The sequence below is a fragment of the Mycoplasma procyoni genome (genome assembly GCF_017052595.1).
GTDB classification, from domain to species: domain Bacteria; phylum Bacillota_I; class Bacilli_A; order Mycoplasmatales; family Metamycoplasmataceae; genus Mesomycoplasma_A; species Mesomycoplasma_A procyoni.
Map to the genome: position 1 here is coordinate 1 of NZ_JAFIDB010000007.1, position 57,671 is coordinate 57,671.

Here is a 57,671-nt window from a genome sequence, read left to right on the forward strand (position 1 = left end):
CCTTGAAGAAGAATTATTGTATAAAGAATTTATGGAGATATTATCTAAAGTGCTGTTATAAAAAAATATCAACTTTTGTAAAAAAGTGATATTTCTTGTTTCTTGCCTAAACTGGGAAACACAGGAGGTATATCTAATTTATATTCCGTTTTAAAGTCTTCCATTTTTTTATCCCCTTCTCTATTTTAATTCTACTATATTTTTCTTAAATTTCTAAAATTCTAGTCTAAAATTTGTTATGCTTTTGGCTTATTAAAAAAGCATCAACTTTTGTTGATGCTTAATACTAATTAATTATTAGTTAATTGATCCTTGTTTACGTAAAGTCTTTAGAGTTTTAGCACTTACTTTAATTGTAATAACTCTACCTGTTTCGTCTTTAACTTTAACTTTTTGTAAATTTAGTCTAAAAGTTCTCTTTGTAGCATTTAAAGCGTGAGATCTTTTGTTTCCTGTCATTGGACCTTTTCCTGTGATGTCGTCTCTTCTTGCCATCTTTAAATTAATCCTTTCTTTTGTATATTATTTTAAAGCTGCTTTAGCTTGTTTAACGATTGAAACAAATACATCGTTGTAGTGAATAGCGATTTCTGAAAGCATTTTTCTGTTAACTTCGATGTTTGCTTTTTTAAGTCCGTTAATTAATTGTGAATAAGTAATACCTAATGGTCTTGCTGCAGCGTTAATTCTAGCGATTCATAATTTTCTGAAATCTCTTTTAACTTGTTTTCTGTCTCTAAATGCATATGTTCATGATTTAACAACTGCTTGTTTAGCAACTTTGTAACCGATGGATTTGTGTCCTCAGTATCCTTTTGCTAATTTAAGTCATTTTTTTCTTCTTTGTCTTGTGACTGTTCCGCCTTTTACTCTCATAACTTATCCTTTCTAATTAAAATAACCCTTTAATTCTTTTTAAATCTGATGCAGAAAGTAATGTTGCTTTTCTTGCATGTCTTTTTTGTTTTGTTGTTTTGTTTTGAGCTAAGTGAGATCTGTAAGCTTGACCTCTTTTAACTTTACCGCTTCCAGTAACTTTCAGTCTTTTTTTAAGAGCTGATTTGGTTTTCATTTTTGGCATTTTCGTCTTTTCCTTTCTCTTCTCTTTGTAATTCTTTTTCTTGTTTAGAACTTGTAAGATGAGGTGATTTCTTTTTGTCTCTTTCGATGTACATATCTAAAAATCTCTCATGTTGTTGAGCATCTTTTGTTATTTTTGCAATGTCCTCAACAAATTCATAAAATTTATCAAGAACAACTTGACCTAATTCAGGTCTTGAAGCTTCACGTCCTCTAAATTTTAAAGAAACTTTTACTCTGTCACCATCTAAAAGAAATTCTCTTGCTTTTTTAGCTTTGGTTTGAATATCTTTGATGTTTATACCAGGAGTAAGTCTAATTTCTCTGTTATTAACAAATGTTTGTTTTTCTTTAGCTTCTTTTTGTTTTTTCTTTCTCTCGTATTTAAATTTACCATAGTCCATGATTCTACCGATTGGCTTTGGACGATCTCCTGAGTTGTCAATGGAAATAATTACAAGATCCATTTTTTGCTCTCTCGCCATTTCAATAGCATCTGCTTTTGATAAAACTCCCACTTGCTCATTGTTGGAGTTAATTACGAATATTTTTTGAAAAGGAATATCCTCATTAACCATGTGTTCTTGTTGAGGTTTTCTTTTATTCCCAAAACTGTTATTTAGTTTATTAATAACTGTCTCTCCTTTTATAATCAATTAAAATAAAAAGTGGTTGATCCCACTCTTCTCTTTTTAGCCCTATTTAGTCTATTACTTTTATAATAGTATAAATAAATTATTGTAGCCAAAACCCATGAAATAATCATCAGGTGAGAAGTGAATCTACTTTCTGCAATCTTTATCTATTGCTATAGAATTATAGCAAACTTTTAGAAAAAACAAAACAAAAAAATTAGACATTTGTCTAATTTTGGTCATTTTCATGAAATGGTGGGAACGAATGGAATCGAACCATCGACCTCACGATTATCAGTCGTGTGCTCTAACCGGCTGAGCTACGCTCCCATTAATATACAAGTTTTACAACTTGTATTAATATTATACCACAAATTAACGTTTTGAGAACTGTCTTGCTCTACGAGCTTTTCTAAGTCCGTATTTTTTACGTTCTTTAGCTCTTGCATCTCTTGTAAGCATTCCTGCTTGTTTTAGTCCTGAACGGTAATCTGCTGATGCTTCTAATAAAGCTCTTGCAATTCCTAATCTAATTGCTCCAGCTTGTCCTGATAATCCACCACCTGATGCATTAACAACAATATCTCATGTTCCTACTGTTTCTGTAATAACTACAGGTTGTAGTGCATCTTTAATTAAAATATCAGACATCAAATAATCTTTTGCTTCTCTTTTGTTAATTACGAAACTACCTTTACCAGGTTTTAAAATAACTCTTGCTGTAGAAGATTTTCTTCTTCCTAATCCTCTATAAAATACAACTTCTTTTTTTGCCATTATTTAACCTCTAATTTTTCTGGTTTTTGTGCTTCGTGTTTATGTTCTGGTCCAGCATAAACAAATAAATTAACTCTTTGTCTGTTTCCTAATTTTGTATGTGGTAACATACCTCTAATTGCTTTTTCAACAATAGCTGTTGGTTTTTTAGCTCTTAAATCTTTAGCTTTAATAGCTTTTAGTCCACCAGGGTAGTTTGAGTGTGAGTAGTAAATTTTATTTTCTTCTTTGTTTGCAGTTAATAAAACTTTATCTGCATTTATAACAATAATGTTATCTCCCATATCTACGTTTGGTGTAAATGTAGGTTTGTTTTTTCCTCTTAGGTATGTTGCAGCTAATGTTGCTAATCTACCCAATACTTGTCCTTCAGCATCAATAACGTATCATTTTTTATCTGTTTCTAGATGCTTAACAATAGTAGTTTGTCTCATATTTTCCTTTCAAATATACTTAATTGCAAAATTTGATAATGTAACAGGTGTGAATATTGCTTTTTAATTATACATTTTTTTTAAAATAAACAAAACAAAAAAACAATTTTTTTAAATATATAAGAAAAACACTTCCGCAGAAGTGTTTATTCTATTGTTATTTTTTGTAAACAATTTCTTTATAAGCGTCTGTAAAGTCAACTCAGTTGAATGGGAAAATATATTCTCAACGTGGGTTTGAAACGTTTGCAGAAGTGAAGTTTGTAAGTAGAGCTGCAACTCTTAACTTTTCACCTTCTTTTGGACGTTGATCTTCAGGAACTGAAGCAGCTTTTAGATCAAACTCTAATGTTCCCTCTGTTCTAGCATCATTGAATTTAAGATCGTTAATAAAGTTAATTCCGTTTCCAGCACTGTTTCCAACTAAATAGATATCTCCATTATCGTTAACTAATAGAGCAAATACTTGAGATGTCTCAGAGTTAGGGTCGAAGTTTCTAACTTCTGGCCCTCCTGTTCCATCTGCAGTTGGAGCTAATTCAGGTAAGTGGATTTTGAAATCAAGTTTTCCTGTTTCTTGGTTGTATTCAACACCTTTAATACCGATGTTGTTTTTGAATGAGTTATCCACTGTTCCAGATAGTGTTTTTGAACCTTCTCCTGTATTATCTAAGTATTTAGCTAAAGCGAATGTTCATCTAGATCTATTAACTAATTCTGTATCACTATAAGCACTACCTGTGTTTTGTTTATATCTTGGTTGGTTTTCACCATTATCGATAGCTAATGATCCAGCGAAACTTATACCTGAACCTGTTAGGTTAGGTGTTTGGTAGTTACTTCAGATAGTTGGTGATTTTCTAGCAATTAAAGGAATTGTATTTTTAATTCTAACATTGTCAAGATTAATATTTAGAAGTTTAGCAATAAGATAGTTTGTATCATTATCATTAACGTTGATTCCAACTAATTTATATTTACTATTAGTTGTATCTTCAACTATATATTGCAGTTTCTTGATGTATTTTGAATCAGTTTTGGTTCATTGTTGAGACGCTGTAGAAAATTTTCATTGATCTAGTTTAGAGAAAACTGTAGTTAAGCTTCCTTTTCCTTCTGGGAATAGGTTATCTAAATTAACAGGGTTTCCTGGTGTGTATAAACCATCTTCTCATTTGATTAAGTTGTCACTAGCAGTCGTATTTCAACGATATCCCTTAAGGTTCATAATAGTCTTTTTAACTCTTGTGTCAATGAACACATCATCTTGACCATTACCTGTAGGTTGTGCATCAGTAGCTGAAGAAATGGTTTCATAAGTATTGCCAGTTCCTCTAATATCGTTTCTTGTATATCCTGTAATTTTTGTTCTCTTAACAGCTAATAGATTTAGCGGATCGTACACTCTCAAGTTAAATTGCATATCGAATCCAGAAGCAACATAACCTTTAAGTTCTCTAAGAATGTATTTTTGTTCTGTTTTAACTACAAGATCTTGGCTGTTTTCATTTTGTCCAACAAAATCAGTATCTACTGAATTTGTTTTGGCAATGTCATCAAAATATTTGTATTTGATTTCTAGTTTATTATCAACAGCTGCTCATTTTTCAGCATCACCATTAATGTAAACTGTTACAGTTGTTTGATGAGTTGCATCATCTCTTGTATAACTTCTGTTGATGAAGTTGATTTCATCAACTTTAGCTTCTGAACCTGAATTATTATTTTTTAGTTGGAAATCTCAACTATTTAATAAGTTAAGGTTTAGAGCGTTAGTTTGATCATTGAACTTAACAACTAGTTTAGATAGATAAGTATTATCCAATCCTTCTGTATTAGTTGTTTCTGTAATTTCTGCAGAAATTATTGTAGGTTGTGCTACTTTAGTTTCAAAGAATTTATCTTGAGGAGTAGAGTTAGTAATTGTTTCAGCGAAGCTGAAATTAATATTTTGTCCTTCTCTGTTTGCAACCTCTAGTCCTAAGATTTCATATTTAGTACCTGATTGAACATCTAGGTTTGCTAAATTAAATACTACTTCTCCAGTATTTGGTTGACCTTGAACAGCAGTAATTGCTGTTGGGTTTGTTGAAGTTTGTTCTTGAGCTGAAGTGTTATCAGCAACTTTATATTTAAGTTTAGCATTTTTTGTTATTAGATATTTATCAATATCTGCAAATCTAATAGTGATTTGTGCACTATTTGTTGTTGGAACACCTTTTGTAATAGATGTGATTGTTGCAGTTGTACCTTTAGTGATGAATGTTTTGCTTGCAGCACTAAATCCATCCATTTCAACTACATCTCTATTTTCTAGGATGATGTGGTTGATACGGTATTCTGTTTCTTTTTCAAGGTTTCTAAATACAAATGTTGCTGTTTTTTGTGCATTAATAGAAGCATATTCTACTTTACCACCTTCAAGCTCAACTCTTACAAGTTTACCTTGAATTCTAGGTAGTAATCTATCATCAAATGTTAGTGTTAGAGAAGCAGATTGCTCTTGAGTATCTGCTGTTATAGACACTAAGTGACTATATGAATCAAATTTAGTATTTGATGTAGTGATATTGATGTTAGGTTTATTACCTTCTTGTTCAAGCTCAAATCTTAAGATTTTGTAGCTTGAAGCTGTTTTTAGGTTTGTTAGTGTATATGTTAGTTTTAGATCTTCTGAAACTTGAGCTGCTGTTGAAGTGAATTCTTGACCTATTTCTGCACCTTGTGCATCTAATTCTTTATACACTACTTTAACCATTCTACCAGCCATGTATCCATCTGCTGCACTTATTGTTGCCTCAAGTGCTGCTGATTTATCAACGATGTTAGAGAATTGAATATCACTAACAGTAGCATTTGTTGCTTCTGTTATAAAGTGTTTTGAAGATTCTTCTACACCAGCTTTTCACTCAAATACATCTGGACCAATAGCAATAGATAATACTTTATAACCAGTTAGTTTTTCTAATCCAGTTATAGTGAATTTAGCTTGTTTTGTTGTTGAGTCATAATTTGAATCTGCTGCTGTTGTGTAAGTAGATGTATCTTGTGTCTCTTGACCATTAGAATCTAGTTTAACTAGAGTAACAACAGCTGGTTCATTGTTGATGTAAGTTGTATCACCTTGTAACACAACTTTTAGAGTTGTAGATGTTTCGGTTGTTCCTTCATTAACAATTTGACTAATAACACTTTGTGTTGAGAATAGTTTGTGAACACCTTGCTTGATTACAGAGTTGTGGGCTGTAACAGGACCGCTAGTAGATGTTGAACCCATTCCATTAACTGTAACATTTGTTATTTCATAACTAGTTCCTTCTTCAAGACCAGTGAATTCTAATTCTAGTTTTTGTGTATTAGCGTTAACTCTTTGATCACGAAGATATAGAAGTTGATCTGAACCTTGTTTTCTATACTCTACAGTAATTGGAACTCTCATTCTTAATAAGTTTTCGTCAGCTGAAACAAATCCTATAGAAACTTTAGCAGTTGTTTTAGTTCTTTCTGTTTGTTCGATATCTGTAACTGTTGAAACACTGTTTATTGTTGAGAATCTTTCTTTGTTTGTACTTTCATCAGTTGCAACTTCTCCATTTATTACAGTTGAATGTAATACATATCTAGATTGTTTTTGAGTTTTTAATCTAAATACTATTTTGTAAAGTCCATAACCTAAATCTTTGTGTTCAGTGGCTGGGAATTCTTCGAATTTTCCGGTTACTTGGTTAGCGAAAACAACTTTTATTTTTTCTAAAGGAACAGTGGTGATGTTATAATCACTTACATATCTTCCGATTAAGTTAAATTCATTCCCTTCTTCAGCATCGACAATTCCTCCTTGATCTACTTGGTAATTTAGAACACCTGGAGGAGTTCTGAATGTTTTTTGAAGACCAGTTGGAATATGAATTTGTATTTCATTTGTTTCACGAACTAATTTTGCACTTTTTTCTACAAAAGCATTTCCTTCTTTTTGTTTTACTGTAACGGGTTCTTTATCTAATTCTACAGTTTTAAGTGAAAGGATTTCATATTGAGATCCAAGAATAAGACTTGGAACTGCATTTGCTACAATAGTAGGGGTATCACTTTTTCCTGCAGTTACAACAACTTGATTACTTTCTCCATTTTCGACTTGATAATTTGTATCATCAACATTTTTTATTTCAATTATATTATTGTTTGTTATTGAATGACCATTAAGCGGATTTACTTTACCTTCAAGTGTAAATTGAATAGAAGAACCACTAACTTTAATTAAGTTATCATCAATTCTATTTACCTTGATTTCTTGAGTTGAGTAACGACCTGATGTTATTCTTCTATATGTTAATTGTAATGCTCTACCATTTAAGAATGAATCTATGTTAGAATCAAAATCAAATTTAACAATAGCTCTTGTTTTTTCTTCATTCAATCATTTGTATGTAATGTTTGTAACAGTTGCTGATGTAGGTGTAGTGGTAAAGTTTTTATCAGAATTTGCAACATTCTTAGTAAAGTCTAATAATGTACCATCAGCTTTTTTGATACTGATACCTAAAACAGTAAATTTGTTGTCTTTTTCTAATCCTGTTAGGTTGTATGTTACTTTGTTTTCAGAGTTGAATGTACCATTACTTTTTACTGTTCTAATAACACCATTGATGTTGTTAACAACTTGGATGTATGATTCGCTTGTTTGAAGTGAATCATCTTCTGTTTGTAATCCAATTGTAATGTCAACTGAGTTTTCTGTTTTGTTTGCATACTCAACAGAGTTAATTGTTGAAGATGTATTGAATGTACCAAGAACATCAGGTTTGTTTTCAACTGTAATTGCTGATTTGACTGTTGTGTTGTCTGTGTTTTCTTGGATTTGGATTTCTGTGATGTCGTATGAAGTACCAGAAATTAATTCTTTAGAGTTTTCTAAAGTTTGTTTAACGATTGTAGCATTAATATTTCCTTCTGAATCAATTGGTAATACAACTGTTTCATAACGATCGTTAGCATCTTTTCCTCTTCTAAAGAAGATTTTAACTTTTTTACCAATTACAAATCAGTCTTTAGCAGGATCGAATGAAATTAAGATAGATGATGATTCTTTTGTTGTTTCAAGAACACTTATTGATTTAACTGTTGCTACTTTAGCTGTAGTTGTAAACGTTCTTTGTTCATTATCAAGAGAATTGATTGTTGATTTAAAATCAATTGATTTTCCATCAACAAGCACATCTTCAATTAAGAATGTATTCTTTTTCTCAAGGTTTTCAAGTTGGAATGAGATTGTTCCATTTTGAATTGTAACATTATTAGCTGTTGTATATGTTGCTTGAGAACCTGATGTTTTTGAGCTAACAAAAATTGTTGCTTGTTTTCCATTTAGAGAAGATAATCTGTCATCGAAGTGAACATCAATACCGATTTTGGTGTCTGAATCTTCATTTGAAGGTACGTTGTAACTAATTGATGAAACAACAGCAAGTGTTGCAAAATCACGGTTTTGCACTTCATCTGGGATGATAACATTAATGTTATCTGAAGAGTTTAGGGCTTCAATTGTGTATGCCCCACCTTCTTCTAATCCACTTAAATCAAATGTAACAGCATTTGTTTCTTGATCAACAACGCTTGGAGCTGATACAACTTGTGATGAACCATCTTGTTTAGATCTATAAACAAGGCTTAATGATTTACCAGCGATAAATCCATCAATTTGACGATCGAATTGGAAAGTAACTCTTGCAGAGTTTTTGGTTTTTCCAGCAGCATCATCTAGAATTGATACAACTCTAGCACTTGATGATGTTGTTGTAAAGTTTTTAATTCTGTCTTCTTGGTTTTCGTTTGTAAATAGTTTGTCTAATGGAACTTCAACATTAGCATTATTAATGTTTACTGAGATATCGTTTAGATCATATTTAGTTACTTTAGATAGTCCTGTTAAAGTAAATACTGCTCTATTGTTTGTAACAGTTGATTTTAGTTGTTCTAAACCACCATTTGTTTCATTAATGAATTTAATTGTTGCTTCTTTACCATTAAATGTTTTAGCTTGATCTTCATCTTCGTTTTGGAATACAACTTCAATAGTTGCTTGTTGGTCAGAAACAGATAAAGCTTTAACGTTTTTAACAACTGGAAGGGTGTTAAATAATTTTGTATCATCTGTAATTGATTCAATATCATTGATATCAATACCAGAAATTTTGTATTTTTTACCTTCTAGTAAATCACTTAGATCAAATTCAGCTTCTAAGTTTCCTGCTCTTTCTGTAATTGTTACAGTTTTAGTTGTTTCTTCACCGTTGATTACTGGTGAAAGTTTAATTGTTACTTGTCTATCTTTTAGATAGTCATCTTCATCTTTAAATCTGTAAATTGCTTTTGCAGAAGTTGTTGTAATGTCTTCAATAACAACTTCAGCTACTTGAACATTAAGAGCTTTAGTCATAAAGCTTTTGTTAATGTCTTGAGCAATAGCGATATCTTGGTAGTTGTTATCTTCAACATCTACTTTAACACCTTGGATACTAAATTCAGTAAATTTAGTTAATCCAGTTAGATGCATTCTGAATGTATTGTCAGCAATTGTAACATTTGGATCAGTTTGAGTAGAGTTTAGTTCAACAAGGTTGTTTTTTGAGTCTACTAATGTAATGCTAATGTGTTTTCCATTGAATTTGTTTTGTGGATCTCCGAAGTTAATAACAACTTCAGCGCTTGTTTCTCCAATGTTTTCAAAAGCAAATGATTTAATAATTTCTGATGTGTAGATTTTTCTATCAGATCTTAATAGATTATCTGCGAAGTTGATTCTTGTTGCTTGAGCAATAGTTGGATCAACAAATTCTAAACTTTCAACTGTGTAAGAATTACCAGCATCAAGTCCTGTTGCATCAAATGAAACAATTCCATTTTGAACTGTAGCATTGAAGAATTTGCTTTCTTCTTGTGAGTTATCTTTTTTGATACCTACTTTTAATTCTTTTCCATCTGCGTATGCATCAACAACATTATCGAAGTTGAACTCAAATGTAATTTCAGTATTTGTGTTTGAAATTTGGTTCATTCCAAGCACTTTAACTGTTTGTGCAGGTGTTTTGAATGTGTTTTGTTCTTCAACAAATGTTGTAGTTCTCTTGATTTCTTCGCCATTTAGATAAAGTTTATCAATTGTGTAAGTTGTATCTTTAGCTAAGTTTGTAAGATCAACTGAAATTAATTTTGAATCAAATTCAGCTTTTGTGATGGTTTTTTCCATTGATCCTGAAATACCATCAGCACTAAGATATGAAACTTTAAATTTAGCATCTGATGTAATTAGTTGATCATCTGCATTAGTAATGCTGAAATTAATTTTAGCTGAATTTTCTGTGATGTCATTTGTTGGAATCTCGATTGCTGAAACAACTGCTTTAGTAAAGAAGTGGTTTTGCGCTTCTAAAGCTGCTGGAATTGAGAAATTGTAGTTTAATGAAGCATCAGCTGATTCAATTCTTGTAATTTGGTATTTTTTACCTTCAGCTAAATTACTGAAGTTAATACTTGCAACTCCAAGATCATCAATTGTGATGTTTTCAATTTTTTGTTCAACTGCATTAGTATCTGTTGCGTCTTTGTAGTAAACATTAATTGTTTTTCCTACTAAAACAAGATCTTTGCTTAAATCAAAGGAAATTGATCCTTTTGCAGAAGTTTCTTTTTGATCTGAGTATTCTACTGATTTTAGTTCAAAGCTTGTTGCAGTTGTACTAAATTTGTTTTGTTCATTTGGTAATGTTGAAAGGTTACCTGCGTAGAATGTATCTAAAGCATGATCGAATTGAATTGATTCAATTTCGTATTTGAATCCTTTTAATAATCCATTTAGTTCAAATGTAACAGTGTTATCATCTGCTAATTCAACTAAAGCAGTTGAAATAGGAGGAATTTGTGAATCAATAGGTCTATAAACAATTTTAGCTTTTCTAGCTGTAGTACCATCTACTTTTGGAAGAGTATTTAAATTGTCTTCAAAAGCAATTTTAACTGTAGCTGTTGTATCAGTTGTTGTTGCTGAAATTGACTTAATTGTTGAGAAAGTAGCAAATTGTTTTTCTGATTCTTTGTTTTGTGGTGTTGTAATTACAAATTTAAGATTTGGTTGTTCTTCAACTACAGCTTCTGTAATTACATATTGTGAACCTGATTGTAGTGGAACAATTTGTGTAACTGGTTTACCTTTAGCATCTAAAACAACTTGTTTGCTTAAATCATAAACTAAACTACCTGCTTTACCTTCAGCCACTGCTTCAAATACTTGATCTGAAGCTGGGTTTAGTCTTTTGTATTTTAGTTTAACATTTTTACCATTGATAAATGAGTATTCTGGAGAAAATACAAGTGTTAATGTAGCATTTGAGTGAGTTGGAACAATTGAACCTTGCAGAGCAAGTTCTACTGAATCAATTAGTGTAACAAATGTTCTAGCTTTTTCTCCTTCATCTCCTCTGTATTTTAGAGCAAATGGAATGTTAACGTCTTGATCACCAACTTTAATTTTTACTCTATCTAAAGTATAGTCTTGCCCTTGTGATAATCCATCTAGCTTAACAGAAGCTACATAGGTATCATTTGTTCCTTCTTTTAATTTTAAAACTGTTTTAGCAGGAACTTTTGGTAATAGAGGACTGAATGATACTTGGATTTCTTTTCCATCAATTTGATCTTTGTTGTCTTGAGAAACAAACTCAAGATCCATAACTGTGTTTGTATGTAAGAAGTTTTTGAATTCAACTTTTGAAACAGCAAGAGCTGTTTGGAATGTTCTTTTAGATTCATCTTGAAGATCTGATTTTCATTCTACTTGAGAATCTTGAACTTTAACAGCATCTACAATAAAGAATGAACCTTCTTGTAGTGTTGATTTTTCATCTGCTCCGTCAAATCTGAAGTTAACAACATCCCCAACAACACGTGCACTGATTTCTTTTTGTTCGCTTGAACCTTTTCTTCTATAAACAAGAGTAGCTTCTTTACCAGTTAAACTGAAATCAGCTTCATTTGTTGTTTTTTTGAAACCAATTAGAATGTCTGCTGTATTTTCTTTAACTTGAACAGCTTCAAATGAACTAGCTGTTAGTGAAACATCAGCAGTTTTGAATGTTGAACCACCTTCAATATCGCTTGGATTAATTGATTTTGCATAAGCAACTTCAATTTCTCTTGGTTTTTCAATTCCGTTATTTGATTCTTCTAAAATAGCAACATATTCAATTGTATATCTTCTTGAAGGTTGCAGTCCAGAAAGTGTAAAGACAGCTTGTCCATTTTTAATTTCAACTTCTTCTTGAGAACGACTTTCGTCATTTCTGAAGTTTTTATCGTTGTTTGTTGAAGTATAGAAGTATTTAAGAATTGCTTTTTTATTTTCAAGTGTTTTTTGGTTGTCTCCAAATGTAACAGTAATTTTTTGTTCTGTTCCACTTGTAGAATCGAATTTGAAGCTAGAAACGTTAGCTTTTGTGAAAACGTAGTTATTTGCTATTGCTGAAGTATTAAATTGTAGATTCTCTTTTGTGATTCCACTTGAAGCAGAAGAGAAAACAATTTCATACTTAGTACCAGCTAGAAGTTTTTGTTCTAGATCTGATCCTGAATAAACTCATTTTCTGTATAGTTGATTAAATTTAGCTAAACCGACTTGAGCGGCTGTTGATTTTCTTTTTCCATCTCCATCTACTTCATATAATGAAACTTTGATGTCTTTTCCATTTAATTCTCCAGTTTGAGCATCATTAAATGAGAAATCAAAATTAACAGAATCATCAGTTGTTGATTTTGTATCTTGATTTAGTTCAATAATGTCGTACTGAATTTGTTTTCAGTTCTTGAAAATAAATGGAGAAAGTATAGATGTTGCAGCAAGAGCACCACCAAATGCTAGAGCAATGATGGCTAATATTTTTTTAGTCTTTTTATTCTTTTTCATCTTTATCTCCTTCTTATTGTGTTAGTTTAATTTCTTTTAATACTTCATCGTATTTGTCATCTCTAATTAATAGTTCATATACATCGTTTGAACTATCTTCTTGAGATCAAATACCAACGATTCTAAGTCTTGTGTTTAATGGAGCTTTTTCAGCTTGATCTATTCCTGTGTGATTAATGTAGAATGTGATTTCTTGTGATGTAGCATCTGGTTGTAGAGAAGCTGGGTTTCCGCTTTGGTCTCCGGCAAAGTATAGGTTTCCGGCATCATCTTGTAGAACTGCATAACCTTTTAGAGTTGTAGTAATTGCTGTTGTTCTGCTTGCCGGTTTGTTGTATCTGAATTTTAGTGTGTTATCTGTTGCAGTAAATGTTGAACCTACAATTGCAACAACTTGTTCTGGATCTCCAGCAACATTACTTAATAATGTATCTCTATCTTGAACTTTAAGTTCATTTCTTCCTTGTGTTTGTGTACCTTCTAAAGCATAAATTGATTTGTTGTATTTAGGAGTACCACTCATTGCAGAATCAAATGTTGGATAAGTATATGAATATTGATTTGCTAAATTTTTGTTTAGTAATGTATGGTGTGATGTGATATCTGTAGTTACTACACCATTTTTTGTGAATTTGTATAGCAATGATAATTCACTTGTTTTAATTTTTACTAATTTATTAGCTAATTTTTGAGCGTTTCTTGGTTTATTTTGTTCTTGTGCATATCTTGAGAACATCATTGAGAAGTATGTGTAATCAGAATTTTCTGTACTTCTTTTTACTTGAGATCATAATCAGTAAGCTGATTCATTTGTACCATCAAATTCAGTGAAGGTAGATGAAGTTGTAACTGGTGTGCTTTGTTTTAGTTTAAAGCCTGAAGTTGTTTTTTGTGAACTTGTTCCAGCAAATTTATTATTTATTGCAGAACTATCACTATTTTTACTAAATACTTGATTTCCACCTTGGTAGTTTTGAGCACCAAATGCATCTATAGTATCTAATTTAATAGTAATTCTATTATCTGTTCTAATTAATCCTTTAGAAACATATGTTCTTGCGTTAGCTGGATTAGAATCTAACTCATCTAAGTTATAACGTGGTGTGTCTTTGAAAATATGTTTAGGGTCATAAACTTTAAGAGTAATACCGAAGATTTCTCCGTTTCCTAATGATCTTGGGTAAGCTAATGATTCAACAAATACTTTTGGTTTAATTTGTTCTTTTAGTTTAGCTCCTGATTTTAGAGTATTAATATTATTAGCTACTGTTTCATTAGTATTCTTAATTGGAGTTAAGTTATATTTAAAGTTACTAAATTCAAATGAGATATCTCTTGTAATGAATTTTCTTACATCTTCCATATCAATTGTTACTTGAACAACATTTTCAGTATTTTTTCTTTGAACAGTCACTTTGTCAGTTGCAAGAGTTTCATCTGTTTCATTTTCTTTTAGTTTAAGTTTTTTAACTGTTACTGTAGCACTTGATAATTGATCTCATTTGATTTTTTCATTAGTGTTGTCAAATGCAATTTCAAATGTAACTTTGTAGTGTAGTTCTCCAGCATCATTAATTCCATCTTGAGTTATATCACCAACAGTAATTGATGAAATAGCAGGAACTTCATTTGCTGTATAGAATTTATTTCCTTCGTTTGTTCCTGAATTTTTCTCTGCTATAGAAATATCTACTTTTTCTGAAGCAGGTGAAAGATCTCTAATTTGTTTAACTACATAACCGGTTCCAGGTTTAAGTTTATTAGCATCTTTATTTAGAGTAAAGCTGATTGAACCATCTGCTCCAAATTGTGCACTAACTGGAGAAGTTAAAAGTATTCCGGTTTCATTACCTGATGAATCAAGTTCTTGGTAAAGAATTTCTGCATTTCTTGAATGTAAGAATGTTGCATCTTCTGCATTTGCAGTAAATTTAAGAACAACTGAATCTGTTGTTGCATTTACAGTTGTTGATGCAGAACTATCAGCAATAAACACTTGATCTTGAAGTGTTAATGCAGCAGTTTGCGCTGTTGTCTTGAATTTCTTAGTTGCTTCAAGTTGTTGTCCAGCATCAAATAATCCATTAAATGGTAGAGGTGTATCTGAATTATTTGAATCTGTAATTGATTTAATTTCATATACAGTAAATTTAGCTAAATCTGTTAATGTAAATGAAACTGTACCATTATTGATTTGAGCTGACACTTCTTTTTTAGTTGAATCTTCTGGATTTTCTGCTTTATTAACTGTTAGTTTTAAACTGTGTCCATTTAATTCATTTTTCTCATCTGCTACTTTAACTGTAATTGTTGCACCACTTTGTGTGATTGAGCTTGCTGTAATAGTTGAGATTTCTTGTTTTGTAACAAATGTTCCAGTTGTAACTGAAGTAGGGATAGTAATCTGTGCTCCGTTTGATGTTAAAGCACCACCAAAGATTTCATATTCTGTTCCAGCTTTTAGACCTGTTAGGTTAAATTCTGCAACTTTGTTGTTTACTGCAACAACACTTGAGTTTGTTTGGTTAGCAGGTGTTGCTTTTTCTCTAATGAAGATTAGGGCTTGTTGTCCTTGTTTTGTAAATTCGTTAGAGAAGGTTAATGTTGCTTTAGCTGTAGTTCTGTCTAAATCAGCAATTTGAATTGATGCAACATCAGCTGATGTAGGAACAGTAATAAATCTTCTTTTTGCAACTGTGTCGTTTTCGAGGTTACTATTGAATTTGATTTCTTCTTGTCCTTTTTTGATTGAAACAATCTTGTATTCAATACCACGTTCAAGGTTTGTTAGATTGAATGTGGCTGTATTATTATTATTATTATTATTATTATTATCAACTACTATATTAGCATTAGCTGTTGTTTGGTGTGTACCTTGATCATTTGCAGTTACTCATTCATAAGTAATTGTTAATTGATCGTTGTTTGCAATGTATGATTGTGCATTATCAAACGCTACTCTAATAGTTGTTGTAGTTTGTTCACTTGAAGCAGAAACGATGTCTCTGATTCTTGATTTAACTTTAATGATTGTATTTGAGTTTGCTACATCTGTTGTAGGTGTAGGGTTTTTTATTGTTGCACTAATTTTTCTATTGTCTTTAGATAAACTTACATCACTTACTTTGTAGAATTGTCCACCTGTTAGATTGCTTAATGTAAATGAAGCTGTTTTTCCACTTACAGCTACTGGAGTAACTGTTCTCTTAGTTTCTGAACCATCTGTTGGGATGTATGAAATAGAAACATTTCATCCATCGTTTACATAATCATCTAATGCACCAAATGTTACAGTGAATGTTCCTGTATTATCTTGTCAATCTTGTGAGTTAGTTGAAATTGTAGCTTCAGCTGTTTTTAGAGCTGTTGTGAATTTTTTGTTGTCCTCTGTAATTGCAGAAACGAAATCAATTGTTTTGTTGTTGTTTTTAACTGCAACAATTTGGTATTCTTTTCCTTTTTGCAGATCACTTAATTCAAATCTAATTTGTGTTTTTGAAGTTGCTGTAGCATATGTTGCTGTAGCTGTTTTTACTTCAGTTTCGTTTGCTAATTTGTATTCTAAAGTAACTTGAGAATTGTCAGCAATTTCTAAGTTGTCATTTTGAACACCAATTGTAACAGTTGCTCTTGTTTCAACTTGTGTATTAATAAATACAGAGTTGATAGCTGGTTTTGTTTTGAATTGTTTTTGTTCATCTGTGATTGTTGAATCAAAATCAATGTTTCCAGATAATCCTAAAGTTGTATAACCATCTGCTGTTGGTTTTTCGTTGATTGCTGTAACTTTATATGTTTCCCCTGGAATAAGGTTTGAAACATTAAATGTAGCAACAGCAACATCGCTTTCATTTGTAACATCAACCGGATCTGTTGTAATAGTTGCTCCTGATGAAACAGCTTCTAATACTAGAATTAGTTTTCTTGCTGTTGTATTAGGTTCAACAAATGTTGATCCATATAAGAATTTATCTTTTTCAGAGAATTTAACTTTAATTACATCAGAGTTAATTGTTGAATCAGAGAACTCAATTGAAGCGACTTCAGCGTTTGTAGCTGCTGTTTGGAATTGTTTTTGTGCTTGATCAAAGTTTGTAGCAAATGGAGTTTCTGTACCATTAATTTTTACTTTTGTAATTGTGTATGTTTTTTGTTTTTCTAGATCTTTGATTAAGATATTAGCTTCTGATCTATCAGCTTCAACTGAAGCACCGATTGTTGCTTTTGCTTCGTGTTCTGTAGCATCATCTTTAAGTGTATAAACAACAACTGCTTCTCCACCAGCAAATACTGAAGATGTATCTACTAATCTAACCGCTAATTCTGCACCAGCATTGATTGCTGTGTAAGTAATAGAAGTAATTTCTGTAGCTGTTTCAAATGCTTTATCTTGGATTGTTACAGTGTCTTTAAATAACACTTTAACATTGTTAGGGTTATTTACATTAACTTCTGTTGAACCAAGAACATCTCCTTCAAAAATAATTGAGAAGATTTCATAGTTACCTTTCTTGAATCCATCTTGATCCACTGTAAAGCTAAAGCTTGCTTTTAGTGTAGTTGTATCAATTGTTGCATTTCTTTCAAGAACTGTATCTGTTCCTTTTAGTCTATATTTAAGAGTAATCTTGTTGTATTGTTTTAGATAGTTTTTGTCAGCTTCTGAGAATTTAACATCAAATGAAGCAGAAGAAGTTGTTGAAGCTTTATTTTCAATTGCTTCAACTGTAGCAATTCTTGGGATAACTTTAAATTGCTTATCTTTTTCTGCAACTGTAGATTCAAATTTAAGATCTACTGTTTCAGTTCCATTAACTAATTGAACTGTTTTTAGTGTGTAATCAATGAATTTTTCAATTCCTGTTACCTCAAAGATTGCTTTTCCATCTTTAATGTTTACTTCTGCTGAAGTATGTGAATCAGATGCATCAGCTGTTTTACCATAAGTAATTTTTAGTTTTGTTTGTTTTGTATCTGTTGTGTCATAAGCTTTGTTTAAATCTTTTAGAGAAACTGAAATCATTCAGTTACCTTCTGTTTCAGATTTAGAGTTTGTGATTTGTCTTACAGAAGCAATTGTATTAATTAATTTATCGTCTTGTGTTAGTGCATCAGCGAATTTAACTTCGATGTCTTTAGATTCTGTTTCTGCTTGAACTAATCTAACTGCAGCTCCATGTCCTAAATCATTTAAGTTAAATGTATATTTAACAAAATCTCCATCAATTTCAGGTGATACTGCTTCTGAAACACTTTGAGTTGGTGTTGATGATGATTTGTATTTTAATATTAGTTTTTTAGATAGAGTTTGCATAAACTCATCTGCAGATTTTTGTAGTTTTAAGATTACTGTTGCAGAGTTGTCTGTAACATTTGTTTTTTCAATTTGTGTAATTGTTGCAGTTTTTGCAATAACGTGGAATTCTTTTCTTTCTTCTGCAACTCGTGAGTTGAACACGAAAGTTTTAGCAGTAGCTGTTCCTAATTCAGCTTGAGTTGCTGCATATTCAACTTTTTCAACTTTGTATCTTCTGTTTTTTGTTAGGTTGTTTAGAGCAAATTCTAGTCTTGAACTTACAACTGTAGAATCTGCAGTTAATTTTGTAGATTCAGCTTGTGTATCGTAGTAAGTAATTCTTACGTGTTTATCATCAAATTTTCTATCATCTGTTGTACCTGATAATGGATCTTTGATTAATACAGTAGCTTTGTAGTTTGTTTCTGTATTAGGTAAGAATGAAACTGAAATAATATCAGGTGTTGTTGCTATTTGTTTTTTAGCATCTGTAACAGCTGGATCAATAACTGTTCTTGGAACACCATCAATAACAATCTTAGAAATTGCGTAGATTGATCCACCTTCTAGATCACTGAAGTTGAATGTAGCAGTTGGATTTGCGTTTTCCATTGCAAAAGTTGTTGTGGCATCTTTTGTTTCTTGAGATCCTTGTTTTCTTACTGTTAATGTAACAGATTTTGTATTAACAAAGGCATCACTATCTTTAATAGTAATTTTGAATGAACCTGTATTTTCTGTTTGAGTTGGTTCAATTGCAGTTACAGTTACATTGTTTGAAACAAGTGTGTATTTTCTCATTTGTTCTGTAACTTCTGATTTTTCTGGAAGAACTGTGAATGTTGTTCCATCTACTGCATCATTAATTTCTAATTCTGAGAAGATGTATGTATGTGATTTTGTTAAGTTTGAAACTTCGAAGATTGCTTTTCCGTTTGAAATAACAACTTCACCAGTAGTTGTTTTTGAATCAGGAGTTTCTGAATCTGCGTATTTAACTTTTGCTTTAAATCCGTTTTTAACTTTAGCGTTATCTGCTATTAAAACAACTACTTTTAGTGTTGTTTCATCTTTTTGTTGGATTTCATAAGAGTTAACAGCTGATTTTGTAACAAATGTTCTATTAACAACTTTAGCTGTTGATTGTTCGTTTGAAGCAAAGTTAGGTCTAATAGCTACAACTTCTTCTGTGTTTGGATATTTGAAGTCTGTTACTTCAAATCCTGTAACAGTGTATCTGATACCTTCAGATAGACCTGTTAGACTAAATGTAGCTGTTTTGTCATCAGTAATTGTAACTTCTTCTGTTTTGATTGCATCAGGTGATAATTGACCTTTGTATTCTAGTTTAACTTTTTTACCTACTAAGTAAGCTTCTTTATCATCGAATGTAATTTTTACTGTTGATGTATTTCTTTCAATAGCAGTAATTTCAACAGCTTTAACTGTAGCTGTTTTAGCTGATGTTGTGAATTTTCTTGATGTCTCAAATGCAGTTGCTTGAACTTCTGCTGAACCGAAGTCAATTTCTTCATTTGCATTATCTGTAACATTAATGAATTTCATTACTTTCATTTCTGTTGCTTTTGGTAATCCAGTTAAGTTAAAGATAAATAGCCCTGAATCTGAAGTTGCTGTTGCTGTGTATTCTGTTGCATTAGAATCGTTTTCACTAGCAAGTTGTTTAACAACAACTTTGATTTGTTTTTTGATTAAGCTTCTGAATGCATCATTGAATCTTACATAAAGTTTAGCTTGTTCTTCTTGTTGAGTACTGTTGCTAATTGAACTTACTGTAGCTTTTGTTCAGAAGATTCTGTTTTCATCGGAAATCTTGTCAATGATGATTTCAATTTGTTGTCCATCTTTTTGTGCACTTAATCCTGTAATGTAGTAAGCAGCACCTTCTTTTAGATCGCTTAAGCTGAATTTGTGTTTTGAATCAGCTGCTTCATATGTTGAAGTAGCTTCTTTGTCTTCTTTTGTTCCTCTTTGTCTGTATTTTAGTTTTAGATCATATCCATCTTTTAGATATTGGTCTAATTCTTGGAATTTAACTGTTACAACAGCTGAATTTTTAGTTCTGTCAGCTCCATCCAGTTGTTTGATTTCTGTAACTGTAGCTGTTTGAGCATTTGTTGTAAATTCTTTTTGACCATCTGTAATTTTTGACTCAAAAGGAATTGTTTTTTCTGTAGTATCAACTAATGTAACTGATTTGATTGTGTAAGCTGTTACTTTGTCTAATGAACTTAAGTCAAATACAGCTTTTCCATTGATGATTGAAACTGGTTCAGATGTAATATCTGTTCCATTTTCTTTTTTAGCATAAGTGATTTTTACTTGTTTGTTTACATATTCTTCGCTAGCGTCAGCTAATGTAATTGTAACTCTTGCTTTTGTTTCAACTGGGGTTGATACTGAAATAGCAGAAATACCATTTGTAGTTCTGAAAATTTTATCCGCTTCTTTAACACTTAAAGCATCAAATAGGATTTTTGGAACTGGTTTAGCTTCATTGTCATCTTTTTTAACTTCAATGCTGTCAATGATGTATTGACTACCAATTGATAAGTTACTAAAGTTAAATGTTGCTGTTCTTGAGTCTTTATCAACTTGAGCTTCAAAAGCTTCACTTGTTCCTGTTGAACCAATTTTTCTGTATTTTAGTAGAAGTGTTGCTTTAGGTTCGTCTGCCAAGAATGATGATGGTTCATCAAATGTTAGAACTAATTGTGATGTGCTTTCTGATTGAGCAGTTGAGCTTACTTTTACAATATTTGCTGATTCAGCTGTTGTAAAGAATTGTTTTTTCTCTTCTGAAATGTTTGAAACACTTAATAAGTTGTCTGAATCTTCGTGTGTTGATGTTTGGTAATCAGCAACTGTAATAGAAGTAATTACGTAAGTTTGGTTAGCTTTTAGACCACTTAAGTTAAGGTTAACAAAATTATTTTTGATTGTTTCAGTTGCAACTGTAGGTTCATCTGTTGAATCCTTAATTTTGTATTTAATTGTAGCAACTCTACCTTCGAATTTTTGAGATTCTTCTCTGTATGCATTTTTGATGTTAATAGCTAAAGTTACAGCAGTGTCGTTTCCTCTGTATGAAATATCTTTAACAACTGGTTTTGTGTGGAAAGTTCTTTCTTCTCCTGAAATAGAAAGTAAGAAATCGGCTTTAAGTTTGTTTTCAGCTTCGTTTAGTGTATCTTCTTCAACTAATTCAATTTTACCTACAGTGTACTCGATACCACCTTCAAGACCTGTAACGCTAAATGTAGCAACAGTGTCTTCTCCATCTTTTGAAATCACAACCGCTTTTGATGCATCTTTAACATCTGCATCTGCAGGGAATCTGTATGTTTCTTTTTCTCCAAGTCCTTTAACAAATAATTGTGCTTTTCTGTTTAATACAGATTCTGCATCTTCTTTTTTGAATGTAACTTTAACAGTAGCTGTAGTTTCTGTTTCAGCAGAAATAGAGATTTTTTCAATAGAAACGTTTGAAACAGTAGGAACAAATGATTTCATTTTTGTTTGTTGTTCTGCTGTTAATGAGTCTAAGAATTCCATCGCAGTATATGTTTTGGTTTTGTCTTCTGCTTCTGTTACAAGACCAAACTCAAGAACACTATAAGGTTTTAGACCTGTTAGATTTGTAAGTAAAAATCTAACATTATTTCCAGTAATGTCACTTTCTGCAATTTGTGCTTCTGATTCGTCAGCTGAATCTAGTTTATATTTAACATATGCTCTTTTTGAGTTATTTGTAAATGAATCGTCTTTTAAAACAACACGCATAAAGTCTGATTTTTCAGCTGTTGTGTCGTGTGTAATGCTTTGGATTGCTGCTTTTGTTGAAATTGATCATTCTTTTTCTTTTGGAACAATAACTTCAATGTTTTTTGATGAATCACTAGGATCAATAGTTGTGATTCTTGTGATAATGTAACTTGAACCTTCTTCTAATGCAGTGAATTCTAGATCTAGTTTTGCTGGTTGGGCTGGATCTTCTAGTTTTAGTGTTTGTGATTCTAAAGCTAGTTCATCGCCATAACCAATTGTTTCTCCTGTTTCGTCTTTGTTAACTTTTGCATAGTAAACATTAACTTGTTTGTCTTTGATGTCAATATCTGAATTATCAAATGATAGTGTTGCTTTAGCACTATTTTTTGTTGATTCTGTTTGTTCTAGGTTTTCTAGTGTTGTTGTTGGAGTTGATGTTTTAAATGCTCTTTCAGCTCTTGATGAAAATGAAATAGCTTCATTGTCTACTTCAACTGATTGGATGTAGTATTCTGTGTCTCTGTCTAAGTCTTTAAGATCAAATGTTGCTCTAATTTCTTTGATTTTTGAACCAACTGAAGTTGCAACTTCTTCTAGTTTAACTACTGATTCAACATCTTTTGTTTCAACTTCTGATACTTTTCTGTATTTAATAACAGCTTGTTTGTTGTTTAAGATGTGTTCATCATCAGCAAACACTAATGTTAATTGAGCATTTCTTTTGTCTAATTGAGCATCAACTCTTGATAATTCTGGTTTTGTAACAATGAATGAAGCATTGTTATTGATTTCAAAGAAGAAATTGATGTGTGGTAATGATACAACATTGAAGTTGTAGATTTTACCAGCATTTAAGTTAGAAACATCAAATGAAAACTCGTTTGTTTGTGGATCTAGTGTAGCTGTGTTAACTGATTCGATGTGTGCTGTTTTTGGTTCAATAACATTAACTTTTAGTTCTTTTAGTTGGTCTAGTTGTGCTTTTGCTTTTTTGGAAATTGCTGCGTCTTCTAAGTTAAGTTTAAATGAAACAGAAGCATTGTTGAGTCCAACATTGCTTGTTTTTCAATCAACTACTTGAATAACTTCTTTTTTGTCTACTTCTCTATTTAGTAGTGGTGGAATAATAGCTGCTGCAGTACCAATTGTGATACCTAAACCAGCAGTTAATATAACACTTTTCTTGTTTATTGATTTCTTACTCATTTTGTCCTCTCTTTATGGTTTCTATGTTCTTCTGCTTTATAAATGGCATTAATGAAGAAATAGTTACATATCAATTTGGTTGTTGTCCTTTTTTAAATACCACTCTTAATGCATAAACATTATCTCTGATTAATGTTTGCTCGTAGGCGTGTGGTATTGCATGTGGTCAACCAGTTGTGACTGTTTTATGGGCGGTGTCAGCGTTTTTTCATTCTGAACCTTCATGTGTTTGATATTGGATTGAATAGTAGTCATTATTTTCTTTGTGGTATCCTGTGTAATTTAAGAAAATTAATTCCAGCTTTTCAATGTATATTGGTTTTTTATCTTTTTTGACTATTTCAAAAATGATATCTTTAGATTGATTAGAATTGTTGTATCAGTAGTTTTGACCGATTTTACCACCAGCTCCTACTGGATCAAATACATACTCTTTTTTCCATGATTTGTAATATGGAGCATCCGCTTTAATATCTCAGGCTTTAATTCTGTTTGTATTTTTGTAGTCTTTGTCTTGGGCGATAATTTTGTTAAAACTATTGAAGGTAATTGTTGATGTTTGGATGGCGTCATTTTTCTTGACTTCAAACAATCCAACAAAAACTCCATCATAATCATCTACTTTAATGTTTTGAATTAGTTTAAAGTGAATTTGTTCTTCTTCGTCTGTATAAGAGAAATTTGGATTTTGTTCTACAAACTCTCTTGGCAGAAGATCTTTGTTGATTAGTTGGTCGATTTTGGCTTGATAGATTTGTCTATCTTTGTTTGCTGCTCTTTCGACTATTTCAGCATCTGTTTCAAAATCTCAACTAATAGTTTTTGTGAATGTAATAGTTTTATTATTTTTGCTAAATGACAATTGAACATTTGAAGTTCTTAAACCACTTTGTTGATCTTCAATTATTTCTGTAAATGAATCGATGTTTATTTGATGATTATTAACAGGGTTATTAATCATAAAATCATCGATTGTGTATTGTGAAGACTTTTTGGTTATTGAATCTTCTTTAACACTTAATTCTGTTTGATTTTGAGTGTTTTCGATGTCAATTGTGTAAGGTGATTTGAATGCTGTAAAGTTTTTGATCGCATATTGTTCGCTTTTATCTTTGTGTGTTGCTTTTACAAAGATTGTTAATGAATTTTCATCTTCGTTTAATACAAAGGTAGAAACTTCATAGTTTAGCTCTGGATCTAAGTTAGTTTTATCAAACATAAATGATTCTTTTTTGATTTGATCAAAGGTCATTTCGTTTGATTCTAAAGAAGGAATAATTCTTGTTTTTTCTGAAAACTCAAATTCTTTTTCTTTAGGTTTTGCAACCTCTTGTGGTGGTTGAGGTTTTGGTTTTGGTATTTCCTCTTTTTTAGGAGGTTTTGATTGTTCTTGTGTGTTATTAGTTTCTTGAATATTAGGTTTAGTTTTAAGCGGTGTGTTTTCTGTGTTTTGAATAGTATTGTCTGTTTTTTGAATGTTTTGATTAGTTTGTTTTGGCGGTTCTTGAGCAACTTCTTTAGGTGGTTCAGGTTCTTTTGCTTCAACAGTTTTTATTGGTTCAACTGTTGGAGGTTTTTCTTCTGTTTTTGTGTTAATTTCCTGTGTTTTTGGTGGTTTTTGGTCATTATTTTCTTCATTTACTACAGATTTAGGTGGTTCTGTTTCTGTATTATCTTGAACTGAAGTTTCTTGATTTTGGCCACTTATTTCAGAATTTTGCGTCTGATTTGGTGAATTATTATCGCCTATTTCGTCGTTTTTTATCTCTTGTTTGTCATCTTTTTTATTTATTACAGGTGGTTTTTCATCACTCGTTTTTTTGAAAGTTATTTTTTCTTGACTATTACCCGGAATGTAAGTTTTTTCTTGTTTAGAACCTACATAACTTACAACTCCAATAACTCCACCACTAAGAACGCCGACAGAGGCTAATCCTATTATTACTTTTTTAGTTATCATAATCTCTACATTCTTTTCTTTATTTTTTTATAAATTTTACTATTTTTTTTCTAATTTTAGAGAGAAAATGCAAAAAAGGTTAAAAATATAACCGACTTTTTTGCTTTTAAAAGGTCTAATGTGTTATTTTAGAATCAAAAACAATTTTTGATTTAGAAATAAAATATTTTCCTTTTTCTCTTTTTATACTATTCTTTTAACATTCAAACTATATCTACATTATACCACTTTAGTAAATATTCTAAATAAATGTGTTGTTTGAACATGATTTTGTTAAAAAAACAGTTATTTTTTTCTTTTTGCTTAAAACTTAATATTTGAATTATAACACAAAAGACAAAAAAACAAAATTTACGTATTTTTCAATCATTGAATGTATATATTGTTTAGTTAAAGTAAATTAAAAGAGTAAAAAAATAACAATCTGTTTTAAGTTTTCGCTTCGCTTTAAAGTGCATTTATCTATTTTAAAAAGGAATTTAAAAAACTCGCCAAAGAGCGAGCTTTTCGCTGTTCAACATATTCGTCATTTAAGTCGAAGATACGTTGAGCCGCATAGGGAGCGACCATTTTCCAATAATTAAATGATACCACTAAAAAATTTATCTTTATCTAAAATCAGATTTTTCTTGTTATATTAGTTTTATTAATTGACATTAGTTAAATTAACATAAGAACAAAACTAATGCCATTTTCTGTGGAAAATTTTAGGAAGAAAAGCAGAAATTTTCCCATTTTTTTCCTTTTTAGGCCGTTTTTGGCAAAAAATTTCTATTCTAGAGGGGATAAACCCCTCAGAAAGGATTAAAATGAAAGATTTTTTAACATTTGAACAACAACTAAAAAGACTAAAAGAAATTAAAAATATGAAAACAAAACAGAATCAAGAACAAGAAATAATTGCCTATCTAAAACAAAATAATTATGTGCATTTTTTCACGCCTTTTAAACCTGTTTTTGCAGAAATAAAAGATGAATCGGAAGTTGAGTGAGAACAAATCACTCAAGATTGAAAAGGTCAAAATAAATACTACAATTTCTTTAAACCGCTTTACAAAACAAATGAAAATCAAGATCACATCTACAAAAACTGATTTAGTTTTGATAAACTAAAAGACTTTAATGAAAGCAACAAGAAATTTTCTGACTATTTATTAATTAATATTTTGAAGTTAGAAAAGAGAATTAAAAGTATTTTAGGAAACTTTATTGCAAAATGAATATTCACTACAGATAATCCAAATTTTAAATTTCAATATGATAAATGACTTGATTTTTTGGAAGCTAGTTGAATCGATAGAGAAGAATATCTTAAATTTAGAACTAAAACTGAATGTGATTCAAATTATATTTGGTTCGATATAGAAAATTTAACTTTTGGGAATTTGGTATCTCTATTAAGTAATCTACTAAGAGATGATAATCGTTTTCTATCAAAAAAAGAAAAAACAAAGCTAAAGTTTGAAATATTTGAAAGAAATATTTACTCTACTAAAATTAATAGAATTCTTTCTTTTGCATTGAGATTAAGGAATTTTCTCGCACACTCAAAGAACCTTCAATATTTTTATATTTTAGAAGTAAATGATATTATCAGGAAAGAACTATCTAAAAATGATTGCAAAATCCAAATTAAAATATTTGATCAAAATAAATTTTTATACCTTTTCTTAAATAAAAAAGGTGTTATTCCTTATTCATTTGATTTATTAGTTACAAAACAAAAGAAATCAGTAAATAAAATCATTAGAGAAGATTTTAAACTTCTAATTCATTTTTTTGAAAAGGTATTTTAAAAAACTTACCTTAAGGGTAAGTTTTTCTCTGTTCAACCTATTCGTCATTTAAGCCGAAGATACGTTGAGCCGCATAGGAGCGACCATTTTCCAATAATTAAATAATAGCATAAAATTTGTTTTATTTCAAAAAAATACTTTTTTTCTTGTTATATTAAATTTCATTAATTGTTATTATAAAAGTAATTTGAAAAATAAAACTCAAATTAACGCTATTTTCTGTGGAAAATTTTAGGAAAAATACTAGAAGTTTTCCCAAGTTTTTCCTTTTTAGGTTGTTTTTGGCAAAAAATTTCTATTCTAGAGGGGATAAACCCCTCAGAAAGGATGAAAATGAAAGATTTTTTAACATTTGAACAACAACTAAAAAGACTAAAAGAAGTCAAAAATATGAAAACAAAACAGAACCAAGAACAAGAAATAATTGACTATCTAAAACAAAATAATTATGTGCATTTTTTCACACCTTTTAAACCTGTTTTTGCAGAAATAAAGGATGAATCAGAAGTTGAATGAGAACAAATAACTCAAGACTGAAAAGGTCAAAATAAGTATCATAATTTCTTTAAATCCCTTTACAAAACAAACGAAAATCAAGATCATATTTATAAAAACTGATTTAGTTTTGATAAGCTTAAAAATTTTAATGAAAACAACAAAAAGTTTTCCGATTATCTTCTAAACAATATTCTAAAACTCGAAAAGAGAATAAAGAGTATTGTGGGTAATTTCATTGCCAAATTAATGTTTGTTACAGAAGACGAAAACTTCAGAACTAAATATGATAAATGACTTGATTTTCTTGAGACTATTTGATTCAATAAAGAAGAATATGCCAAATTCAGATCAAAAATTGAACACCACTCAAATTACATTTGATTTGATATTGAAAATTTAACTTTTGGAAATTTATTACTGCTACTAAACAATTTGTTAAGCAAAGATAATTTCTTAATCAATCAATATGAAAAGACTTTTCTTAAATCCGAAATATTTGGAACACACATTTATTCAAGCAAGATAAATAGATTTCTTTCTTTTGCATTAAGAATAAGAAATTTTTTAGCTCACTCTAAAAATATTCAATATTTTTATATTTTAGAAGTTAATGACATTATAAGAAGAGAACTTTCAAAAAAATCTTATGAAATACACATAAAAAGATATGATTAAAGCAAATTTTTGTATGTTATTTGAGGAGATTTAGGAATAATCCCTTATTCTTTTGATTTATTAATCACAAAAGAAAATAAGTCAGTAAATAAAATTATTCAAGAAGATTTTAAAACTTTAATCAATTTCTTTAAAAAAGCGTTTTAAAAAGCTCACTAATAGCGAGCTTTCACTGTCCTGCGTATTCGTCATTTAAGTCGAAGATACCCAGAGCCGCATAGAAGCGACCATTTTCCAATAATTAAATTCTACCACAGAAAAACACCTTTCTAGCAAAAATGATTTTTTTCTTATTATATTAAGTGAAATTTCAAATGATTTTAATTTTCTTATAAAAATTCTAAAAAGGAATTTTAAAAACCTGCCATAAGCAAGTTTTCACTGTTCCGGATATTTGCACTTAAGCAACAGATAGCCAGGATCCGCTTAGGAGCGACCATTTTCCAATAATTAAATTCTATCACTAAAAATTTACTTTTATCTAAATTGTCTTTTTTTCTTGTTATATTAACAATATTACAAGGAAAGAACTTTCAAAAAAAGACTGTGGAATACATATAAAAATATGATCAAAGTAAATTTCTGTGTGTTATTTGAAGAGATTTAGGGATAATCCCTTATTCTTTTGATTTATTAATCGCAAGAGAAAACAAGTCCGTAAACAAAATTATTCAAGAGGATTTCAAAACTTTAATCCATTTCTTTAAAAAAGCGTTTTAAAAAACTCGCTTGTAGCGAGCTTTCACTGTCCTGCGTATTCGTCATTTAAGTCGAATGATACCCAGAGCCGCTCAAAAGCGACCATTTTCCAATAACTAAATAGTACCATAAAAAGTCGTGTTTTTGTATAAAAAGTATTTTTTCTTGTTATGTTAATTCATTAATTGTTATTAGCTGTCTTTCTATTATAGAAGCAACACAAAATCTAAGGAAGACCAAAATTAAATATTTCTAATTTTAAAAGTATTTAAAAAGCTCACCTTAAAGGCAAGCTTTTCTCTGTTCAAGATATTCGTCATTTAAGCCGAAGATACGTTGAGCCGCTTAGGAGCGACCATTTTCCAATAATTAAATAATACCACATAAAAACACGCTCTTCTATAAAAATCACTTTTTCTTGTTATATTATTTTTTAATATCTCTTGAGCGGGTGAATTTAACAACATAGCTTAAGTTATAGGTGATTTTTCAGTGGAAAATTTTAGGAAAGGAAACTGTAATTTTCCCAAATTTGTCTTTTTTAGGCTATTTTTTACAAAAAATTTCTATTCTAGGATGGAGGAAAACACCAGAAAGGACCAAAATGAAAAAATTTTTAACAACAGAACAACAACTAAAAAGACTAAAAGAAGTAAAGAAAATGAAAACAAGAGAAGGACAAAATAATGAGATTCTAGAATTTTTAGAAAACAATAACTATGTCTACTTTTTTACTTCTTTTAAACTTGTATTTGCAGAAATGAAAACTCAAGATGAAATCGATTGAAACGAGGTACGCGAAGACTGAAAAGATAAAGATAAACACTATAATTTATTTAAAATCCTTTACAAAAGAGACGAAAACAACGGTCATATTTACAAAAATTGATTCAGTTTTGATAAATTAAAAACTTTTAATGAAAACAATGAAGCATTTTCGGAATTCTTACTAAATAACATTCTTAAATTAGAAAGAAGAATGAAAAGCGTTTTGGCAAGACTGATTGCCCAACTTATGCATGATTCAGAAAATCCTTATTGAAGGGATAATTATGACAAATGACTTGATTTTCTAGAAACCATTTGAGTTGATAATGATGAATTTCAAAGATTTAAAAAAGGTATAAAAAGTTTCTCGAATCCAATTTGATTTGATATTGAATTCTTTACTTTAGGAAGTCTTAAGTTACTGCTGCTTATTTTTTTAAAAAATAGCACTCCTTTAATTAGTGGAGCTGATAAAAGAAAAATAAAGACAATCATATTCAAAAAGCCCATTAATTATAGAAAAGCAAATAAAACAATCTCTTTTGCTCTTAGACTTAGAAATTTTTTAGCCCACTCTAAAAATATTCAATATTTTTATATTTTAGAAATTAATAATCTTTTGAAAAAAGAGATTGAAAAAGATTTTTGCATAAAAATTATAACACACGATAAAAATGTTTATTTGTATAGATTTTCTGGTCGTAAAGGAGTAATTCCATACACTTTTGATTTTTTGATTTCCAAAGACGAAAAATCCGTAAATAACTTTATACTCCAAGATATTCAAGATCTAATTAGTTGCTTTTAGAATTTAAAAAGCTTGCCCTAAAGCAAGCTTCCACTGTCCTACATACAATTGGACCATTGCCAAAGCATATAGAAACGCTATATGAGCGTCCATTCCTCAATAAAATGATACCATTTTCAAAAATATCCGATCCTACTTTTTATTATTTTTTGGTATATCTTTTTGAAAAGCATAATTATTTTTGCTTCTTTACTTCTTTTAAGCGTGTTTTTACTGAAATCAAAAGTCAAGAAGAAATTGATTAAATGAGGTTTTTAAAGACTGAAAAGACAAAGATAAACACTATATTTATTTAGAATACTTTAAAAAATAGAATAAATTAGCCAAATAAATACTTCTGGTTAATATTCAAACTCAATGAACTTTCTAAAATTTTAAAAAGCTTGCCTTAGAGCAAGCTTTCACTGTCCCACATACAATTGAACCAATGCCAAAGCATATGGAAACGCTATATGAGCGTCCGTGCTTTATCAAATGATATCTTAATAACTTTATTTTCTAAATAAACAACGTTTTTGATATGCGTGCATTTGAACGAAAAACAATTATAAAAACTCGAAGAAGTCGAAAATAACTAAAACTAAAAAGGGCGATTATTCTCTGTATTGAGAACAAACAAAAATCTCACTAACACAACTAAAATAATTTCTAAAAGTTCTCTATTCTTGCGAACAAACAGCATTTTTAGTATAATTTACAAAAGGAATAAAATGACAAAAAAATCTTGAATACATCTTCAAAACATTGATTTAATTTTAGAAAAAGTTACTGAAGTTTTTGATTTTCCAGAAAGAGCTGATCGCTCTGTTTATCTTGATTGGTTTAAAAAAATCACAATTGATTATATTTTAGATTTTTTAAGCTTCGAAGATGCTAAACAAAGAGTTAAAAATCTGACTCATTATTGAAACAGTGAAGCATACTTATCAAAAGAAAAATTTGATCAATCTAAAGAAATATTAATTGATTATTTCAAAAATTTTAGTTCAATAGAAACAGAAGAATACACCATTATAAACGGGAAGAAAATTATATTAAGTCAAGAAATTATAAAGGAGTTATAATGACACACAAAAAAATATTGCAATATTCTTATGAGCTTATAACATATGCATCTAACTTAGAAAATGTTAACATTACTCTTGGGCAAACCTATAAATTAATAACTGACATGAAGCAAAATAATTTATCAACACACGATACTTCTATTGTTTTAAATCTCTATCAAACATATAAAAAAATCATCAATGAAGAAATAACTTTGGATACAAAAAAACCTATTTTAACTTTAATGGAAATAAATAAGTTAATTGGAGAAAGCATCATTTTCAACAATGGAAAAATCAGAGATTTTTCTGTTCAAATTAAAGGAAGTACATACATACCTCCTAAAGTGGATACGAATCAAATTAATGATTTAATTCTTAATAATCTTTATACAATTTCGATCGATAACATACTTTTTAATATGATTTCAATGATGAAAATGCAACCTTTTGGCTATGGAAACAAACGAAGTTCAACAATTTTTAGCAACTTACTTTTAAGTTTACACTATAACAAAATTCTTTTAATTACCCCTGAAAAAATAGAGACTTTCAGAACTTTATTCATAAAATCTTACGAAGATGAAACACAAAAAGAAGTATTAATTGACTTTTTAAAAGAGTGTTTAGTTTAATTTTCTGTGCAAAACTCACTTCTCAATTTCTCTAAAACAAGAATTTTGCTTTCTTTTGGTATAATTTAAATACTCATGAAGAAAAAAGAAGCTAAAATTTCTATATTAATCCCCTGTTATAATAAAACGGATTTCTATCCGCGTTTATTTAAGTCTTTAATTAATCAAAAAGATAAAAACTTTAAAATTGTATTTGTGAACGATGCCTCAACAGACAACACACAAGCAATTCTGGAAGACTTCAAACAAAAATACTCCAATTTATTTGATATTAAAATTTATCAACTAGAGCAAAATTCAGGTCTTGCTTTTGTGAGAAATTTTTTAATTTCTAAAACAGAAACCGAGTATTTTTATTTTCTAGATTCAGATGACATAATCACCAAAAATGCAATGAAGCACTACAATAAAGCTTTAGAAAAAAAACCAAATTGTGAGATTTATTATTCAAATCACTCACTCACTTACAACAACATCAGAATTCCAAATATACAGAGAAATTACTTTATGAGATTCATAAAAACCAAAAAACAAAAGATGGAATATTTAAAATATGGTTCGGCTTATATTTGAAACAAAGCCATTAAGACAGAGTGATTTAAGCAATTTGGAATGAGTTTTTTAAACGGTTATTTATTTGAAGATTTTCCGATTTGCTTCTCAATTTTTTTATCAGCTAAAAATACTCATTTTATCAATAAAATTACTTATAAATACTTTTTAAATTCACAGGGATTGAGTTCCGGAAATTCGCCAAAAAGAATTTTAGGAATTGCAAAAAATCTTGATTATCTTTATTCAAAACTTGAAGAAATCAATACACAAAACATGTTTTCAAACAGAATTGAATCAATCTTTTTTAAAAACTTAATTTACTATATTTTCAAAAGAAAAAGTTTTAAAGTAGTTACCAAAAACACAGAACTTTACAGAGAAGTATTTGAAGAATTCTTTGAAGTTGCTAAAAAATATAACTTTGAACACAAATACAAAAAGTACCAAAACAAATTTAGTTTTGTTTTCAAAAGCAGTCTTAAAAGACTAAAAAAACTAGAAGGGATTTATTGAAATGAGCAAAAATAAAATTACTCTACTTATTCCTTGTTACAATAAAACAGAATTTTTAGAAAGCTTATTTAAAAGCATTTTAAATCAAAGTGATCGTGAGTTTGATTTAATTTTTATTGATGATAAATCAACAGACAACACACTGCAAATGCTACAAAATTTTAAAAAACAAAACGAAACTCTTTTTAATATTAAAATTATTGCTCTTGAGCAAAATGAAGGACTCGCAAGAGGGAGAAATAGATTAATTGCAGAAACAGAAACAGATTATTTCTATTTTCTAGATGCTGATGATCAATTATTTCCTAACACAATGAAATTCTTTAATCAAGCTCTAAAAGAAAAAGATTTTGATATTGTTTATGCTAAAAATACCTTAATTTTAAAAAACATGAGAGTTTATAACTTTCTTAAAAAACCTTCTTTTGAAAAAGTTGATAACTTCAATAATGTTGAAAACTATTTAAGTCACTGAAGTCCCTTTATTTGAAATAAAGCTTATAACAAAAAGTTCTTTTTAAATAGCGGACTGAAGTTTTTAGAGGGTTATAACTTCGAAGATGTGCCAGTAACTTTTAATTTAATGCTGCTTGCTAAAAGCACTTATTTTATTGATCAATACACCTATAAATACGACCTTAATTTAAAAGGAATCTCAAAAACTCAAAGCCCTTCTAAAGTTCTAGGAATTGCCAAAAACATGAACTACCTTTATAATGAACTTAAGTTTAGAAATAACATTGAAATCTTCGAAAGAAAAATGGAAAGATTCTTTTTCAAAAACATTTTAATTCATCTATTTTCTTTTAAAAACTACACAAAAATAGTTAAAAACAAAGAAGAATTTAAAGAAGCTATGACTGAAATTTTCTATACATTTAAGTCTCACAACATCGAAGGCAAGCTACAAAAATATAAATCAGCTTCTAGTTTTCTGTTTAAAAACGCAGTTAGAAACTACTACAAACTCAAAAAGTTATATAACTAAAACAAAAAACTTAACAATTGCTGTTAAGTTTTTTTGTTTTGTCTTAGTTTTATTTTTTAAGTTCTAAAAAGTACTCATCAAGTTGTTCTTTTGTAACTTCAGAAGGAGAATCAATCATTAAGTTTATTCCTTTTGAGTTTACTGGGAAAGGAATAACATCTCTAATTGATTCTGAATTGGTTAGAATCATAATTAGACGATCAAGACCGAAAGCAATTCCTCCGTGAGGTGGCACACCAAATTCAAGAGCATTTAAGAAGAAACCAAATTGACTTTCTGCTTGTTCTTTTGTCATTGAAATTGCTTTAAACATTTTTCTTTGGATTTCTGAATCATGAATTCTGATTGAACCTCCAGCAATTTCAAAACCGTTAAGAACTAAGTCATATGCTTTTGCTCTAGCTGATTTTGGATCAGTCTCAAAAGTTGCTAAAGATTGTTCTTGGAACATAGTAAAAGGGTGGTGAGCTGCTGAATAACGTTTTTGTTCTTCGTCGTATTCAAACATCGGTCAATTAACGATTCAAGCAAATTTATAGCTATTTTCTTTTGCTAATTTGAACATTGAATTAAGCTCAACTCTTAAACCTCCAAGCCCTTGACAAACCTTTTCATATTGATCATTAACAATAAATAAAGTTCCGTTTATAAAGTGTTTTTCCTTTATAAAAGAATTTATTTTATCAAAACTATTGATCTTAAATGATGCAGATTTGATCTCTGAATTTTCAACAATTACATAAAGCAATCTGTTTGCTTTGTTTTTTCTAGCAACTTCATCAAGGTGTTTAAATTGTTGTTTTGAGATTACTTCGTTTTCAAGTCATAAAGCTTTTGTGACAGGATTTGAGAATAGAAACTCAGAAGCATCATTTAGAGATTGTGCATCTAATAATTTATTTTCGTATCTTAAGTCTGGTTTGTCGCTTCCGTAGTTGTCAATTGCAAAGTCATAATCCATTCTTTCAAAAGGAACAGAAATCTCTAAACCAAGCTTATCAAACAGGTATTTAACCATGTTTTCAACGTGATTTTGCACATCTTTTTCATCAACAAAAGACATTTCCATATCTAATTGGAAAAACTCGTATTGTCTATCTTTTCTTAAGTCTTCATCTCTGAAAACTTTTGCAAATTGATAGTATTTTTCAAAACCAGAAACCATTAGAATTTGCTTAAATAACTGTGGTGATTGAGGTAGAGCAAAGAATTTTCCTTCTTTTCTAGTTGGTACTAAAAAGTCTCTTGCTCCTTCTGGAGTTGATTTTGAAAGAATTGGAGTTTCAATATCGATAAATTCGTTTTCGTCTAAAAAGTCTCTTAAGATTTTAAATACCTTATTTTTAAAAATAATGTTGTTTTTTAGTTTATTTCTTTTTAGATCTAGAAAACGATATTTTAGTCTTAATTCTTCTGAAACTTCAATGTTGTCTGAAATTTCAAAAGGAAGTTCTTTAGATTTAGAAAGAACTTTAATGTTTGTTGCGTTGATTTCGATTTGCCCTGTTTCAAGCTCGCTATTGTATGATTTTCTTTCTACAACAACTCCTTCAACTTCAATTATATATTCTTTAGCTAAATGAACATCAATTTCAGAAGGGTTGTAAATTACTTGTGTAATTCCTCAACGATCTCTAAGGTCAATAAAGATTAAATCCTTGAATTTTCTTGTATTTTGAACTCATCCATACAGCTTAACTTGTTTGTTAACATCACTTAATCTTAATTCATTATTCTTAATTGTTTTCATGTTTTCCTTTCAAAAATGCTTCTATTTTTGATCTGTGTAATTCTGTGTTTTCTTTTGTTTGAAGGTCTTTAATTGTAATGTAATCCGCTTTTTGATCTTTTTCTTTAAAGATTAAAAAATTGTATTGTGTTTGATCGACTTTTTTAAATAACTTTTGTGGTTTAAGAGGTGTTTTGTTGTATTCTACAGAGAAGTTTAAGGATCTTAGTTCGAAGATAATTTCCTGTAGTTCTTGTGTTTCTTGTTCATTGATGATTCCAACAAAGACATCGCTTTTTTGTTCTAAATTAATTTCGTTGTTGTAAAGAATGATTTCAAGCAATCTTTCAATTCCAACACCAAAACCAATTGAAGAAAGGTTTTGGTTACCAATTTCAGAAAATAAGTTATCGTATCTTCCTCCACCAATCACTGTTGCTTTTGTACCTAAAGCAGGTGATTCAGAAACAAATTCAAAGACTATTTCATCATAATAATCTAGCCCTCTAACTAAAGAAGAATCGACTTCAAATTTGATGTTGTATTTGTTTAGCAATTGTTGTAGTTGATTGAAATATTCCAGTGTTTGTGTTTCTAAAAAAGAACTTAGAGGAAGAACATTTTGCACAAAGTCTTTTTGTGAATCAATTTTGTCATCAAGGATTCTTAGAGGGTTTTTATCTATTCTTTGTTGAGAAATTTCACTGAGTTGATCTTTGTATTGCGAGAAGTATTGTCTTAAATATTCAATGTATTTTAGTCTTTCTTGTTTTGAACCTAATGTGTTAATTTTTAACACATAATCCTGTATTTTCAGTTCTTTTAGAATTGAATCAGCAGCTGAAATAACTTCAAAATCATTGTAAATATTTTTTTCTGAAATAAACTCAAAACCTGCTTGATAGAATTGTCTGTATCTCCCTTTTTGAGGACGCTCATATCTAAACATTGGTCCAAAGTAAAAATATTTATCGTTTGATAAATATAATTTATTCTCTAAAATTAAACGAACAGCAGGAGCAGTACCTTCTGGTCTAAGTGCCATTTTTCTGTTTGCTTTGTCTTCAAAAACATACATTTCTTTATTTACAATATCAGAAGTTTCTCCTGAAGTTCTTGAAAATAATTCGTAAGTTTCAAAGATTGGTGTTTCAATATACTTAAAGTTTCAGCTCTTTGCTTTTTCAAAAACTACTTGTCTTAATTTTTGATAAGCATTAGCTTCAATTCCGTAAATATCTTTTGTTCCTTTAGGTTTTTGATACACGATGTATCCTTTCTAATATTCAAAATCGTTTATTCCACTAAATGTTTGTTCTTTAATTTTTTGAGTATTTCAGTAACCTTTTTTGATTCTTTTTGCTTTTTTCTTGTTTCTTAATGTTTCTGTTAATAATCAGATGTATGTAGCAATAAATAGTGATGAGTATGTTCCAAAAACAACACCAACTAATAGAGCAATGTTGAAGTAAATATCTGTTGAGTCTTTGAAAATAATTAAGATTAGAATTGTAAAGAGAGTTGTTAAAGAAGTTAAAATTGAACGCTTAATTGTTTCTCTTATTGTTCTGTTAACAATCATTTTAAGTCTTGTAAAGTCTTGAACCTCTTGGTGTGGTAAATCTTTTGTAATTTCTTTAATTCTTTCAAAAACAACAATTGTATCATTAATTGAGTATCCAATAATTGAAAGAATAGCCGCAATAAAGATTGGCGAGATTTCAAGTCTGAAAATAATAAAGAATAAAATTGTAATTAATATGTTGTGTAATAATGAAATAATTGCAGCAAAGGCAAATGTTCATTTTAATCTGATAATGATGTAACCAACAACAGCAGCAAAGGCAACTGAAACAGCTAAAACTGAGTTTGTTACAAGGTTTTTAGCTTCTTCTGCTGAAATACTGTAACTTACAATATTTAAATTACTAAATGTTTTTTCAAGACCTTCAGTTAAAGGTGAAATAATTGAAGTGATGTCTTGATTTGTTCTTACTAAAACGCTGTAAATTTGGTTTTCAACATCAATCTCTTGAATTAAAATTTGATTTTTTGAATTGTCAATTCCGTTTTGTTCTAAGTAGGCTGCGATATCTTTTGCTTTTTGTAAAGTTATTAAGTTAGAATCTGTGTTTTCTGATGTAACTGTAATGTTTGTTCCACCACTAAATTCAAGTGCTAAATTAAATCCTGCAACGAAGTTTTTGTTAATAATTGCGAAAGTTGCAAAGACAATAACTCCAGTTAAGAAAATTACAATAGGAATATAGTTTGTTCATTTTCCTATTTTTAAATAATCTGGACGCTCAACTACAGAAACATAACCCCTTGAATGCAGTGCAACATATTTTTTAGAAACCCCCATTAGTAGCTTATGCTTATCAAAGATTCCGGTTCTTACTAATAATCCTGTCATGTATTTTGTGAAAAATAGCATTATTAAAACAGTGAAAATAATAGAAAATAGCAATGTAACTGCAAATCCTTTAATATCTTTTGTTCCAAAGAAGAATAGAACTAAAGAAACAAGGAGCGTTGTGACGTTGGAGTCGATAATTGCAGCAAACGAGAATTTATTAGCTTTCGCAAACGCTTTAATCGAACCTGCACCTTTATAGACTTCTTTTTTAATCGACTCAAAGGAAATAATATTTGCATCAACAGACATTCCAACTCCAATAACAAGAGCTGCAATTGTTGAAGGTGAATATTCTCCTCTTACTGTTGTAAACATTAATAGAGTTAAGAAAATGTACAGAGAAAGTGAAATTGTAGACAGAACTCCAAGAAGTCCGTAGTTTACAATCATGAAAATAGCAATAACCGCAATCGCAACAACTCCTGCAATTAGAGCTGAATTAAAGGAATTTTCCCCTAGTTCCTTTGAAACAAATGAAGATGATAATAATTTTAGTGAGTAATCATCTGTTCCATAATTTATGTTTAAAGCAAGTTGTTTAGCTTCTCCTGAAGTAAATGATCCCTGAATAACAAAGCTTTCACCTGATAAAGGTTGGGAAACAGAAGCAGCTGAAATTAAATATTTTTTAGCTGAAAACTGTTCTTCTTTTAGAGTAGGTTGTAGTGGTGTTTGAGAACCTGAAACAGTTTTAGGACTTGTGTCTTCATCAACGTGAACGAATTTGTAAGGGTTGTATCCTGATTTTGCTCATTGTTCTGGATATGAAACTTTCGCCATTTCAACTAAATCTTTTAAGTTTAGTCAAATCAAAATTAAGTTTGTACCAAAAGCAGATTGACGAGAAATGTATTCTGTAGCTTTTGTTCACTCAAGTTGAGCATCTTTATCTTTTAGTTCAATAGAAACTTGATTTCTTCCGTTTTGATCAACTTGAACTTTAGCAGCTCCCGCTTTAAAAGGTGCTATGTATCTGCTTTCGTTAATGTTTTCTGTATTGTTGTAATCAATTTTTTGGTTTGGAACAAATTTACCATCTAAAAATAGAGGGTTGTTGTTAATATCTGTAATTACAATTTTTTGTTTTTCAATTACTTCTTTTGTGAAGTCATTAATTTCTTGATTTGTGTAAATTCCACTTCTTGAAACTCTAATTCTTCCTTCACCTTCGATTGAAACTTGAGTTCCATTAAGTCCAGTTCCTCCAGTTAGACGATCAAAAATAGCTTGATCAGCTCTTTTAACAACTGCATCCTCTACTTTTTCATCGTTTTGCCCAACTACTTGGACAACAACTTCAGCTCCTCCTCCATACTCAATTGATTTATTAACATTTTTTGAAATATACTCAGTTGTACCTAATGTAGCAACTGTAATAACTGAAGCAAAAGTGAAAAGGGCAATAAATCACCTTTTTCAGTTGTTCAGTTTAAAAAGTCTTCTAAAAAATTCCTTCATAATTTATTTTATATTATACTCCTAAAAAGCTTTTTTCAATGGAAAAGATACTTATAAAGAAAAAATACGGGAATTTTCTGTGTTTTTTGACAAAATTAAGTTGCTTCTAAAGTCTTTTTTCGTTTCAATTCTTTTGTTAAAAATCCGCTACAATTAAATTATGAATAGAAAAATACGTTTATTTGAGTTTTTTGCAGGAATTGGTTCACAAGCAAAAGCTCTTAAAAATATCCAAAAGGAATTTAATTTTAGTTTTGAAGATGCTGGTCAGTGTGAGTTCTACATTGATGCTATCATTTCTTATATGATTATTCATCATGGTCAACTAAAACCAGAAACAAAACTAACAAAAGAACAAATGGCAAGCAGGCTTTCTAAGTATTCTTTTTCAGCAGATTCAAAAAGTCTTGTTTCAGAGACTTATTTTCAGAAAATGAAAGAGCAAAAACTTGCTGCAATTTACCCTTATTTGATCTCTTTTGTTGAAAACACAGAGCTAATAAAACGCTATAAATTAATAGAGCAGAGAGAGAGAGAGAGAGAGAGTTGGACTGATATAACTCAATTTAGCACACTTGCTAAAGACATTGATATTTTGACTTACTCATTCCCTTGTCAAGACTTATCTCAACAGGGAAAACAAAAAGGAATGACAAAAGAAACACGTTCTGGTCTTTTGTTTCAAATTGAAAGAATACTCAAAAGCAACTTGGATAAATTGCCTAAAGTTTTAGTTTTAGAAAATGTAAAGGCACTAGCTTCTTCAAAATTTATACACGAATTTGAGCAATGAATTGAAGTTCTTAAAGAAATTGGTTATACATCTTCTTGAAAAGTTGTTAATTCAGCAGACTATGGCAGCGCCCAAAACAGAGAAAGAGTATTTATGGTTTCTGTGCTTGGAAATCATAAGTTTGAGTTCCCAAAAGAAACTAAAAATAACAAAACTTTGAGAGATATTTGAAACCCTAAAATAGAACATAAAACCATTGATTTACCCTTTGAAACGGTTATTAAAACTAAAACAATTACACAGAGTAATATACACAAAAGCTTCCTTGAAAATTACACAAAATTTAACAGTGAAAACTATGTTTATTACTTAGATGGCAAAGGACCTACACTCACAGCATCTGGAGCAAACTCTAGAATTAAAATCTTAACAGAAAACCAGATTCAACTGCTTTCTTGACAGGAAGCTTATTTGTATATGGGATTTGAAAAAGAAGATATCAAAAAAATCCAAAATACAGAGATTTTAAGTGATTCTAGACTAATTTTTACTGCTGGAAACTCAATTTCTGTTGAAGTTCTTGAAGCTATTTTTAAAAAATTAATTGAAGATGGTGTGCTGTGGGAAAAATAGATTATATTTATGAAGATGATGATAGCAAATTACTAAATAAGCTGTATAAATATAATTTTATTCTTAAATGGAAACAGTCTTCAAAATCTTATGATGATTTAGAACTAGAAATAGATGCCTACTTTACACAAGACAAATTACTTGCTTTTATTGAAATTAAGGATGCCAAAAATTTAAAATTTGATTTATGCACAACAAAGAGTTGATTCCAATCAAAAAACACTTATTTTAAATTAAGACAGGAGTTTTTTTCTTATTTTAACAAAGAGCAAATTCAGAGAAAAAACGAAAAACACAAAGAATTATTTAGTTACTCTTCAGATAAAGAAAAGAATAAAATGCTCGAAATTTTAAGTGTATTCATAAATTCAAGAACAACCATTAATAGCTTAATTACAATAATAAAAGGAAATAATCCTACTGGTTCTCATGCTAAAAAAGAAGCAGCAGAACTTAAAGGAATCATTAACGAAAGAGTAGTTGATAATTTAGTTATGTTTCTTGATTTAATTTCTTATAGTAAAAAACTAAAATCTAGATTTTGGGAAGTTTTTTTAAAAAATAGAGAAAATAATAAAATCAAAATTTATGAAATAAATAACCTGTATAGCTTCCTCGATTCTTCACTAAATCAAATTTTAGATTTTCTATCGCTCAACAAACAAGATAGAACACAAGAGAAAACAAACAGAATTAAGTTGCTTTGTGAAGAAGTTAAACAAAGGAAAAATTATCTTTTTAACTTCGAAGAATCTCTTGATTCTATTATTAAAAAAGAAAGAACTAAAGTTCCAACTAAAATAAAAGAAGTGAATTTTCTTCAATTTTCAAATGATTACGTTCTTCAAAAAGCACACATTTTCCCCGTATGAAAGACAAAAGAGAATATAAAAAATAAATTTAAAGACCTTTTGTTTAGTAAGTATTCTTCTTTAAAAAATGAAGACTTAATTTCTAAAGAAAAACTAGAACAATGAATTTATAACACAGAAGAGATAAAAGAAATTTCTGATGAAAATAACATTATTGCTTTGCCTATTAATATTCATTCTGCATATGATGATAAAAAATTTTATTGAGATCCTCAAAATGGGAATTTAATATTTTTGAATAATGTATCACCCGATGTTTTGCATATTATCAAAAATTATCAGGTCAATTTGGATTTTCAGGCTTATCCAAAAAGAAAGTTTTTCATCCAAAAATACTATGATGAGATAATAAAGGAAACAGAAGGTAGCTAAATTTAAATAATATAACAAAAAAATATTAAAAAATGTTGTTTTTTGCTTTGAAATTTTTAAAAATAATGTATCATATTTACAGTGACCAAGGCAAAGGGGATCACCTGATACCATTCCGAACTCAGTAGTTAAGCCCTTTAGCGCCGACGATACCAGAGATGGGAAAATAGGACGTCGCTGCTTTTTTTTTACCTTTTTTAATGTATGGAGGTTATTATAAATAATGTCTTTTAGTCATGATATAAAATTAGAAGTTTTAAATCAAAAAATGAAGCAAAAACACTTTGTTGCTTTTTTAAATGGTTTAATTCTGACTAACACAGAGTATTTAAATTCAAAATCTGAAATTATTATCAAAATTAATAAAGCTGATGTTTCTTTTTTAATTAAAGAAAAACTAGAAAAGTTTAATATTAAATATTTTAGAACTACTAAAAACAAAAACTGAATTGTTATTTTAAAAAAGGATTTTAAGCCTGTTTTAAAAATAAATGAACCGCAATTTTTCTTTGCTGGATGTTTTGTTGGCGGGGGTTCAATTTCTGATTTTTATTCTTCATCTTATAATTTACAAATTAGTTTCTTTTATGAAGAAGTAGGTAAGTTGTTGCAAGAAAAATTAGATCAGTATGATTTTGAGTTTTCTTGATACAAAAGAGTTAATAAATACATTATTTATAATAAAAAGAGTGAAAAAATTTTCGATTTTTTAGCAGCAATAAAGGCTACAAATGCCTTCAATTTATTTTTTGATACAAAAGCCACAAGAGATATGAAAAACAACGCTAATAGACTTGTAAACCTTGATGTTCATAATCAGCACAGACTTGTAAAGGCGGTGCAAAAAGACAAAGAGAATTATGATTTTGTTGTGCAAAATAACTATGAAGAATATTTTAAGTTTGAAGAGCTTGTGTTTTTTAAAGAGCGGATTTTAAATGCAGATGCCAACCTGCAACAACTTTGTGAAATCATGCTTCAAAAACACAGAATACAGAAAACAAAAAGCGGATTTAACCACTGATTAATCAAATTAAACAAGTTTGTTAAAGAAAAAAAGGAAGCACAGAAAGAACAAAAATAACCAGCAAATGCTGGTTATTTCTTTATTTGTTTTTTTCTTCTTTGAAAAATTCTGAAGCAACACTCATTGTTTTAGCAACATTTTGTAAATTAGGTGGGATGATGATTTTTGTTGCTTGACCGTTAGCTACAACACCTAATTGTTCGATTGATTTGAATGTAAGGATTTCTTGAGAAAGGTGAGCTTCGTTTAGTAACTCGATTGCCTTTTTCTCTCCTTCTGCTTTTAGAATTTCTGATTCTCTTTTAGCTTGTGCTCTTAGAATTGCTGCTTCTTTGTCAGCTTCAGCTTGAAGGATTGCTTTTGTTTTTTCTCCTTCTGCAATTAAAATAGAAGCTGCTTTTGTTCCCTCTGCTTCTAAAATGCTTGCTCTTTTTTCTCTTTCTGCACGCATTTGTTTTTCCATTGCTGTTTGGATGTCTTTTGGAGGGATGATGTTTTTGATTTCAACTCTGTGTACTTTAATTCCTCAAGAATCAGATGCTTCATCAAGGATTAGTGTTAGTTTTGAGTTGATTGTGTCACGAGATGTTAAAGTTTCATCAAGTTCAAGTTCTCCAAGTAAGTTTCTTAGTGTTGTTGCTGATAAGTTTTCGATTGCTTTCATAGAATCTTCAGCACCATAAACAAAGAGTTTTGGGTCTGTGATTGCTAAATAAACAACTGTATCAACTTTTAGACCTGCGTTATCTTTTGTAATTACATCTTGTTCTGGAAAGTCTAAAACTTTTTCTTTGAAGTTTTCTTTTTTAACAATTTTGTCAACAAAAGGAACTAAGAAGTTAACTCCGTTTGTTAATGTTTTATTGTATTTTCCAAGTCTTTCTACAATTGCAAACTCTGATTGTTGAATAACCTTAAATCCTTTGATTCCGGCTATTATTAATAAGATTAAAACGATGACTGCGACAATGCTTCCAATAATTATTCCTGCCATTTTATTTTACCCTTTCTATATATAAAATATTGCCTTTAATATAAACCACTTTTACAACGCTTCCTTTATCAATTTTGCCTTGTCCAGGAGCTGAAAGTGTTCTGTAATATTTTCCATAAATTTTAATTCTTCCAAAATTATTTGTGTTTTGAGCATATTCAAAACTATCTTCTAAGAGGATTTCAGGTTCAGAGTGAGTTAGATCTTGAAGCCTTTCTGTACCTTTGATTTTTTTAGAAAATTTGTTTTTGAAGAATTTGTATGTCCCGAAGTATAAAGCAAACCACAGAACTACAAACACAACAAATTGCATCGAGATCGAGATTGGATTTGAAGGTGATGCAATTGCAATTATTGCTGATGGCACCATTGCAACTGCTGTTAAACCAAATCAAATTCCATTACTTAAAACTTCTGCTAAAACAAAAGCTAAAATTAAGATTGATCAAAAAACTATCAAAATAATTTTGGTTATAAAATAAGGATCTATTGTTTGTAACCAGTTCATTTTTCCTCCTTTATATAATTATAAAGATAAACAAAAAAATTAACAAATAAATGTTAATTTTTTAGTGTGTTTTGTAATTATTTATTAATATAAGTCTAAAAGTTATTAAACTAATTCTAAAATAGCCATTTTAGAGTTGTCACCTTGTCTTGCAGGCAGCTTAATAATTCTTGTGTATCCTCCGTTACGGTCTTTGTATTTTGGACCTACAACGTCAAATAGAACAGAAAGTGATGATTTTCCATCTTTAGAAACTACATCTCTTAAAAAGGCAGCAGCTAAACGACGATCGTTTAATGTATTATTTTTAGCTTTTGTAATTAGTTTTTCAACATGTCTTCTAACTTCTTTAGCTCTCGCCTCTGTTGTTGTTATTCTTCCATAAACAATAACATCTGTTGCTAATGAACGTAAAACGTGTTTTCTTCATGTTGAATTACGTCTAAATAATTGTGTTGGATTTGCCATTTTCTATTCTCCTTCCTTTTTTTCTTCTTTTCTTTCTTTTCTTTCTTTAAGTTTTTCAATGATTTCTTGTACAGATTTTTTACCAAGGTTTTTAACATTGAATAATTCTTCTTCATCGATTTTTTCAATGTCAGCAACTGTTTTGAAACCTGCACGTCTAAGTGCGTTTGCTGATCTAACACTTAATTCTAATTCACTTAAATCAATTTGTCTTTCTTTTGGTTGTTCTTCTCTAACAATTTCTTCTTCAAAGTAATCAACTGCGTTGAATGATAAAGGGTCTGTGTTTGAAACTGTTGATAAAAGAGCCATTAGAATATTTGATGCTTCTTTAATAGCATTTTCTGGAGTAATTGTTCCGTCTGTTTCAACGCTGAATTCTAATTTTTCTTCAACAATTTGAGAAGCAGAGTTAAGTTCTTCAACACTGTGGTGAACACTTAAAACTGGTGAAAAATCAGAATCGATTGCAAGGAATTGTCCGTTTTTGATTTTAGAATCAAGCTCTGGAGCGCATTCTAAAATAACTTTTTTGTTGTCTTCAAAAGAAACAAATCCTCTACCTGCTTTTAAAAATAGCTCAAATTTTAGAGCTCCTGGTTTTGAAACAGTAGCAATGTATTGTTCTGGGTTAGAAACTTTTGTTGTTCCTGCAGAAACAATAATATCTTTTGCTCTAATTACTTTATCTTCTGAATCTCCGTTGAAAGAAACTTTGATAGGTGTGTCATTTGAAAATAATTCTTCTTTGTACTCAAATTTAACTTGTTTTAAGTTGTTTAAAATTGCTACAACATCTTCTTCAACATTTTCAAGAGCTTGGAACTCGTGTTCTGCTCCTTCGATTTTAACTGCAAAAGGAGCTAATGAAGGAACTGATGAAAGAATTGTTCTTCTTAGTGCTTGACCAAGAGTATTAGCCATTCCTCTTTCTAGTGGTTCTAAAACAAATGTTGTTGAATTTTCAGAGATTCTTCTTTCTTTATCCTCTCTGTAAGTTAGTTTTGGCATCTTTTTCATAACTTACCTCCTATCTTTTTGTTTCTCTTTTGATAACTTTTCTTGGAGGTCTTGTTCCGTTGTGAGGAATAGGTGTTACATCTTTAATTTCTGTAACTGTAATTCCTGATGCTTCAATTTGCTTTCTCGCTGTATCTTTACCTGGTCCTAAACCTTTAATTTCAACCTTTACTTCTTTAATTCCGTGTTCTTTAGCTGATTCTGAAGCAGCCGCTGCTGCTAAACCTGCTGCATAAGGAGTTTTTTTCTTTGTACCTTTGTAACCAATTGCTCCTGATGATGATCATGCAATTACATTACCTTGTAGGTCTGAGAAAGTAACGATTGTGTTTTGGTGTGTTGAGTGAATATGAGCGATTCCGCTAGTGATGTTTTTTCTTTTAATTTTTCTAGCCATCTCTTATTTACCTTTCTTTCCAGCAACTGTTTTTCTTGGCCCTTTTCTTGTACGGGCATTTTTCTGAGTAACTTGACCACGAACTGGTAATCCTTTTCTGTGTCTAATTCCTCTGTAGCATTTGATTTCCATCAATCTCTTGATGTTCATAGCAACTTCACGACGTAAGTCACCTTCTGTTGTGTATTCTGAAGCGATATCTCTGATTTTACTTAATTGGTCTTCTGAAAGATCTTTTACACGGATATCTTCGCTAATGTTTGCTTTTGCTAAGATTTCTTGTGCTCTTGATTTTCCGATTCCATGGATGTAAGTTAAAGAGATAACAACTCTTTTATTATTTGGAATTTCTATGTTTAAAATTCTAGCCATAATTTCTCCTATCCTTGTCTTTGCTTGTGTTTAGGTAGAATACAGATAACTCTGTTAATACCATTACGTTTGATTATTTTACAGTCTTTACACATTTTTTTAACTGATGCTCTAACTTTCATAAGTCTCCTTTATTTGTGACGATATACAATACGCCCTTTTTGTAAGTCATAAGGGCTAATTTCTACATCCACAGTATCGCCAGGAATAATTTTAATGTGGTGTAACTTCATTTTTCCTGAAACATGAGCTTTTATTGTTAAATTATTTTCTAAAAGCACATCAAATTCAGTTGCATTGTGTGCCTGTACTACTTTTCCAGACAACTTAATTGCGTCTTTTGCCACTAATATACCTCGTTTTCGTTGTCTTAATTGTGTGCAAATCAATTTAGTAATTTCTAAATTGTCTCTTTAAAGGTAATTGATAACCCTTTAAAGAAACACCTGGACTTATTTCGACCGAATCTTTGGCCAGGCATTAATAATATTTTAAATTATACTATTTTTTTCAATTTTTAATCTAAATCAGCACTTAAAATTTCAGCTTTTCCGTCTTTTATTAAAACTGTGTGTTCATAATGAGAACTTTTTAGCCCCGAAACTGCAACAACTGTTCAGCCATCTTTAAGAACTTTGACTTTAGATGATTTTTGAGTAACCATTGGTTCAATGCAAATAACCATGTTGTTTTTGAGTACAAATCCTTTTGATTCAATTGGGTAATTAAAGATGTTAGGGTCTTCGTGTAAGTTTTTTCCGATTCCATGGCCGCTAAAGTCTGTGGTTGCAAAGAAGCCGTTTCTTTTGATGACTGAGTAGATGGCTTTGGAAAGATCTTTAGTTGTTGCTCCTGGTTTGATGGCGTTGATTGCTGCATAAAAAGCATCTTCTGCTGCTTGAATCAGCTTTTTGTTTTCGGCAGTTTCTTGACCTACAGAAATACTAAAAGCAGAATCGCTTTTGTATCCTTTGTAATCAACTCCCATGTCGATTGATAATAAATCACCATCTTGCAGGATTCTTTGTGAAGGAATTCCGTGGATTAGTTGCTCATTAACTGAAGCACAGATTGTGTGTTGGAAGCCTGAATAGCCTAGAAAAGCTGGTTTTGCGCCTAATCTAAGAGTTTCTTTGTAAGCAATTGCATCAAGTTCTAATAAAGAAACACCTGGTTTGATTGCTTGTTTTACTTTTTGTCTGACTTGAGCAAGAATTCTTGCAGATTCTCTGATTAGAGCTATTTCTTGATCGCTTTTAATAATCTTGTATTTTTGCATTTTATTTTAATTTTAGTTGTTCAATGATTGCGTTTGTAATTTCTTCAGGACTAGCAACAGCATCAAAGCTTACTAAAAGATCTTGTTGTTTATAATAATCAATTAGCACGCTTGTTTCTTTTTCATAAACTTCTAAACGTTTGATAATTGCCTCTTCTTGGTCGTCTTTTCTTTGTAAAAGAGCTGTATCATCATTTTCACAAAGATCGCCTTTTTTAGAAGGCTTGAAGTCTAAGTGGTATGTTGATGAACAAGTTGGGCAGTATCTTCTTTTAGAAAGTCTTTGTACTATTATTTCTTTAGGTGCTTCTAATAAAATCACTTTAGAAATGTTTGATGTTGGTAGGCTTTTTAAAAAATTAGCTTGATTGATTGTTCTTGGATAACCATCTAAAATAAAATTTTGACAAGCTTCATCGAAAAAATTAATTCTTTGTTCAACAATTTGGTTAGTGATGTCATCTGGGACATATAAACCGTTTTCAACTAATGATTTTAGTTCTAAACCTAATTTGGTTTCAGATCTGATTGCAGCTCTGAAAACTTCTCCTGTTGAAAGGTGAGCTCTGTTAGTTTTTTGAGCTAATAAAGAGGAAATTGTCCCTTTACCAACTCCAGGAGCTCCTAGAAAAATTAAATTTTTTATCATAATAAATCTCCACTTGTATTGTTGTTTTTTTCAATTGATCTTGCAATTTTTTTTCTTTTTTGAGCAATTTTTTCTGTTTGTCTTCTTGCTTTGATTTGACTAATTGTTTCTAGTGCAGTTGTTACTAAAATAATTGCAGATGTTCCACCAAAAGTAATGTTCCGTGGCATTCCAAACATTTGCATAATTGGTTCCATTGAACCAAGAGCAACTAAATAGAATGCTGAAAAGATTGATAACCTTAGAACTACAGAAATTAAATAGTCTTCTGTTTGTTCTCCAGGTCTAATTCCAGGGATGAAGGTTGAGTTTTTACCAAAGTCTTCTGAAATTTTATCAACTCTTGATTGTTGCAGTCCCATTCCGATTGAAAACAGGAAGGTGATAACAACAAATAAACTAAATCCAATTGGATCTGTTAGTCTTAAACTTCTTTCTACAAAGTGTCTTGTTGAAGATGTGTAAGGGTCTAATAGACCAACAATTAGTGTTGGAAGTGATAAAACGATTAAAGAGAAAATGATTGGCATAACCCCTGCTGGATTAACCTTGATTGGTAAATAAGAAATATCTTTTGTACTTTTGGACATTCCTGCTCCAGTTTGTTGGATCGGAATTTTTCTTTCTGCTAAATAAACATAGCCAATGATGAATATTAAAATTAAAAATCCAATGACATAACTACCAAAAAATATTAAATTAGTCAATATTGCATTTGCTTCTGAACCACCAATAAAGTATTCATAAGCACCTCTGAATTTTGAAGGAAGGTTAACAGCAATCCCTGTAAAGATGATCAGTGATGTACCGTTTCCCACTCCTTTTTCTGTAATTTGCTCTCCTAAAAATAAAGAAAACAAAGAACCGCTTATTAGTATACATGGTAAAATAAAGAATTTAATAACATTAGAGTTATTTTCTAGATACACATAAGAAACTTGTTGATCATTATCAAACAATGTACGCATTAATACAATTGCTTGAATAATTCCGATCACAAGAGTCAGTAATCTAGTAATTATATTTATTTTCCTTCTACCTAGCGGTCCTGATTGACTTAAACGATGGATAGGAGGGAATAATTTTGTTTGTGCAATCATCATAATTAAAGACGCATTAATAAATGGTCCAATTCCTAAAGCGACGATTGAAAAACTTGTTAGTCCTCCACCACCTACTATGTTAATAATTGATAAAAATGAGTTTGATTCTATACTTGCGTTTGGATTTAATTTAACATAAGGTATAGTAATTGTACTGCAAACTACAAAAATGATTAACAATAGTAATGTATATAATATTTTCTTTGTTAATACCTTTTCTCTTGAAAAGGTTTGGATTTTATGTTTAATAGTCAAATAAGCTTTTGATATTCCGAATGAAATTGTTTTAAAAGCTTGCTTTAATAACTTAAACATAATTAAATCACCAGAATTAAATTAAACTAATTCTAGTTTTCCTCCAGCTTTTTCTACTGCTTCTTTGGCAGAAACTGAAGCAGCATTAACTTGGATTGTAAGTTTTTTTGTCAAAGTACCATTAGCTAAAAGTTTAACTGGCATTGTTTTTCTTCTAACTAATCTTTTTTCAAATAAACTTTCTAATGTAACTGTTTCATTTGCTTTGTAAACTTCTTCAAGTCTTGCTAATGAAATTGTTTGGTATTCAACTTTATTAATGTTGTTGAATCCGATTTTTGGTAGACGTCTGAATAGTGGGTTTTGTCCCCCTTCAAATCCAGGTCTTACTGTTCCACGTTTTGTTTGTCCTGATTGTCCTCTACCAGCTTGTTTCCCTTTACCAGCAGCATGTCCACGTCCTTTACGGTGTTTTTCTTTTCTTGAACCTTCAGCTGATACTAATGTGTGTAATTTAAATGACATATTTTCTCCTTTAATTAATTTTTTGAATAATTATTTTGGCCTAATAATTATTTATTATTTGTTTAAAAGATCTTCTACTTTGATGTCTCTTAGTTCAGCAATTTTTTCTACTGTTCTTAGGTTTTGTAGTGCATCCATTGTTGCTCTAACGATGTTTGCTTTAGTTCTTGATCCGTAAGTTTTTGTGTAAATGTTTTGGTATCCTGCTAATTCAACAACAGCACGAACTGTTCCTGATGCAATGATCCCTTTCCCTTTTGGTGCAGGTTTTAACATAACTCTAGAAGCTAGGAATTTTTGTTTTACTTCGTGTGGAACTGTTTGTGCTTCATCAACGATAGGAACATAGATTAAGTTGTTTTGTGCATCTTTAACAGCTTTTTTGATAGCATCTTGAACTTCGTTTGCTTTTCCGTGTCCAAATCCAACTTTTCCTTTTTTGTTTCCTACTACAACATATGCTGAGAATGAGAATCTTCTTCCACCCTTAACAACAGTTGTAACTCTAGCGATGTCGATAACTTTTTCTTCGAATTGTTTTTCAGCACTAAAGTCTCTTTGTTTTTTAGCAAATTTTTGACGAGGAGCTCTTCTTTCTGAAGAATTTTTTCTCTCTGGTCTTGGTTTTGCTTCAGCTTTTTTGTCAGCTGTTACAGTTTGTGTAGGAGCTGCTTTTTTGTGGTCTTTTTTAATTTCTTGATTTTCCATTATTAAAACTTAACTCCTTCTTTTCTTACTGCTTCAGCAAATGCTTTTACTCTACCGTGGTAGATGTATCCTGAACGATCGAATACGATTGATTCGATTTTTAGTTTATTAATTTCTTTTCCCATTAGGCTACCTAATTTTTCTGCAGCCGCAATGTTACCACTGTATTCTTTGTTTTTTAAAGTAGATACAGAAGCTAATGTTCTTCCTGTTGAATCATCGATTAGTTGTGCATAAAAGTTTGTAAGTGATTTAAATACTGATAAACGAGGTTTTTGTGCTGTACCAGCTGCAAGTTTAACTTTAATTCTATTGTGTTTTTTAAGTCTTGCTTGATTTCTTGATAATTGAGCCATCTTAATACCTTACTTCTATTATTTAGAAGCTTTTTTCCCTTCTTTACGTCTAATCACTTCGTTTTTATACATAATCCCTTTACCTGAGTATGGGTTTGGTTTTCTAACTTCTCTAATTACAGCAGCTAATTGACCAACTTTTTGTTTGTCAATTCCTGTAATTACGATGTTAACAGGTTTTGGAACTTCAACTTTTAAATCTGCTGGAACATCCACTAAAACTGGGTGTGAGTATCCTGCAAGAATTTCAATTTGATTTTGTTTAAGAGTTGCTTTGTATCCAACCCCTTTGATTTCGATTTCTTTTGTAAATCCTTCTGAAACCCCTTTAATCATACCTGCGATTAAAGAGTTTGTTGTTCCATGTAATTGTTTTGTGTGTTTTTCTTCATTTGCTCTTTCAGTTGTAACGACACCGTCTTGAACTTTAACAGCGATTAATGGAGAAAATTCTCTTGATAACTGACCTAATTTACCTTTAACAGTAACTTTTGTTGATTCTACTAAAACTTCTGTTCCAGCAGGAATAGTTAATACTCTCTTACCAACTCTAGACATAATTATCAGATGTAAGCGATGATTTCACCACCTACATTTTCCTTTCTAGCTTCTTTGTCAGTTAAGATTCCTTTTGATGTTGAAACAATAACAGTTCCATAACCTGAAAGAACTTGTGGTAAATCAGCAGCAGCTGAGTAAACTTTTAGTCCAGGTTTTGATACTCTTTTAATTCCTGTTATTGCACTTGTGTTTCCTTTGTATTTTAGTTCTACAACTAATTTTTTAGAAACTCCTTCACCTGTTGTTTCAAATGAAGAGATGTATCCTTCTCTTTTGATGATTTCTAGGATTTTTGATTTTTTATTAGAATGTGGGATTTCTACACTTTTGTGTTTTCTCATATATGCGTTTTTGATTCTAACAATCATATCCGCAATTGGATCTGTAATTATAGCCATAATTATCAACTCGCTTTCTTAATACCTGGAATTTTTCCTTCGTGTGCTAGTTCTCTGAAGCAAATACGACAAATTTTAAATTTTCTTAAAACAGCATGTGGACGACCACAAATTTCACATCTTGTATATGCTCTTACTTTAAATTTTGGGTGTTTTTTTGCTTTTACTTTTAAAGATTTTTTTGCCATTATTTTCCTCTATTTTTCAGCCTTACCAAAAGGCATTCCTAGTTTTTCTAATAAAAATTTTGCTTCTTCGTTTGTTTGTGCTGTTGTAACAATGATTACATCTAATCCCTTAATTTTTCTAATTTTATCGAAACTAATTTCTGGGAAAATAATTTCTTCTTTAATTCCTAGTGAGTAATTTCCTCTACCATCAAATGCTTTAGGGTTAACTCCTCTAAAGTCTCTAATTCTTGGGATAGCAACATTGATTAGTTTTGTTAAGAAGTCTCACATTTTGTCTCTTCTTAATGTTACTTTTCCACCCATTGGCATACCTTCACGTAATTTTCATGAAGCTAAAGATTTTTTAGCAACAGTTTGGTATGGTTTTTGCCCTGAAATTTGAGCTAATTCGTTCATAACTTCCTCAATAGCTTTTGAGTTAGTTACTTCTCTACCAGCAGTCATGTTTAAAACAATTTTTTCAATCTTTGGAATTTGCATATCTGAAGAATATTTAAATTGTTCTTTTAAAGATTTTTTAATTTCTTTATTGTATTTTTCTTTTAAAGTCATATTTAACACCTATTAGATAGCCTTTCCTGTTTTTTTAGCATAACGTACTTTTTTGTTTCCATCAAATTTGTATCCAATTTTTGATGTTTGTGCTGGTTTGTCTTTTGATGCTTTTTTAATTAATAAAGCAACTTTCGAAACATGAATTGGTGCTTCAAATGTTTCAATTCCACCTTCTGGTTTTTGTTGAGAAGGTTTAAAGTGTTTTGTAACCTTGTTAACGTCTTTTACTTTTACTTGTTGTGTTTTAGGTAATACTTCTAAAATTTGTCCAACTTTACCTTTGTCAGAACCGGAAATAACTATTACTTCATCATTTTTTCTTAATTTCATATTTATTCCTTTCTATAATACCTCAGGTGCTAGAGAAACAATTTTAGAGTATCCTTTATCCCTAATTTCACGAGCGATTGGTCCAAAAACACGAGTTCCTCTTGGAGTTCCGTCTTCTTTAATAATAACTACAGCGTTATCGTCAAATTTGATGTGTGATCCATTTTTTCTTTTAATTCCGTATGTTGAACGTACAATAACAGCTTTAACTACTTGCCCTTCTTTAACGATTCCGTTTGGAAGTGCTTTTTTAACTGAACAAACAATAACATCACCAATGTTAGAAGATTTTTTAACTGATCCACCTAGGTTTCTAATTAACCCAACTTCTTTTGCTCCTGAGTTATCAGCAACAACTAATCTAGAAAGTTCTTGAACCATTATTTAGCTCCTTCTTTAGCTTTTTCACGAATTTCAACAAGTCTAAATCTTTTTGTTTTTGAAAGAGGTCTTGTTTCTGCAATTCTAACAATGTCACCTTCTGAAGCAATTTCTTTTTCATCGTGTGTTGCAAATTTTTTAGTAACTTTGAATCTCTTTCCGTATAGTGGGTGTTTTACATATGTGTCAACTGCAACAGTAACTGTTTTTGAGTTTTTAGCTGAAACTACAGTTCCTGTTAAAGTCTTTCTTGTATTTTTTCTTTCCATAATTATTTTCCACCTTTTTCTGAATTTTCTTGTTGTTTAATTGCTGTTAAAAGTCTTGCGATTTGTCTTCTAATTTCTGAAATTTTGTGTGTTTTGTCTTGTTGTCCAGTTGAGTTTTTAAATCTCAGTAAAAATAGTTCAGCTTTGGCTTCTTCAACCATTTTGTTTAATTCAGAAAGAGATTTATTTTTTAAATCTTTAAATTCCATTATTTATCTCCCTCTTTTTGTACAATTCTTCATTTAACTGGAAGTTTGTGTCCTCCAAGTCTTAGAGCATCTTTAGCGATTTCTTCTTTAACTCCGGATACTTCAAACATCATTGTATTAACTTTAACTACTGCTACTCATTTTTCAGGTGATCCTTTACCAGATCCCATACGAACACCAATAGGTTTAGAAGTTAGAGATAAATGAGGGAAAATTCTGATGATAACTTGTCCTTCACGTCCCATTCTTCTTGTGATAGCAATCCTTGCAGATTCTATTTGTCTTGCTGTAACTCAAGCAGATGTTGTTGCTTGTAGCCCGAACTCTCCATAAGAGATTTTGTCTCCTTTTTGAGCTGTTCTTTTATCGTGAGAAATTCTAAAATTTCTTCTGTATTTGGTTCTTTTAGGTTGTAACATTATTTCTCACCCTCTTTAACCTCTCCTAAAGAAATTCAAACTTTAACTCCTAAAGCTCCATATGTAGTGTGAGCTGTTGCTTGTGCATAATCAACATCTTGTCTTAGAGTGTGAAGTTTCATTTCACCTTCTGTATAACCTTCAGCACGAGCCATTTCAACTCCGTTTAGTCTACCTGAAACTTGTGTTTTAATTCCTTTTGCACCATTTTTAAGTGCCATTTTGATTGCAAATTTTTGTGCAACTCTGAATGAACCCCTGTTTTCTAGTTTAATAGCAATTTCTTCAGCTACTAAACGAGCATTTAGTTCTGGTTTTTCTAACTCAACAACTTCAATGTTTAAGTTAAGGTTTTTGTTTCTTACAAATTTTTGAATATCTGTTGTAAGTTTTTTAACGTTTTCTCCACCTTGTCCTAGAACAACTCCAGGTTTTGCTGTGTGAAGAACTAATGTAGTTCTGTTTGCTTGATCTCTTCTAATTTCAACTTTTCCAATACGGTATTCTCTTACGAATTTTTCAACATATTCTCTAATTTTCACATCTTCTAATAAGTAGTTTGCAAAGTTTGCTTTGTCAGCAAATCAGTTAACGTTGTGTTTTTTAGTAACACCAAATCTAAATCCATTTGGATTAACCTTTTGTCCCATTGCAGTCTCCTATCTTTCTTTTAGTGTAATTGATAAATGTGAAGTTCTTTTTAGAATTTGATATGCTGTACCTTTTGATCTAGGTTGAAATCTTTTGTATGTAGGACCTTCATTTACTTGAACATCGCTTACATATAGTTTATCTCCGTCCATTCCGTGGTTGTTAATAGCGTTAGCAATGGCTGAGTTTAGTAATTTTAAGAATAATTTTGATGCTTTTTTGTTTGTGTTGTACAGAATAGCTAGTGCGTCTTGTGTATTTTTATTACGGAATAAATCAGCAACTAAACGAGCTTTTTGTGCTGATACTCTTTGCATTTTTACGTGTGCTTTTGCTTCCATTATTTTTTCTTCCCTTTATCTGCACCATGTCCTGTGTAAGTTCTTGTTGGAGAGAATTCTCCTAATTTGTGTCCTACCATGTCATCTGTAACAAAAACATCATTAAATACTTTTCCATTGTGAACTTGGAAAGTCAATCCTACGAATTGAGGAAAGATTGTTGATCTTCTAGATCAGGTTTTGATTGGTTTTTTATTTTTTTGTTCATTCATTAATTCAACTTTTTTTAGTAAAGATGCATCAGCGAATGGACCTTTTTTCAATGATCTAGCCATTATTTACTTTCCTTTCTTCTTCTTAAAATTAACTTAGTTGAAGATTTTTTATTATTTCTTGTTTTAACACCAAGAGCTTTTTTACCTCAAGGAGTTAATGGAGATTTTCTACCGATAGGTTGTTTACCTTCTCCCCCTCCATGTGGGTGATCTACTGGGTTCATTACAGAACCACGAACTGTAGGTCTAATACCTAAGTGTCTGTTTCTTCCGGCTTTACCGATATTTACTAATGAGTGTTCTTCGTTTCCTACAACACCAATTGTAGCTCTACATCTTGCTAAAATTCTTCTTGTTTCACCAGATTGTAATCTTAGAACAACGTATTTTCCGTCATCATCTTTACCTAATAGTTGTGCTGATGAACCAGCTGAACGAGCGATAATTCCTCCTCCTCCTGGTTGCATTTCAACATTGTGAACGATTGTTCCTTCAGGAATGTTGTATAGTGGTAATGAGTTACCTACTAAGATATCAACGTTTTCTCCTGAAACAACACTTTGTCCAACTTTAATTCCTTTAGGTGCTAAAATGTAACGTTTTTCTCCATCTGCATATGCTAATAAAGAAATGTTTGCTGATCTGTTTGGATCGTATTCGATTGATTTTACAATTGCTGGGATATTATCTTTATTTCTTTTGAAATCGATAATACGGTATTTTCTTTTATTTCTTCCACCCTTGTGACGAGTAGTAATCTTTCCTTGATTATTTCTACCTGCATTTTTTTGTAAGATAGTTAATAAACTTTTTTCAGGAGCGTGACCTGAAAGGTTTTTATTGTAATCAAGAGTTGACATACCACGACGACCGTTAGAGGTTGGTTTATAATGTTTAATTGCCATCTCTTTTCCTTTCAACTTTAAAATATTGGATTTCTTTAAAGTAATATATTAATTAATTATTTTTCTGCTTTTTTAGCTGATTTTTTAGCAATTTTTTCTGCTACTTTTTTCTCTACTTCTGAAACTTCAGCTTTTTTAGATTTTTTAGTTTCTTTTTTAACTTCTTCCACTACTGGTTCTTCAGAAATATTTGCATCTTCGGATAATACATTAATAGCTTGTCCTTTTACAAGTGTAACAATAGCTTTTTTGTATC

General features: G+C 30.3%; 50 protein-coding genes, 1 tRNA gene and 1 rRNA gene (1 of these 52 running past the window's edge). 11 read left to right on the forward strand and 41 right to left on the reverse strand.

The window, feature by feature from the left end:
- Positions 1-297: 297 nt before the first annotated feature.
- The 10 genes from rpmB to JV122_RS03130 form a co-directional block, all read right to left on the reverse strand.
- On the reverse strand, positions 298-495 hold the full coding sequence (rpmB, locus tag JV122_RS03085; RefSeq protein ID WP_205843056.1) for a 50S ribosomal protein L28: 198 nt from the start codon (positions 493-495) through the stop codon (positions 298-300).
- 27 nt (positions 496-522) lie between these two features.
- A complete protein-coding gene (rplT, locus tag JV122_RS03090) occupies positions 523-876 on the reverse strand; it encodes a 50S ribosomal protein L20 (protein ID WP_205843057.1) in 354 nt (117 codons plus the stop codon).
- Positions 877-892: 16 nt separating this feature from the next.
- Complete coding sequence (gene rpmI / locus JV122_RS03095) at positions 893-1,072, reverse strand: 50S ribosomal protein L35 (RefSeq protein WP_373422605.1); 180 nt, start codon at positions 1,070-1,072, stop codon at positions 893-895.
- On the reverse strand, positions 1,050-1,736 hold the full coding sequence (gene infC, locus JV122_RS03100) for a translation initiation factor IF-3 (RefSeq protein WP_373422606.1): 687 nt from the start codon (positions 1,734-1,736) through the stop codon (positions 1,050-1,052). Before infC ends, rpmI begins: the two co-directional genes overlap by 23 nt.
- Before the next feature lie 232 nt (positions 1,737-1,968).
- Positions 1,969-2,045: transfer RNA gene (locus tag JV122_RS03105), tRNA-Ile, on the reverse strand.
- 45 nt (positions 2,046-2,090) lie between these two features.
- Positions 2,091-2,492 carry a 30S ribosomal protein S9 gene (gene rpsI, locus JV122_RS03110; protein WP_205843059.1) on the reverse strand — a complete coding sequence of 134 codons (402 nt, stop codon included), beginning with the start codon at positions 2,490-2,492 and terminating at the stop codon, positions 2,091-2,093.
- A complete protein-coding gene (rplM, locus tag JV122_RS03115; protein WP_205843060.1) occupies positions 2,492-2,926 on the reverse strand; it encodes a 50S ribosomal protein L13 in 435 nt (144 codons plus the stop codon). The genes rpsI and rplM overlap by 1 nt, the downstream gene beginning before the upstream one ends.
- 157 nt (positions 2,927-3,083) lie before the next feature.
- The gene (locus tag JV122_RS03120) at positions 3,084-12,881 is read right to left on the reverse strand and encodes a DUF1410 domain-containing protein (RefSeq protein ID WP_205843061.1); all 9,798 of its coding nucleotides are present in this window, start codon (positions 12,879-12,881) and stop codon (positions 3,084-3,086) included.
- 13 nt (positions 12,882-12,894) lie between these two features.
- A complete protein-coding gene (locus tag JV122_RS03125) occupies positions 12,895-23,172 on the reverse strand; it encodes a hypothetical protein (protein WP_205843062.1) in 10,278 nt (3,425 codons plus the stop codon).
- On the reverse strand, positions 23,165-25,132 hold the full coding sequence (locus JV122_RS03130) for a hypothetical protein (protein WP_205843063.1): 1,968 nt from the start codon (positions 25,130-25,132) through the stop codon (positions 23,165-23,167). The genes JV122_RS03125 and JV122_RS03130 overlap by 8 nt, the downstream gene beginning before the upstream one ends.
- Before the next feature lie 809 nt (positions 25,133-25,941).
- Between JV122_RS03130 and JV122_RS03135 the strand changes: the two genes are divergently transcribed.
- The 7 genes from JV122_RS03135 to JV122_RS03165 all read left to right on the forward strand — a co-directional run bounded on the left by JV122_RS03135 (position 25,942) and on the right by JV122_RS03165 (position 34,113).
- On the forward strand, positions 25,942-26,928 hold the full coding sequence (locus JV122_RS03135; RefSeq protein ID WP_205843064.1) for an Abi family protein: 987 nt from the start codon (positions 25,942-25,944) through the stop codon (positions 26,926-26,928).
- A 333-nt stretch (positions 26,929-27,261) separates the two neighbouring features.
- On the forward strand, positions 27,262-28,101 hold the full coding sequence (locus tag JV122_RS03140) for an Abi family protein (protein WP_205843065.1): 840 nt from the start codon (positions 27,262-27,264) through the stop codon (positions 28,099-28,101).
- A gap of 1,303 nt (positions 28,102-29,404) precedes the next feature.
- Complete coding sequence (locus JV122_RS03145; protein ID WP_205843066.1) at positions 29,405-30,376, forward strand: hypothetical protein; 972 nt, start codon at positions 29,405-29,407, stop codon at positions 30,374-30,376.
- Positions 30,377-31,086: 710 nt separating this feature from the next.
- Positions 31,087-31,440 (forward strand): hypothetical protein, encoded by a 354-nt coding sequence (locus tag JV122_RS03150; RefSeq protein ID WP_205843067.1) that lies wholly within the window; start codon positions 31,087-31,089, stop codon positions 31,438-31,440.
- Positions 31,440-32,057, forward strand: a complete 618-nt coding sequence (locus JV122_RS03155) for a Fic family protein (RefSeq protein WP_205843068.1) — start codon at positions 31,440-31,442, stop codon at positions 32,055-32,057. The genes JV122_RS03150 and JV122_RS03155 overlap by 1 nt, the downstream gene beginning before the upstream one ends.
- A 75-nt stretch (positions 32,058-32,132) precedes the next feature.
- Positions 32,133-33,140, forward strand: a complete 1,008-nt coding sequence (locus tag JV122_RS03160; RefSeq protein ID WP_205843069.1) for a glycosyltransferase family 2 protein — start codon at positions 32,133-32,135, stop codon at positions 33,138-33,140.
- Positions 33,127-34,113, forward strand: coding sequence for a glycosyltransferase family 2 protein (locus JV122_RS03165; protein ID WP_205843070.1), 987 nt, complete (start codon positions 33,127-33,129; stop codon positions 34,111-34,113). Before JV122_RS03160 ends, JV122_RS03165 begins: the two co-directional genes overlap by 14 nt.
- Before the next feature lie 49 nt (positions 34,114-34,162).
- Here JV122_RS03165 and aspS read toward each other — a convergent pair whose 3' ends face one another.
- The 3 genes from aspS to secDF are packed head-to-tail and all read right to left on the reverse strand — an operon-like array spanning position 34,163 to position 39,719.
- Entirely contained in the window at positions 34,163-35,863 is a 1,701-nt protein-coding gene (gene aspS / locus JV122_RS03170; RefSeq protein WP_205843071.1) for an aspartate--tRNA ligase, read from the reverse strand.
- Positions 35,850-37,109, reverse strand: coding sequence for a histidine--tRNA ligase (hisS, locus tag JV122_RS03175; RefSeq protein WP_205843072.1), 1,260 nt, complete (start codon positions 37,107-37,109; stop codon positions 35,850-35,852). The genes aspS and hisS overlap by 14 nt, the downstream gene beginning before the upstream one ends.
- Before the next feature lie 12 nt (positions 37,110-37,121).
- A complete protein-coding gene (secDF, locus tag JV122_RS03180; RefSeq protein ID WP_205843073.1) occupies positions 37,122-39,719 on the reverse strand; it encodes a protein translocase subunit SecDF in 2,598 nt (865 codons plus the stop codon).
- A 160-nt stretch (positions 39,720-39,879) separates the two neighbouring features.
- On the opposite strand from secDF, the gene dcm_N reads away from it, so the two are divergent.
- The 4 genes from dcm_N to whiA all read left to right on the forward strand — a co-directional run bounded on the left by dcm_N (position 39,880) and on the right by whiA (position 43,413).
- Positions 39,880-41,085, forward strand: coding sequence for a DNA (cytosine-5-)-methyltransferase N-terminal subunit (gene dcm_N, locus JV122_RS05075; RefSeq protein ID WP_205843074.1), 1,206 nt, complete (start codon positions 39,880-39,882; stop codon positions 41,083-41,085).
- Positions 41,073-42,329: an MAG4270 family putative restriction endonuclease gene (locus JV122_RS03190; RefSeq protein ID WP_205843075.1), complete on the forward strand. Its 1,257-nt coding sequence runs from the start codon at positions 41,073-41,075 to the stop codon at positions 42,327-42,329. The genes dcm_N and JV122_RS03190 overlap by 13 nt, the downstream gene beginning before the upstream one ends.
- A 77-nt stretch (positions 42,330-42,406) precedes the next feature.
- Positions 42,407-42,512, forward strand: a 5S ribosomal RNA gene (rrf, locus tag JV122_RS03195).
- A 40-nt stretch (positions 42,513-42,552) separates the two neighbouring features.
- Positions 42,553-43,413: a DNA-binding protein WhiA gene (gene whiA / locus JV122_RS03200; RefSeq protein ID WP_205843076.1), complete on the forward strand. Its 861-nt coding sequence runs from the start codon at positions 42,553-42,555 to the stop codon at positions 43,411-43,413.
- A 22-nt stretch (positions 43,414-43,435) separates the two neighbouring features.
- Here whiA and JV122_RS03205 read toward each other — a convergent pair whose 3' ends face one another.
- The 28 genes from JV122_RS03205 to rplW all read right to left on the reverse strand — a co-directional run.
- The gene (locus JV122_RS03205; protein ID WP_205843077.1) at positions 43,436-44,350 is read right to left on the reverse strand and encodes an SPFH domain-containing protein; all 915 of its coding nucleotides are present in this window, start codon (positions 44,348-44,350) and stop codon (positions 43,436-43,438) included.
- Position 44,351: 1 nt separating this feature from the next.
- Positions 44,352-44,858: an NfeD family protein gene (locus tag JV122_RS03210; protein WP_205843078.1), complete on the reverse strand. Its 507-nt coding sequence runs from the start codon at positions 44,856-44,858 to the stop codon at positions 44,352-44,354.
- 105 nt (positions 44,859-44,963) lie between these two features.
- Positions 44,964-45,326 carry a 50S ribosomal protein L17 gene (rplQ, locus tag JV122_RS03215; protein ID WP_205843079.1) on the reverse strand — a complete coding sequence of 121 codons (363 nt, stop codon included), beginning with the start codon at positions 45,324-45,326 and terminating at the stop codon, positions 44,964-44,966.
- A gap of 3 nt (positions 45,327-45,329) precedes the next feature.
- Complete coding sequence (locus JV122_RS03220; protein ID WP_205843080.1) at positions 45,330-46,346, reverse strand: DNA-directed RNA polymerase subunit alpha; 1,017 nt, start codon at positions 46,344-46,346, stop codon at positions 45,330-45,332.
- A 10-nt stretch (positions 46,347-46,356) separates the two neighbouring features.
- Positions 46,357-46,743, reverse strand: a complete 387-nt coding sequence (rpsK, locus tag JV122_RS03225) for a 30S ribosomal protein S11 (protein ID WP_205843081.1) — start codon at positions 46,741-46,743, stop codon at positions 46,357-46,359.
- A gap of 3 nt (positions 46,744-46,746) precedes the next feature.
- Positions 46,747-47,115, reverse strand: a complete 369-nt coding sequence (rpsM, locus tag JV122_RS03230; protein WP_205843082.1) for a 30S ribosomal protein S13 — start codon at positions 47,113-47,115, stop codon at positions 46,747-46,749.
- An 8-nt stretch (positions 47,116-47,123) separates the two neighbouring features.
- Positions 47,124-47,237, reverse strand: coding sequence for a 50S ribosomal protein L36 (rpmJ, locus tag JV122_RS03235; RefSeq protein ID WP_205843083.1), 114 nt, complete (start codon positions 47,235-47,237; stop codon positions 47,124-47,126).
- Between the two features lie 9 nt (positions 47,238-47,246).
- Positions 47,247-47,462, reverse strand: coding sequence for a translation initiation factor IF-1 (gene infA / locus JV122_RS03240; protein WP_205843084.1), 216 nt, complete (start codon positions 47,460-47,462; stop codon positions 47,247-47,249).
- Between the two features lie 170 nt (positions 47,463-47,632).
- Positions 47,633-48,394, reverse strand: coding sequence for a type I methionyl aminopeptidase (gene map / locus JV122_RS03245; protein ID WP_205843085.1), 762 nt, complete (start codon positions 48,392-48,394; stop codon positions 47,633-47,635).
- Position 48,395: 1 nt separating this feature from the next.
- Positions 48,396-49,043 (reverse strand): adenylate kinase family protein, encoded by a 648-nt coding sequence (locus JV122_RS03250; protein ID WP_205843086.1) that lies wholly within the window; start codon positions 49,041-49,043, stop codon positions 48,396-48,398.
- Positions 49,037-50,461 (reverse strand): preprotein translocase subunit SecY, encoded by a 1,425-nt coding sequence (gene secY, locus JV122_RS03255; RefSeq protein ID WP_205843087.1) that lies wholly within the window; start codon positions 50,459-50,461, stop codon positions 49,037-49,039. Before secY ends, JV122_RS03250 begins: the two co-directional genes overlap by 7 nt.
- Before the next feature lie 21 nt (positions 50,462-50,482).
- Positions 50,483-50,926, reverse strand: coding sequence for a 50S ribosomal protein L15 (gene rplO, locus JV122_RS03260; RefSeq protein ID WP_205843088.1), 444 nt, complete (start codon positions 50,924-50,926; stop codon positions 50,483-50,485).
- A gap of 54 nt (positions 50,927-50,980) precedes the next feature.
- Positions 50,981-51,634 (reverse strand): 30S ribosomal protein S5, encoded by a 654-nt coding sequence (rpsE, locus tag JV122_RS03265; protein WP_205843089.1) that lies wholly within the window; start codon positions 51,632-51,634, stop codon positions 50,981-50,983.
- Between the two features lie 2 nt (positions 51,635-51,636).
- Positions 51,637-51,990 (reverse strand): 50S ribosomal protein L18, encoded by a 354-nt coding sequence (rplR, locus tag JV122_RS03270; protein ID WP_205843090.1) that lies wholly within the window; start codon positions 51,988-51,990, stop codon positions 51,637-51,639.
- 18 nt (positions 51,991-52,008) lie between these two features.
- Positions 52,009-52,548: a 50S ribosomal protein L6 gene (gene rplF / locus JV122_RS03275; RefSeq protein WP_205843091.1), complete on the reverse strand. Its 540-nt coding sequence runs from the start codon at positions 52,546-52,548 to the stop codon at positions 52,009-52,011.
- 2 nt (positions 52,549-52,550) lie between these two features.
- Complete coding sequence (gene rpsH, locus JV122_RS03280) at positions 52,551-52,943, reverse strand: 30S ribosomal protein S8 (RefSeq protein WP_444850754.1); 393 nt, start codon at positions 52,941-52,943, stop codon at positions 52,551-52,553.
- A gap of 8 nt (positions 52,944-52,951) precedes the next feature.
- Positions 52,952-53,137 carry a type Z 30S ribosomal protein S14 gene (locus JV122_RS03285; RefSeq protein ID WP_205843093.1) on the reverse strand — a complete coding sequence of 62 codons (186 nt, stop codon included), beginning with the start codon at positions 53,135-53,137 and terminating at the stop codon, positions 52,952-52,954.
- A gap of 9 nt (positions 53,138-53,146) precedes the next feature.
- Complete coding sequence (gene rplE, locus JV122_RS03290) at positions 53,147-53,698, reverse strand: 50S ribosomal protein L5 (protein ID WP_205843108.1); 552 nt, start codon at positions 53,696-53,698, stop codon at positions 53,147-53,149.
- Between the two features lie 6 nt (positions 53,699-53,704).
- On the reverse strand, positions 53,705-54,025 hold the full coding sequence (gene rplX, locus JV122_RS03295; protein WP_205843094.1) for a 50S ribosomal protein L24: 321 nt from the start codon (positions 54,023-54,025) through the stop codon (positions 53,705-53,707).
- A 12-nt stretch (positions 54,026-54,037) separates the two neighbouring features.
- A complete protein-coding gene (gene rplN, locus JV122_RS03300; protein WP_205843095.1) occupies positions 54,038-54,406 on the reverse strand; it encodes a 50S ribosomal protein L14 in 369 nt (122 codons plus the stop codon).
- A complete protein-coding gene (gene rpsQ / locus JV122_RS03305) occupies positions 54,406-54,675 on the reverse strand; it encodes a 30S ribosomal protein S17 (protein ID WP_205843096.1) in 270 nt (89 codons plus the stop codon). The genes rplN and rpsQ overlap by 1 nt, the downstream gene beginning before the upstream one ends.
- A gap of 2 nt (positions 54,676-54,677) precedes the next feature.
- Complete coding sequence (rpmC, locus tag JV122_RS03310; protein WP_205843097.1) at positions 54,678-54,884, reverse strand: 50S ribosomal protein L29; 207 nt, start codon at positions 54,882-54,884, stop codon at positions 54,678-54,680.
- Positions 54,884-55,303, reverse strand: coding sequence for a 50S ribosomal protein L16 (rplP, locus tag JV122_RS03315; protein WP_205843098.1), 420 nt, complete (start codon positions 55,301-55,303; stop codon positions 54,884-54,886). The genes rpmC and rplP overlap by 1 nt, the downstream gene beginning before the upstream one ends.
- Positions 55,303-55,953, reverse strand: coding sequence for a 30S ribosomal protein S3 (gene rpsC / locus JV122_RS03320; protein ID WP_205843099.1), 651 nt, complete (start codon positions 55,951-55,953; stop codon positions 55,303-55,305). The genes rplP and rpsC overlap by 1 nt, the downstream gene beginning before the upstream one ends.
- A 9-nt stretch (positions 55,954-55,962) precedes the next feature.
- Complete coding sequence (gene rplV / locus JV122_RS03325; RefSeq protein ID WP_205843100.1) at positions 55,963-56,295, reverse strand: 50S ribosomal protein L22; 333 nt, start codon at positions 56,293-56,295, stop codon at positions 55,963-55,965.
- Positions 56,295-56,570, reverse strand: a complete 276-nt coding sequence (rpsS, locus tag JV122_RS03330; protein ID WP_205843101.1) for a 30S ribosomal protein S19 — start codon at positions 56,568-56,570, stop codon at positions 56,295-56,297. The genes rplV and rpsS overlap by 1 nt, the downstream gene beginning before the upstream one ends.
- Positions 56,570-57,415 carry a 50S ribosomal protein L2 gene (gene rplB, locus JV122_RS03335; RefSeq protein ID WP_205843102.1) on the reverse strand — a complete coding sequence of 282 codons (846 nt, stop codon included), beginning with the start codon at positions 57,413-57,415 and terminating at the stop codon, positions 56,570-56,572. Before rplB ends, rpsS begins: the two co-directional genes overlap by 1 nt.
- Before the next feature lie 56 nt (positions 57,416-57,471).
- Positions 57,472-57,671 carry the final stretch of a 50S ribosomal protein L23 gene (gene rplW / locus JV122_RS03340; RefSeq protein ID WP_205843103.1) on the reverse strand. The gene runs 220 nt beyond the window's last position, so 200 of the gene's 420 nt are visible here — the last part of the coding sequence; its start codon lies off the right edge, out of view; it ends in the stop codon at positions 57,472-57,474.